This window comes from Vibrio gazogenes (genome assembly GCF_002196515.1).
GTDB classification, from domain to species: domain Bacteria; phylum Pseudomonadota; class Gammaproteobacteria; order Enterobacterales; family Vibrionaceae; genus Vibrio; species Vibrio gazogenes_A.
This window is the reverse complement of record NZ_CP018836.1, coordinates 1,153,430-1,211,100: the sequence shown is the minus strand read 5'-3', so window position 1 is coordinate 1,211,100 and position 57,671 is coordinate 1,153,430. Positions and strand designations below refer to the sequence as shown.

Genomic DNA, 57,671 nt, shown 5'->3' with positions numbered 1-57,671 from the left:
TTGCCTTAACCACAGAGATTGCAGCCGAACTGCATCATTTATCGTTCATATCCAATGTCCGCCCTATCCATATGTTGTGGTCTGTATTTGGATGCAAGACTTCAGCATAAAAATGAGACTCACGGGCAGATATCGCCATCAATAACGCCATAAAAAAGCACGAAGAAAGGAAGAAATAAAAATGACAGAGATGAAATTACACACGATTGACAGTGCACCGGATGGCAGTCGTAAGCTGCTACAAAGTTCGATTGATAATTTCGGCTGGATCCCCAACCAAAGCGCCTACATGGCTGAATCCCCCGATCTGCTGGCTGCTTATCAGTTTGCGCATGACCGATTCTCACAATGCTCCCTGAACGAAGCAGAAAAAGCAGTGGTCTGGCTCACAACTGGTGTGATTAATCAATGCCCTTATACGATTAAAGCACATCGCTGGATTGCTATTCACAATGGTGTCGCAAGTGATATTGTCGATAAAATGATTCACCATCCGGAACAACTCCCGACGCGATTAGCCACCCTGCACCAATTTACGCAAGCAGTCATTCTCTCTCAGGGTTCAGTTCCTAAAGATAGAGCCCACCATTTCTTAGCGGCTGGCTTCACACAACAAAACATGCTTGATGTGATTTTAGGGATTTCTCAGAAAACCATGTCCACCTTACTCAATAGCTTGGCAGACACGCCGGTTGAAACACAATTTATGGATACCGTTGAAGCATAAGGTGATTGTATGGATTACTTTAATCGAGAAGATGTTGAACAGGCTCTCTCTGTTCCCCTTGCCATTGAGTTGAGTCAGACCGCATTTGCTTTGCAGAGTCAGGGGAAAGTGGTGCAGTCGGTCCGAAGTATTATCCCTGCGCCCGATGGACGATTGATGGGAACAATGCCGGCTTATATCTCCGAGGGCAAATATTCAGGCTTTGGGCTGAAATCTGTCTTGGTTGATTTTAATCCACACCAAGGTTCTGCCTCGCATGAAGGATGTATTCTGCTCTTTGATGAACAGACCAACGGGCATATGGTAGCAGTCGATGCGGGCGCAATCACCGAGCTAAGAACAGCCGCCGCCTCTGCCTGGGCAACGCATTTACTTGCACCTCAAGATGCCACACACCTTGCGATTCTGGGAACAGGTCTGCAAGCACGAAAACACTTACTCACCATGCTGGCCGTCCGTCCAATCCGACAAGTAACAATCTGGGGCAGAGACCAGGCCAACGTAGATCAATTTGCAACATGGTGTGCCAAGCATCCCGCACTTAACATCACGGTTGCTACGACACCAGCCGAAGCCGTCTCAGACGCTGAGATTATCTGTACGGTCACAGCCGCCCGGGAGCCATTATTGCGACTGTGTGACTTACCACAGAGTTGCCATATCAATGCAATCGGTGCATCAGCAATGGGCTTCCAAGAGCTCGACCCTGAAATTTATAGTGCGGTTGAACATTATGTCGATTCACGAGAGTCATGCTGGAATGCCTCTCAATGTCTTCAACAAGCCAAAGAGAAAGGATACTTATCTGCCGATCATGTCAGTCAGGAAATTGGCGAATTAGGAGCACATCCCCTAGAAACTCGCCCCGAACGGACGCTGTTCAAATCTGTGGGGCTGGCTGTCCAAGACCTTGTTTTTGCTAGAGAAGTTCTGAATAAAAATCAATAACCCCAACCTGAAGGAGTCGATTGCATAATGGTCATATTGAGCACGACTCCGATACCATCAGTTTAATATAAGTAGGATCAATAACCATGCTAGAATCAACACAAATATTTGCCTATATTGCAGCCTTGGGCGTCGCTGCTGCAATTCCGGGGCCCGGAATGACCGCATTGGTGGCGCGAAGCGTGAGTGGCGGTGCAATCACTGGGTTTACGATGCTGGCCGGTTTGATTCTGGGAGACTTAGTCTACCTTTCATTTGCGGTGTTCGGCCTTGCGGTCATCGCGCATCACTTCAGTGCCTTATTCACATTGATCAGTTGGGCATCTTCTCTCTATCTGGCTTGGCTGGCATGGCAATTCATTACCAGTAAGCCAGACAGTATCCAGATTGATCAGAAGGCCTCTAGACGAGAGCTAACTTCAGCTTGGTTTTCCGGTTTCACCATTACTTTAGGTAACCCCAAAACGATCGCATTCTATCTGGCGATTTTGCCGCTGGTCATTACCTTGGATACAGTCTCAATACAAACATGGGGACTCTTACTGGTACCACTCACCATCGCCGTATTAATCGCAGTCGGTTCCGTCTTTATTTTGGGCGCCCTGAAAGTCCGACGATTCCTCGCCAGTCAGAATGCTCAGATGCTACTTTTCCGCTGTGCTGGCATCATGATGCTTGCTGCTGCGGGGAGTATGATTGCCAAGACATTGTAAGAGGTCGGGTGATAACGAAATGCCCATGAGGCAGGCAATATCAGTCATGATGACCACCAGCAAAGCGTCATCATGACCGCTATTTCGCCTGTAACATTTTCGACCGTTCTTCGCGTGGTGTCATGTGATAATAAGCTTTATAAGCACTGGAAAAATGTGGCCCACTGGAAAAACCACATAATAGCCCGATTTGGACAATCGAGGTATGGGTGGTCAGCAACAACTGACGTGCCCGTTTCAGACGAAGTTGCAGATAGTAACGAGCTGGCATGGTATCGAGATAACGTTTGAATAGACGCTCGAGCTGGCGACGAGAGATATGGACTAATTCGGCAATTTCATCCGTTGACAACGGTTCTTCCTGATTGTTTTCCATCAATTCAACTGCCATCGTCAAACGAGGTTGGATATCCCCGCCAAACTGCTTGAATGGCAATCGCTGCCGCTCTTGTGCCGGACGAATGCGATCCATACACAGCTGATCAGAAACTGCATAAGCCAGTTCTTTGCCTTCGGTTTCTTCAATAAAATCGACCAGGCAATCGAGTGTTGCTGCACATCCCGCAGTTGTTATCAGGCGGTCATGCCGCTCATACAGATGATCGGACAATTCAATCGAATCATAACGTTCGCTAAAACGATCCATCAACGACCAATGCACCGCGGCAGGCTGGTGATGCAGTAACCCACTCTCAGCAAGCCAGAAAACCCCCGCATAACTGGCGAGAATGGTTTTCCCCTGTTGATAGAAATGTTGCAGTTTTTTCTTTTCCAGCGCTGAGACAGCCTCATTCGGTACAGAATCGCTGACCACGGCCAGCAAATCACAATCAAAGGGATCCGATAAAACCATCGAACTGACTAAATGAGCGGGGTCGGCAAGTGCTTGATCTTCGGCGGGGGTAATATAAACCCATCGAAACTTCTCTGCTCCGAGAATGTCATTGGCGACGCGAAAAGGCGCTTCTAACGAGCCAATGGTATACCAAGAGTAACGATCCGGCAGATAGATCGCGACTTGGTAAATCGATAAGTCAGTATTTATCATTCAGAGCACTTGTGATGTAAATACAGAGATAAAAATGCAGCATCATGATGCTGCATTGTCGCGTTATTTTAAAGCACCGGAAAGAAACTGCTGCAAACGTTCACTTTTCGGCTGGCCGAAAACAACCTCCGGATGCCCTTCTTCTTCGATTTTTCCCTGATGGAGAAAAATCACATGGTTTGAGACATGCCGGGCAAATCCCATTTCGTGAGTCACCACGATCATGGTTTTGCCCTCTTCCGCGAGTTGCTGCATGATCTTCAGCACTTCACCGACCAGCTCCGGATCCAGTGCAGAAGTCGGCTCGTCGAATAATAAGACCTCTGGTTCCATTGCCAAAGCGCGGGCAATCGACACACGCTGTTGCTGTCCGCCGGATAAATGGGTTGGATAACTTTGTTGCGCCCGTTCATCGATGCCAACTTTATTGAGATAAGCAATTGCCCTTTCACGCGCTTCCTGCTTGCTGATGCCCAGCACCTGAATCGGCGCAATCATCACATTTTCCAGCACGGTCATGTGGCTCCACAAATTAAAATGCTGGAATACCATTGTCAGCTTGGTACGCAGCAACTGTAACTGCTTATGGTCACAGACTTTGAGCTGCCCATCTGACTCACGCTTCATTTGAATCTCTTGGCCATTGATATAAATGGCACCTGATGACGGTTTCTCCAGAAAGTTCAAACAGCGCAACAGGGTACTTTTCCCCGATCCGGATGACCCGATAATACTGATGACGTCACCGGCGTTGGCCTGTAAAGACACACCTTTAATGACCTCATGCTGACCGTACCTTTTATGAAGATCACTGACGGCCAGTTTTGTGTTTTGCATAATGCTTGTTCCTTAACAATCAGTTTCCTGAAAAATCGGTTTCCTGAAAAATCAGTTGCCTGAATCTTCAAGCCCGTCAAATGCGGGCCGCTACCGGAAACCTAAAAATCGATGTTCTAATGTTTGACGGGTATCGGATGTAAGTGACGTAACCATTTCTTTTCCGCACGCCGGAACAACGCCACCAACAAAAATGAAATCACTAAATAAAGTATGGCAGCAATCCCAAAGGCATGGAATGATTTATAGGTCGCTGCATTCACATCCCGGGCAATTTTAAGAATATCAGGTACCGTTGCCGTAAATGCTAACGATGTTGAATGAAGCATGATAATCACTTCATTACTATATGCAGGAATCGCCCGGCGCAATGCCGAAGGAATCACAATACAGCGGTAACGCTTCCATCGAGAGAAGCCGTATGCTTTCGCCGCTTCAATCTCTCCCTGATCGGTTTCACGAATTGCACCAGCAAAGATCTCTAGTGTATAGGCACAGGTATTGAGAAATAGCGCAAAAATCGTGCAGTTATAGCCGCTCCGGAAAAACCAGTTGAGAAACTCCGTCGAGCGGACAAATCCCAATGTGTATACCCCGGTATAGAAAATCAGCAACTGAACATACAGCGGTGTACCACGGAACAAGTATGAAAACAGCCACACGGGGAATGACAGCCAACGGTTATTCGACACCCGTGCCAGTGACAATGGGATAGAGACAATGAATCCCAGCGACACGGAAATGACCAACAACCATAGCGTCACGGCAACACCGGTAAAGTGGTAACCATCCGACCATAAAAATGCTTTGCCGTAGCGTTCAAGTATTTCAATCATGACAAACGACCTCTATGGCTGTATGCGTAGCGACGCTCCAGCCAATAAAATGCCAGATTTGATAATGTGGTAAAAATCAGATAAACCGCAGCAGCAATAATCGTAAAATAGAAAAACTGATACGTTCCTTTTCCGGCCATCTGCGTTGCTTTGACAACATCGGCAAGGCCGATAATTGAAACCAATGCGGTGGATTTGAGGATCACCAGCCAGTTGTTGGACAGGCCCGGTAACGCATGACGCATCATCTGCGGGAAAAGAATCACTCGGAACACTTGCCATGGTGTAAAACCATAGGCGGTTCCTGCTTCAACCTGCCCTTTCGGCACCGCCAGAAAAGCGCCGCGAAACGTTTCGGTCAAGTAAGCACCATAGATGAAACCAATCGTCAAAACACCGGCTGTGAATGGGTCAATATTGATTTGTTGCCACCCCAGAGATTCGGTGAACTGATTAAGCCCTAGCTGCAAGCCGTAAAAAATCAGCATCATCAACACCAGGTCAGGAATACCACGAATCAATGTCGTATAGACATGGGCAAGTGCGATCACCGGACGGCTGCCAAACAGTTTGGCACAAGCACCGAGCAATCCCAGAATAATTGAGAAAATTACCGAAAGAACTGCCAGTTCAATCGTCATGATTGCACCATCAAAGATGATGCCACCATATCCATAAAGCATAATGCCTTCCTAAATAAATACCGCTTCCTCGAATGAAGAAGCGGCAAGGAGTGACGGCTTATTTACCGTAAATATCAAAATCAAAGTATTGTTTAGCAATCGCATCATAAGTGCCGTCTTTATGCATGTCGCGCAAAGCAGCATTGATTTGATTTTTGAGTGCCTGATCGGCTTTACGTACTCCGATACCAGCGCCGACACCAAAGTATTTTTCATCATTGACTTCCGGACCGCTGAATGCGAACCCTTTACCTACCGGACGGTTCAAAAAGCCATCGCTTGCAGCAACCGCATCCTGAAATGCCGCATCAAGACGTCCGTTCACTAAGTCGGCATAAACCAGATCCTGATTCTGATAAGTCACAACATCCACACCTTTTGGTGCCCATTGCTCTTTGGCATAAGTTTCAGCGGTAGTTCCCTGAAAGACACCAACTCGTTTGCCGCCCAATGATGCGGCTGTCGGTTGCAGAACAACACCTTTTGCAGTCATTAAACGAGCAGGCGTACCATATAGCTTATCGGTAAAATCAATTTCCTGCTGACGTTGTGGCGTGATCGACATAGAAGAAAGAATTGCATCAATTTTTTTCGCTTTCAGAGAAGGAATCAAGCCATCGAAATCACTTTCAACCCAGACACACTTGGCTTCAATTCGCTTACAGATTTCTTTCCCTAAATCGATATCAAATCCGGTCAGGGTACCGTCAGGCTTTTTCATTTCAAAAGGTGCGTATCCAGGCTCAACACCGAGTCGAACCAGCGGCTGATCCGCAGCCTGAACAAAAGGAGCAGCGAGAGTCAGGAGCAGCAGACTCAAATTCGTTATTCTTTTCATAGTGATATCTCATATATGATAAATATTGAAAACAGCACAATTCATGCCATAGACGACGATTCTTTCCAACCTCAACGGGAGGAATATATTTAAACACCTAAAATGCATGAATACTTAAATAGATGCCTCAAAACGGGGATTCTACTGCATAATAATATAAAGTGCTTCTGATATTTTCAATTTTATCGATATTTTATATATGCACAATTAAGAGACATTTACCGCACTATATCAATACAAAATAACACTTTATTTACCTTTTGCGCACAATTAAACAACAAAAATAGCATAAAAACAAAAAATACCGCATTAGTTGTATTCATACAGGTTCGGATGAATACAAACAAATATGCGGCATATTTCATCGATTCGTAGTTGAATCTGTTGAGCACCTTGGATTGATCTCAGCCATGATGCGCCAATGACTCACTTATTAACAAGGTTCTCCAGCTTCATCGGCGGCAACAATCTCAGTTTCTTCGAGTGCAGCATCGATCCACTGCTGCAATACCGGGCACGACAATACATGATCCACATATTGCTGTGCTATATCCCCGAAATTCAGCTGATACGTTTTTAAACGCATCACAACCGGTGCAAACATCGCGTCGACAATTGAGTACTGACCGAAAAGCCATCCACCCTGATCGGCAAAACGCGTCATCTGCTCGGTAAAAATGGCTTCAATCCGCTTTAGATCCTGCTGCGCAGCATCAGACAAAGTCAGTGAACGCGTTGCACGGATATTCATTGGCGCTTCACTACGCAGTGCCGGAAAACCTGAATGCATTTCTGCCGCCAGCGAACGCGCGTTGGCTTTATCCTTCAGATCCGCTGGCCATGCTTTTCCTGAAAGGTATGTATCATTGATATATTCACAGATCGCGAGCGAATCCCATACGGTGATCTCACCATCGATCAGACAAGGAACTTTCTGTGTCGGGGTCACTGATGCCAAAGCCGTATAAAACTGTGGCGTATCAAGTGACAATTGAATTTCATCGAATGGAACATTTGATTTTGCTAATAAAATCCATGGTCTGAGCGACCAAGTCGAATAATTTTTATTACCAATATATAGCTTCATTGAGGGACTCCGAGATTGGCAAGGTGGGGAATTCAATACAGGTGAGAACATCATCAGCCTGAGTGCTGAACACTCAGGCTGAATCGTATCAATGAAACAACTTATTCAATTTTAAACTTATTTACAATCTCTAATAACTGTTGATTAATGGTAATCAAGCGGCGGGTCGTCTCTGCGGTGCTGTCACCATTGTCGTTGATGGTATGCATTACTTCACGAATGGCAACCATACTACGGTTAATATCTTCAGTCACACTACTCTGCTCTTCGGCTGACGTCGCAATCTGAATCGACAAATCGTTAATTTCATTGACCGATGACGTCACTTTATCCAATGAAGAGACCACCACAGTTGTCGACTCTTCTGTTGTCCGACAGCTGTTACGAGTCGACTCCATACTGGAAACCACGGTCGCGGTGCCCGCTTTCAAGCGCTCTAACATCGTTACGATATCTTCGGTACTTCGGTGTGTCCGCGACGCTAACGCCCGCACTTCGTCCGCAACGACCGCGAAACCACGCCCTTGATCTCCGGCTCTCGCAGCCTCAATCGCAGCATTCAAAGCCAGCAGGTTTGTCTGCTCTGCAATACCACCGATTTCACCCAATAACTTACCGATTTCTTCGGTGTGTGTGTTCATATCAGCTATAAATTGAGCGGTCTCTTCCACTTCTTCTGCCAATGCACCAACTTGTGCAACAGCCCGTTCTACCACTTCTTTCGAATGCGCAGCTTCGCTATTTGTCGCTTCAGTCTGGCTTGCGGTGTTGGCTGCATTCTCTGCCACGACAGAGGCTGTCGAACTCATTTCATTCACCGCTGTTACCGTCAATTCAATTTCCTGACTATGTGACTGAAGCAATTTACTATTCGAATCGGTTTGCTGTTCAAGCTGGGCAATTTCCTGACTAATCGTCTCCGTCGATTCCCTCACTTGTCGCATCATGTTCTGTAAATTCTCGATAAACTGGTTGATGCCATCCGCGATCATGCCCAGTTCATCTTTTGAATCGACCGTCAAACGATGGGTCAGGTCACCATTGCCATTCGCCAGATCACCAATCAAGTTTCTTAGCAAGAGAATGGGTTTGAAGACCCAGTTGATCAGCAATATGGCAATCGGAATCAGGATAATGGCCGCAATCACCAACGCAATTGTAATGCTGCCATTCAGCGTATCGGTATCATTCTGAATATAGTCGTTATCGATGTATCCGGTGAGTGTCCACTCTTTTCCGGCAACATTGATCTTCGCAGTCAATGGCGTCAGAGCATGCCCTTCGACTTTATTGGAAAAAATCTGAGTTTGCTTATCATCCATCAATTCAAGATAGCTGCCATCAACAGACATTGAACTCAACAGCTCACCGACAGAAGAGAGATCGATATAGAAGATATTGCCGGAATCTTTATTCTCAGGCACGGTGATCGTAATCGTTGGTTTTCCATCATCCATAAAGACATCACTGATGGTAAGCTCACCATTCGCCTGTTTAAAAATATCCATATATGGCTGAGCTTCTTTCGGATCTTTAATTGCACCATCTCGATTGATGGTCATCCCAAAGGCGACTTTAATGGCATCTTTGAAGCCGGTTTTTTCTATTGCCTGTTTGACTTCGTAAAAACTGAATTTCGTTGACTGGGCCAGAACAATATTATCTTTCAGTTTCCCTTCCACCACAGAACGGATCGAATCAATCTGTGTCCGGATGACTTGGCTATCACTTTGATGTATATAGCGACTGATATAAAAGTTAGCACTAATGTAAGCAGTGAATATCGTTACACAGATAATGGCAACAACGATGGCAAGCAATTTAGTCTTAAATGATACCTTTTTCATACTATATCCATGACCCTTTCTCAATTTGTAGCCGGCGAAGAGTGCTACATTCCATAATGTGGTATGCAAATAAAAATCGTTCCACTTAAATCATAACAGATAGATATATCAGAAAAATGTCATATCCGACATTTTTAGATATCGTGTCCCGTATATCGACAGTTGGAACATATTCTGTAATTAAATTGTGCCTATTCGCAAAAACTAAAAAATCATACCATTAGAAACACTGGCTATTATTTGCTAGGTTTTAGCTCAAAACACCATTTTAAAAATTTTGAGAACATTTTTGGCAATTTGCAGCTAAAAGTGAATATAAATCACTGTAAAGGCCCTGTATTTGGGATCTCCCTCATTCTTTTCAGCTTACGGTTGTTGTTGTAAAAGCATTGATATGCAATCAGATCGCAATAAATTAGGGGAGAGTCCAAGACTCTCCCCTAAATAACATTTTCATATTCTATCGGCTGTATGACAGCCCATAGCTCCCGCTGAAGACTACACTTTAAACTTACTCACCAAGTCAGAGAGTCGCGACGAAATATCGGCAACCACATTACCGGTATCTGCCACGCGCTGATGGACATTCGTGGCTTTATCAGATAGTTCTTTCAGCTCAAGGATGCCTTGATTGACATCGACAATCACCGAGCTCTGCTCTTCTGTTGCCGCAGCAATCTGAATATTCATATCTTGAACCGTGGAGATCAGGTCTCGGATCCCCTGAAATGCATATCTCATTTCATCCGCCATTCCCACCGATTCAGCTACAGCGTCTTCTCCACCTTGAATTGCTGTCTGAGTTTCATTGACGCCTTTAACAAGACCGGAAATCATCTCCTGAATATCTTCGGTTGAAGACTGTGTCCGTTGAGCCAATGTTCTTACTTCATCGGCTACCACCGCAAAACCGCGCCCTTGCTCACCGGCTCGTGCAGCTTCAATTGCAGCGTTCAATGCCAGTAGATTGGTTTGATCAGCGATACCACGGATCACATCCAGAACTGAAGTAATATTGTCGGAATCTGCGGCGAGTGATGACATCTTCTGGCTGGCTTCTTGAAAACTCACTGACAGCTTATCGTTCAATGCCACGTTTTTATCGACCAGTGTCATCCCGTTACTTGCCGAACGACTCGCTTCATCACTTTTAGACGACGTATCCTGCGCATTGGTCGTAATCTCTTGAATTGCGAGATTAATTTGTTCAAATGCTTGAAACAGTAGTTCCAGCCGTTGTTGCTGATTATGACCAATCGCTTCGGTTTTATTCGCAACATCCTGCAGATGACTGGTATCCGCGCCCAGTTTCTCAACCCCATCAATCACACTTTTCACCAATTGTTGGAGCTGTTCCAGCAGATTGTTAACACTGCCAGACAAATCACCTAATTCGGTTTTCTTCTTCACCGTCAAACGGCTGACCAGATCGCCATCTCCCTGAGTCAAATCATCGATCTTATCTTTCACGGAATAAATCGCGGATGTAATCGCTTTTGGAATGAAAAATACCAGTATCAACCCAATCACCACCGAGATCAGAGAAATCATCATATTCCAGAATATTCGCTGCCCGATAAGCTGGCTCGACTGTCCATAGAGTTCATTGCCTAGCTTATCGACCAGTTCACCGGCTTTGTCATACTCATGACGCAGTGTCGCAAAATATTGCTCAGACTCGATAAATTGTGTATAGGCTTGCGTCTTGTTACCTTGAGAGACCAGTGAAAACACCCGATCAGCCTGCTCCTTCCAATCTTGGAAAACACGATCAAAATTATCGAACTGCGTGACAATTTGCTGATGTTCGGCCATATATTTCAAATAGCTTTGCATGCGATCATAAGCTTGTTGGGCATTTTCCTGATAATCATCTTGTGCCCCCTTCAAGACTTTCTCATCAGTCGTCAGAAGCGCATCTTGTTGCCCTTTAAGCGCCTGATATAAATCGCGATCCGCATTGAGCACATCCCGTTGAGCCTTCCTCAGCGGCTCGGCAAATAATTGGATATTACGCTCCAGCAGGTTCAGTGAATTCCGGTTTTGTAATCCGGAGAAAACAATGATTGCAGTTAAAAAGGCCAAAGACAGGCCGAGCTGCATACGGATGGTAAAATTACTAAACATCGTGGCATCCTAAAATTAAGACGCATTAGCTTCTGCGACACTTCTTATTATTCGAATGATAAAAAGCAGAGCCAGTGCAATATAATGAGTATGACCAACACGACGTTTAATATTTCATTTGATGGTAGGTATACATCTAAAGCCTAGCAACAGAATGCTCAGTAAGGGAGCTCAGGAGGCAATAATGTAATAAAAATGATCTTAATGTAATGGATGTGTTACTTGAATCAGTAAAGATGATGTAACAAAAATATGGCATCAAAGCATAACGCTGGCCTATGTCACAATAATCCTCTGGTTCACCTGTTCCGTTAATCCTGTAACCATCGAATTGCTTCATCATGATTATCGAAATAACGGATCTCTCCGGAGATAAACCAACTCCCGACTTTTGCAGCGAGACCTTGCCATTCCTGATGACCATAGAGCGCCACTTTATTAAAATCCGCACCATGTTGCAGACCCAGTTTAAAGTCATCCCATGCCGCCCGAAGATCCCATCCTTCCAACTCAGAGGCATCAAAGAATACATCAACTTTCGGCGTGTTAACCTTCACCAGTGCCGCATCCAGAAGGGGGGTGATCATCTCGTAGTCATGATGAGTTAACGTCCCGACGGCTTTAATCGATACAAAAAATTCGTGATCCACCCGTTCCAGACCAATCGTGAGGCCATGTTTTTTATACACCATCCTAACCTCCATCAATTATCTTGAGACATCACTATCTAATCATATTACCATTTAAGCATATGTCATCCGGTAAAGGAGCACTTCGATCGATCCCACAAATTGAGCATAAACGACCACTCGCTCAAAACGGACAATCCACCACCACACAACAACGGTGTGCTCGCTTTTCCGCGCTTGATTCATGGTTGTTATCTCCTTTTATTTGGTGATAATTTATAGTTCCCATTCACCGAGTGATAAAGTCAGTCCCTATGACCAGTATTAAAACCCGCTGCCCATCGTGCCATGCGATGAATCGCGTTCCCATCGAGCGTATTTCTGAGTCCTCAGTATGCGGTAAGTGTAAGCATACCCTCCTTGACGGCTTGCCTGTTGAAGGGACAGTCGATAATTTTCAGCCGATTTTGAATAGCGATATCCCCGTGGTCGTCGATTTCTGGGCCCCATGGTGTAACCCGTGTGTCGGATTTGCTCCAGTGTTTGAGCAAACAGCACAAGAGCGCGCGCAAAGTGTTCGGTTTATCAAGGTCGATACTGAAGCTCAACAAGCCTTGGCCGCACAATTTCAGATTCGCAGTATCCCAACGGTAATGGTGTTTCATCGGGGACAACGGCTCAATATGATAAATGGTGCATTGCCTCATTCGCAATTTAATGCATGGCTGGATGAGTCGCTGAAAGGTATATCGTAAGGTCGGTTTTCTTCAGATAAAATCAGATAAAATAGGACAGGCACGCTTAGCGTGCCTGTCCTCGGTCAATATCATTCAAAGCGTTATATCAGAACTAATTCGACTCTGATATTACCGCGTGTGGCATTTGAGTATGGGCACACTTGGTGAGCTTTTTCGAGCAACGTCTGTGCGACACTGCGATCAAGTTCCGGTAGTGAAACATGCAGCTCGACATCTAATGCAAAACCAACACCTTCCTCATTTTGACCAATACTGACTTTTGCCGTCACATCCAGATCTTCAGGTAATTTAATCTTATCCTGCATTGCAACAAACTTCAGCGCGCCGATAAAACATGCCGAATAACCAGCAGCAAAAAGCTGTTCTGGGTTTGTCCCTTCACCACCGGCACCACCCAATGCTTTGGGAGTGCTCAAATTCACTTGTAATTGATTATCATCAGAAACGGATTTTCCGTCACGTCCGCCCGTGGTTGTTACTTGTGCTGTATATAAAGTTTTCATTAATCATCTCCAATTAGTTATCGCGATAATTATTTAATTTAGGAAAAGCCATTCGCTTTTCTCTCTGATGAACATATACTATTGCAATAATGATTATCGCGCAATGTTTTTTTTACGCCCACTTACGACGGCTGATTCTTAAGTAAGTTATCTCTCAAGATCATGATTTTTTCTTTCATCTCAAGCAACTCTTGACTGGGAATACCACAGGATTCAAGCAAGCACTGGCTAATTTTTAACGCTTCCCCTTTGAGTTGCTGCCCCTTCGGTGTCAGGCGGACATCTAATGAACGTTCGTCATGTAGCTGCCGCGTACGATTCACCAACCCTTCTTGCTCCATCCGCTTAATCACTGGTGTTAGCGCACCGGATTTCTGTCCTAATCGCTCACCAATATCTTTAAGACCAATGCCATCCTGCTCCCAGAGAATCAGTAATACGAGATATTGTGGATACGTAAGCCCCAGAGGCTCAAGTAGCGGTTTATACATCTGCGTCATCGCCAAAGAGGTTGAATAAAGAGCAAAACATAGCTGGTTGTCCAGCAATAGAGCGTTATTATCGGGCATTCTTTCTACTTCTTTTCTCAGGTCTACTTCTATCAGATATCAGACGTTGACGGCGTGACTACCGGTTTAACGACTGAGGGTGTATGTTCATTGGGCGACAAATAGTGATGTGCACTGTTATTGAGGATATCTTCATTCATCCGTATTCAATCCGTTCAACATAACTCGATGACAACAGCATCCTGTACACATCAATCAATCAAAATCCAGTGCTCGCGTCAGTTAATTAGTCTTCAGCGGTTGCCTCATGGATTGCTTCTTTGGTTGAATGATAAACTTCACTCGATTTCTGTTTGGTTGTGTCCCATATTTCAGAAGAGTCTTCTTTCACACCATTCCAGGTTGAAGAACAAGCACTCAAAAACAAAACCAATATCGCCATCAGTCCATATTTCATTGACACTCTCCTATTTACTGAGCAATTCAAACCAAAGCATAGCACGACCTCGTCCTCTGCCCATTTCCTGTCTGTGATAACGGGACCTTCAGTCACCGAAACGCATCGTGACAGGAAAAAACATGATGTAATAACATCATGTCGTTTGTGTAATGCAAATGTCAAAATCATCATCAACTGCGGAAGGAACATCTCATAATGGCGTATAACCATAACATAATCCGCTGATTTCAGCGCTCACACCCACAATACCAAATCAAATAGAGAGCGGAAAAATGAAGGCTCCTGTCAGCAGAAGCCTTTGATGATATTAATTTTCGGCTGGATTTTCGATGAGCGGGATGTTTTGTAAACCATTCGCCTCATCCTCAAATGCTTTGAGACGTTTATAAATGGATAATAACTCAACAATCGTCGTCCATGAGTTGACCAGATATTGAAAAGAACTCTCAACCTGTCCGAATGCATTGATGATTCGCTGCATCACACCCAGAGTAAAAGCACCTGCAATAATTGACGGTCCCAACGCAATGATCGGAATAAATGACCCAACCTGTAAGTAGCCGTAACGAACAATATTGAAATAGACATAATGCTTATAAAGACGAAAGTAATTTCGCCGAACGTCACTGAATAATTCTTTCAAGGTTTGCGGCTCAGCACGGTTTTCATGGTCTTCGCCATAGACTAATTCTTTTCTGTAAGCGGCTTCGACACGTTGATTCTTAAATTCTAATCCCGGTAATTTAATCCCGGCGATAGCCAGTAATACCGTACCGATAATCGACCAAATAATGGCGACAAAGACTAGCCCCTGAGATACATCGCCGATCAACGGTAATGTTTTCACATAACCGGAGAGCCCCCATAAGATGGGTAAAAAAGCAATCAAGGTCATCACCGCATTTAATAAGCTGACCCCTAAACTTTCCATGATCGAAGCAAAACGCATCGTATCTTCCTGAATCCGCTGTGATGCCCCCTCAATGTGGCGAACCTGTTGCCAACGGGCTGTATAATAATCCGTCATGGCGGTACGCCACCGAAACACATAATGACTAATGAAGAAGTTGTTACAAACTGCAACCATAATGGCAATGAGCAGAATCACGGCAACCGTTGTCAGTTCACCATAAAATTGACTGAGACTAATGCTATTAGGATTCGTTAATGCATTCTGAATCAGGTTGTAAAAATTACCATACCATTCATTCAACATCACACTGACTTCGACCTGAAACCAAGTAATGAATACGATCAAGCCAGAACCGGCGACAGACCAGCGAGCCCACTTTTGTCTACCGAATTTTAACCAGACACCGATAAACAAGGCATAGCAGACAAACATATACTGATATAACCAAGCATTGGCCGCATTATCCTGCGCTTGTTGAAAGGCGCTATGTAGCGCTGGGGCAGCATCGACCAAAACCGGCTGTGGGAACCCCATCCCGATCAAGTAGCCGAGACTAAGATCAGCACCGAGTTCACGGCCACCGACATACCAGCAAATCACACAAAACAGTGCCCAAATAACAAAACTGAGGAAAAATAATTTGGGTCTCGGAAAGAAAGAATCAAACACTATATCAATCTCTTATTTATTTTACTGACAGTTATCGTGCCGATGTACAACATCATGAAGCACGGTATATATGAATCACAGCGTTAATATTCATGATTCCGCAGTGACATGCAATCCTTCTCAATAACCGTTCCTCATTGCCAGAGACTCGGGTAAACATCGAGCACAAAACCCGCCATCGACTTCCCTTGACTTGATGCAATCTGTCGGTTCGGTGCTACGTTCCATATGAAGTCACTTGAGGAACAGTTAGTTAAGACCAATAGAACGCATGAAAATTCCCCGCGCATGACAATTGATAGCAACAGAAATCAAATATGCTCAACACAATGAATATGCGAAGTCACTTTGCAACACCGTGCCTCACTTTGTTCAGTCTCTGCATCAAGCAATCGTGGCATATCGCTTCTCTGTTATACCCAAATGACCTCAAGATGCAGTTTCAGCGAGAATCTCTAACGCAGTCTCTGAGTTCAGTGAACTCGCCCTTCGGGAGTGCTTCAATCGGCATCTTGAGGTTACTTGGGTATAGTTGCGATGGATAATGAAATAATTTCTACCGGCAAATCTACCGACAAAAATGTTATTATTAAAAACCCTGAAAATAATTCAATCTCTATGAATAATTTACCGACACAACCATATGAACTAAATATTTAACTCCAACTTTAACTTATTCATGACAAAGAAATAACATGAACTGTTTTTTTTGAGTTAAACTTAAAGGGTGTTTTAGCAAAGGTCGGCATAAATATAATCATCATGAAAATAATATTTTGAACTCATTAATTATATTGACATGATTGTTTTTATTTAAAACAGACGACTACGCTAAATAATATTCGGCATCAATAATGATGACTTATTCAAAATCACTAGGAGTAAAAAGATGAAAAAGATCCTTCCAATTCTAGCGAGTACCATGGCTTTAACAACGTTCAGCACAATTTCACATGCAGCAGTTTTGGACGATGAAAGCGGGGTTTACGTTGGCGGTAACTACGGTTATGTCAAGATTGACGGCCAAGACGATTTTGATGATGACAATGATGTGATGCAGGGATTAATTGGTTTTAAATTAAACCGTTACATTGGTATTGAGGGGAGTTACATCGATTTTGGATCGTATGGTGGTAGCGCGGCAAGCGCTGAAACCGATGGTTATACCGCCGCTCTAAAATTGACAGCACCGATTGGTGATCGCGTAGAACTTTACGCGAAAGGCGGTCAGCTATGGTACACCACAGACTATGATATCTTAGGTGTGAGTGGCGATGAAGATGACGAAGCTGTATTTGCAGGTGCCGGTGTTGGATTTAAAATCACAGATAACTTCTTAGTCAATGCCGAATATACTTGGTATGACGTTGACTTAAATGCCAATGATATCAATAATGGTGCAGATACCAATACTGACTTCAAACAAGCAACCATTGGTGCTGAATATCGTTTCTAAATAATCATTTCTCAATCATGAATTAGAACAGTCGTTCAGTGAGCATTAATTGAAAAGCACTCGTCATGAGTGCTTTTTATTTTCTAATCATATCGCGTCATTAATATAGAAATTTTCATTTCGACATTTATCGGATCATCTATAATGACTTCAACATGCTTACCATATTAAAAACAATGGTGTTCTGCCATTGAATCAAATCTCTCGAACCAAACAATCGTTCGCACCTCACCCCATTGATGACGTTACTGACACGATGAAGTGATTAACACGAGCTGATTCACGCATTAACTGAACTGAACTCAGCATAGTCTTGACGTACGGCATAACCAGCGTAAACCACACAAAATGGTCATAGACACGGAAGAGAATAAAGGGAAGAGATTGGATGGTGGATGATATTCATTCGGTGGGCGTATCCGACGTCATCGGAACAAAGCCACCGAATTCAAAACAATAAGCATTGCAATCAGGATGGGGTTATCTTAATTCACCCAAGTTAAAGCAAGCATAAAGGTAATGACAGCTGTTACACCAAACATAGCGAAGATGCCAGCAAGCTCTTTAACCGTATTGACAGCAGACTCGCTCATTTTTGTTTTAGGAACAGTAACATTAATTTGTGAAGAAAGCATTGAACTCATGACTCGGCTCCTACCGTTATTTTATTTCACAACCAAGCGTTGTTTAGTGCAAATTATCATCAATTATGTGACTCAAGTCAACATTATTAGTAATTTAATTACGATAAATTTGTAATTATCAATGCGCATTCATAAAAACTTGATGTGTTTCAAATAAATAAATCATGTCTGTCGTGACGTGGCTAGCACCACGAGCGATTAAATGAGAGTAAGCCACTGACACGTAGGCCGTGGCTTTTTCGAAATGGTACTGTCGCACCAAAATATAGTGGTGAAGGCAACCTTAACCGATAAGTCTTTCTCTGCTGATGGCTTGCTCATGCAACACATCTTCATTCAACACAATGGTTTGAGCGCGTTTGAAGAAATTGAAATCCGTCGCTGTGGCACTGGTGTAAGCCCCCATCATGCAACCAACAATAAGATCTCCATTCTCCAGTCGAGGCAGCATGATGTCTTCAGCGATCACATCAATGCTGTCACAAGTTGGACCGGCCAAAACACTCGGTAACAATTCACCACCTTGCTTCAACGTCACCAACGGATACTGTGCATCATCGAACATCAGCCCACTGAAAGAGCCGTAAATACCATCATCAAGGTAGTACCACATTTGACCTTCCCTTTCAGCTTGCCCCATAACGGAAGCAACACTCATGACCGCCGGTGCCACGATAAAACGCCCGGGCTCAGCCAGAACCTGTACGGTTTCCGGTAATTCGTTCAACACGTCATGAATGGGGATACAAAATTGCTCAATCGGCATCACCTGTTTTGTATAACTGACAGGAAAACCACCACCGATATCCAACGTGCTCAGCGCAGGTAATCCGCGCGCAACAACCTCTTCCATCACAGTTTTACTCGTCCGGATCGCATCAACATACTTTTGTGGGTCAGTCGTCTGAGAACCGACATGGAAAGAGAGGCCTTTAATCCGAATCTTCCATGCTTGGGCCGTTTCAATAATGGTCAGAGCCTGATCGGGAGAACAACCGAATTTCTTCGATAGATCCGCAAAGGCTTCTGCATTCCGAAAACTCAAACGTACCAGCAACTCCACCTCATCCTTGTAAGGTTTAAACTTTGCCAACTCATTCAGGTTATCGACCACAAAGACAGAACAGCCATATGCTAATGCATCACGAATATCCGCATCACGTTTGATCGGATGCGTATGGATCGTGCGTTCAGCAGGTACACCTGCTTGGGCAGCCAGTTCAACTTCACCACTGGTAGCCAGATCAAAGCTTGCTCCTTCGTCGAGCAACGTTCTGACGACGACCGGATGCGGCAGAGGTTTCAGGGCGAAATGAAGCGTGACATTCGGTAAGGCATGATTCAGAGCGCGATATTGCTGACGAATGGTCTCGCAATCTAACATCAGTAGTGGCGCACCGAATTGTGACACGGACGATTCAATTAAACGGACGTCATCCGCAGAAAGCGTTCTAGCAGCAAAAGATTGAAAATTTAATACAGAATGGGCGTGAGCCATCGCAAACCTCCGGGAGCAAACACTTTTCATCGGACTATTTTTTATGAAAAGTGGAGCGTCAATAAAAGCGTCAATACGCTGTCAAAGTCACTCTTGGATAGTTGCTCTATCGCCTTGCCACATAGGTGTGATGTACTCGGATTGGCTATCATCAAGAAGCCGGCTGATAATAAGTTCATGTGGGGACAGACGCAATAAGAAACCGCTCGGCAACCCTCAAAAATTTTTTATGGTCAAGATAAAGTTTATTCATAGAACATCTAATGTGCATTTAAAATCGCAATTTTATATTTTTCAACCAGTTAATATAAAAAGTAGACATAATCAATAGTTCTGTTAATTTAACTCTATCAACACCCCACTAATAATAAATTTACAAGTAGAAATACACCATCATTAAAAATCTATAATTTTCGGTTTAAAAAATAATTCAACCAGACAAATTATATTATGAAAATATTTTATTAACGCAATAAAAATCAACAACATAAAAAATAAAAATCGAGATTGAAAATCCATAAATTATTAACAATTAAGTAGATATATGTTTATTTTATTATCATTAAAACCAAAAAAATGTTCCCGAATTTATTTCACTCTTTACACATTCACATAAATAAAACATAATTAAAAAAATAATAACAAATGAAAGTTTAAATAATGTTTAAAGTAAAACAGACTTACTTTAAACATACTGCGACGAATGATTGATATTCACTGAGTCGTAACAATATCGATGATTCATGAACCATGAAACAAAATGGAGCTTATCCAATGAATAAGGCAACAAATTTATTGTTGAGTGCAATCGTAGGAAGTATGTCATCTCTGGCTTATGCCCACTCTCTGGATGTCACCGTTACCCCTTTAAATCAATCTTATGGTGAAGGCAGTGATGTCAAAGTTGAACTAAGCATTACCAACAATGGGCAGGATAATATCGATGTACTCGATTGGTATCTCATCAATCACAGCAAACTGCAAAAGAATGCTTTCACCGTCACAGTCGATGGAGAAGCGGTCGCCTATACAGGCCCGATTATTAAACGGCCTGCCCCGACAGCTAAAGATTATATGACATTGTCTGCCGGACAGACGGTTACCCAAACGGTTGATCTGTCTTCTTTCTATGACATGACTCGTGAAGGGACATACAGCGTTCAGTTCAATGTCACCGCATTGGATTTAATTAAGTCTGAAGCACAATCGAAACTACAGGCCGACGATCAAGTTCAGACACTCAGCTCAAATGATGTCAGTTTCTGGGTTGAGGGTGTTCACCCAAAGGTCGCAACCATCAATGAGTCTGAACTCAATGTCGCTGAATTGAGAGGCGGAATCAGCTATCTCGGCAATTGCTCAAATAGCCAGAAAAGTCAAATCAGTTCTGCGGTTAGCGCAGCACGAAGCATGTCCGGTTCAGCTTACAGTTATTTACGGGCAGGTTCAGTAACGTCCCGCTATACCACTTGGTTTGGTTCTTATTCAAGTGGTCGTTACAATACCGTTAAAGGACATTTCCAAAAGATCACTGACGCGCTGCAAAACCGAACAGTCACCGCTGACTGTTATTGTGAGGGCAGCCTTTCCAATGCATATGCTTACGTTTATCCGAATCAACCCTATCGTATCCACTTATGCAACGCCTTCTGGTCTGCTCCGACGACAGGCACGGACTCAAAAGCCGGTACTCTGATTCATGAAATGAGCCATTTCACAGTCAATGGCGGTACGGACGATATTGCTTACGGACAATATAATGCACGTCGTCTGGCCCAATCATCACCAAATCAGGCCGTCAATAACGCAGATTCTCATGAATACTTTGCGGAGAATACCCCTCGTTTATAATGGGGCTCTGTTCTAGCCGAAAGCACTACGAGCCGGTGCTTTCGGCTGATTACCAAAGCTGAATACAACGACTTCACCATCATATTCATCCCTGCCCGCGGTTATACAACAAATTTTCAAGATTGCCGCTTCAATGGTTTAACGAGACGATCCAATCCCTCAACTTTCAAAGTCAAACAGAGTTGCATCAATTCCCCGAGTTCTCCCTGAGGAAATTCGCCTTTGTTTTGAAACCACAATAAGTACTCTTCCGGTAAATCAATTAATACGCGTCCGGCATAACGGCCAAATGGCATTTTCATCGTTGCCAGTTTCAGCAAACTCTCTTTTTGTAGCATCACGGATATCTTTATTTGTTGAAGTTATGGGTATTCTAATCGATTCTGCCTCTCCTTTTCTCTTCATTATTCACATCAACATATATATTTCTCGCCATAGAATAGCTATGACTCAAATCTCTGCCTTGCCTCTGAGCCCAGTGGTTCTCGCTGAAACTGCATCTTGAGGTCATTTGGGTATATTAGTGGTTACTCACCGAATCTAACATCCAACGAAACTGGGGCATATAATCTAAGTTTTCTTGAACGGTTTCTTGCAGGGCTTCATCTAAGACTGTACCGGTATTGACAATAGGATTGAGGATGAGTCCTCGTTTCGCAGCAACCAAATCACCTTTCACCGCGGCTTCAACCGTGAGTGTTTCAAACGTTTTCATCAGTTGAATCAGACGTAATGTATCCTCTGGAAATGGTTCAACATTCAAGGGAAGCGGGCCACTTTTAGTAATGACAGAACTCACTTCTACAGCGCAATCATCCGGTAAACCACTAATCGCACCATGATTGCGTGTATTAACGTGCATGACTGTTCGCTTGTCGTTGTAAATAGAAGCCATCAACTCACATGCGGCTTCTGAATAATATTGACCGCCACGCTGTTCCAATTCTTTGGGTTTCTCTGCCAAATCCGGATTCTTATAAATATCAAACAAACGCTTTTCCATGGCTTTAACCACTTCGCCGCGAGTTCCCTCGCCATCAGCTTCTGCTTGCTCTTGCTTCATGATGTCATCACTGGTGTAGTAATAACGTAAATAAGCACAAGGGATCATGCCCATCTCTTGCAATAGATCTTTAGGCCAATCAAAAGGTGGGATATTTGACGGAACTAACGGATCATTCCCGTTTAAAATTTCATCCATTACCATATTTAATTTGTCCGTTCCTTGATGCAATATTTTGCGCACCCAAATCATATGGTTGAGACCAGCGACTTGCATAATGAATTCACCTTCACTGGCACCCAACATTTGCGCAATACCTTTCTCCATAATCACTGGGACATTACATAAACCGACGGCTTTAATATGGGTATATTTCAATACAGCTTCTGTGACCATACCTGACGGATTGGTGAAATTCAGTAACCATGCATCGGGACAAAGTTCTTCCATCTCCTTACAGATTTCTAAAGTAATTGGAATTGTCCGACATGCATTCGCAAAACCACCAAGCCCATTGGTTTCTTGCCCGATCATGCCGTACTTTAAAGAAATCCGTTCATCACGAATTCGACCATCAAGGCAACCCGCCCTAAATTGTGAACAGACAAAATCTGCATTTTTCAGGGCAAGACGACGATCAAGGGTGACTTTCACATCGATATTGACTCCCTTACGTTTAATCATGCGTTGCGCTAATTCAGCAATAATTTTGACTTTTTCTTTGCCATCTTCGATATCAACCAGCCATAGTTCAGCAACTGGCAGTTCATGATAACGATGCAGCAGACCTTCAATTAATTCTGGTGTATAGCTTGAGCCGCCACCAATCACGACAACTTTTAATTTATGATTCATTTTGCAATACTCTCTCGTGTGTCCTTCTTGTGTTCATTGCACCTGACAACCCGAACAGCGACAAACGAAATCGTGATATTTATGAATTAATATTTCTAATGCATAGGTCGATTCATACACATGGCAGATAAACAAAATATCTTAGCGAACCTTTATACTTTCAGCGTTGTAGCAAAATTTTTAAGTTTTACATTAGCAGCGGAAGAATTATGCCTGACTCAAGGAGCTGTCAGTCAAAGAATTAAAAAGCTTGAGGCAGATCTTGGTTTCACACTTTTTGTTCGTCTCACAAGAAAACTCGAGCTGACTGAAGATGGTCAGCGGATGCTCAGAACGCTAAGCACCTCCCTGTCAAATATCTTCACTGAAGTTGACGATATTCGCTTCAATGAATTAAGAGGAGAATTGTATATTGGGATCGCGCCAACATTTGCTCATCTATGGTTAGTCCCTAAAATGGCTGAATTTCAGCGTTTATATCCTTATCTGGATGTAAAGATGCGGGTCAAGGCAAGCAAACTGGACTTTCATCATCAACCGGTTGATATCGCTATTTACTACGGCAATGAAACCCACCCTGATTTTTATCACATCCGGCTATTTGATGAATACTTGGTTCCTGTATGTACCCCGGAATATGCTCAACGTCTGAATTTATATGAAAGTGAAGCGCGCCTGAAAGAAGCGACTTTTCTGCATTGCACAGAGTCGTTAGAATTTTTATCACCCTTAAGTGAGTGGCAGCATTGGTTAAATGCGACGGGCAGAAGCGCCAGTATTTTAAACCATAAGTATGTATTCAATCATGAAGAACTAACGATGGTTGCCGCTCGAAATTCAATGGGTATCGCCTTAGGCCGCTACCATACCATTCAATCGTACCTTGAAAGTGGTGCCTTGGTTTCACTATTTGAACAGGTTCCTTCAGGGTACGGTTATGATTTAATTTGTCCGAAAGGCCATGAAACACGGCCTAAATTACAGGCTTTTTTAAATTGGATGAAAAAATATATTGAATGTTATCACACTGATAATAAATAATATTTCCATTCATAATAAACAAATGACGCGACTGACTTGATCATGAACCTTGTCTCTCCCCTGTCAATGATCAGCATGACATATCCAGTCCATCTCCCGACATCGAATTCAAGCGCTGTTTCCATAATTTATTTCAAGTTTGCTTAATCTTCTTGACTTTTAAATTTTTGAGAATAAGTTTCTTTAACATTGCCCATGTTAAATATTTGTTGTAGTAATGTGCAGCTGCATGGGCGTTTTCGAACACTTTCAAGGTTCGGTTATATGCCACAATTGATGAGGACGTCGATATGACAAATAATAAAAGAGAGCTCACACTGCGTTTTCTGGCTGAGCCCAGCGATGTAAATTTCGGCGGTAAAGTTCACGGGGGAGCCGTGATGAAGTGGATCGACTTAGCCGCCTATGCCTGCTCTGCCGCTTGGAGTGGAAAATACTGTATTACAGCCTATGCTGGCGGTATCCGGTTTGTGGCCCCGATTCTGGTCGGTAACCTTGTCGAAGTAACCGCCAAAATCGTCTATACCGGACGAACATCCATGCATGTAGCAATCGACGTTCAGGCAAGTGATCCGAAGTTGCAAGAAAATCGACTGACCACACACTGTATTGTGATTATGGTGGCGGTCGATGAGCATGGAAAACCAAGCACGGTACCGGAGTGGTTACCTGTCACACCGGAAGACATTGCACTCAGAGAGTCAGCCATTCGTTTAATGAATATGCGTCAAGAAATCGGTGAAGAAATGGAAGCCCATGTCCAATATCTGAAATAATCCTCAACCCGTACAGGCCAGAGATATTCTGGTCTGTGATTTCTTTCCTTTACTTCCTTTTAGAACAAAAACATCGCTATTGCCTCGATGTTTATTTCATTCTCCAATCTTCCTTCAGCCTGCTGCATCATGCGGTTTTCTGAGAGTCTCGGGTGCCTGTCCTCTCAATGCCCTGCTCTCAACACCCCGGACGCTGCGAGCTTTCTGGTGCCTGTCCTGTCAACGTGCTATGTTATACGAGAATCTGATTCACATCGGCAGATGTGCCTTATGAAAAGACTTAACGCAAGATTAACTTCGGATCATTCCATGAAAAGTGAACTTTACCTGCGGGCATTAGAACGTCAGGATCTCCGTTTTATTCACAACCTTAATAATAATAGAAATATCATGTCATATTGGTTTGAAGAACCATATGAATCCTTTGATGAACTTGAAGAATTGTATAACAAACATATTCACGACAATGCAGAAAGACGTTTTGTCGTAGAAAATGAGAATAAACAGCTGATCGGTCTGGTTGAGTTAATTGAAATCAACTACATCCACAGAAGCGCTGAGTTTCAGATCATTATTACCCCTGAATATCAGGGAAGAGGTTATGCCTTAGATCTCATCAACAAAGCATTGGATTACTCATTTACCATTCTCAATCTGCACAAAATTTACCTCCACGTTGCGATCAACAATGAAGTGGCAATTTATCTGTATCGTAAAGCCGGTTTTATTGAAGAAGGGCATCTGATTGAAGAGTTCTTTATTAATGGACGCTATCAGGATGTCAAACGGATGTATATTTTACAACATGACTATCTGAGCAAGACCAAAGCACTCTCAGATTTGTCAGAATAACCAATCATCGACGGATTCGGTGAAAACGCCATATGTTTAGAGTCGTGTATGCGTGGTGAGCGCCAAGCAAGAAAATAGACGAGTTGGAAAATGTATGGCGTTCGGCAACGGGTCACATTCACCATCTTGTGATAGATGTTGTCACCCAATCAACAGTGACCGACCCGATAACGAGAAGACGAAAACGCCCACTCACGTCCGGTACAACACTTTAATCACGTGCCAGCCAAATTTGGTTTTGACAATCTGAGGTTTGAGCACTTCCCCACGGAAACAAGCTTTGTCAAATGCGGGCACCATTTGCCCCTGACGAAACTCTCCCAAATCTCCCCCTTTCTTGCCGGAAGGACACAAAGAGTACTTTCGGGCAAGCGTTTGAAATTTAGCACCTTTCTTAAGCTGCTGTAGAATGTCTTCAGCCTGGTTCTGATGTTTCACCAAAATATGCAATGCTGCTGCTGTTCTTGCCATTGAATCGCCTCCCGTTTAAAGGACGCGAAGTGTAGCGGACTTCATCAATGAAGTCACGATCCACACCCAATCACCAATCCTGTTACCTTACAGTTTCTGATGGAACTCTTCGATCGCACCTACGACTTTTTTCGCCCCATCCTGAATATCAGCTATCACAATACCAGCATCATTCGAAAGCTGTAGACCGTCTTTCGCTCTCAGTTGACCATTTTCAATCAACCCAACCGCGTTTTCTGTCAGTTTCTGGTTCTTTGACACCACATCCACGATTTCAGAAGTGGTTTTACTGGTGCGTAAGGCAAGCTCTCTGACTTCATCGGCGACGACAGCAAAACCACGTCCCTGATCACCGGCTCTGGCCGCCTCAATAGCGGCATTCAAAGCAAGCAAGTTGGTTTGATCGGCAATCCCGCTGATGTTGCCAACCAGATCACTGACCTTCTTAGAAAGCTCATCCAGATCCTTGATCCCTTGGCAGGCATGAATCATCTGTTGTTCAAGGTCTTCCATGGTCTGAATCGTATCCTGAATGACAACCTGTGCTTTTGCAGCCTGAGTATCGGTTGACTGCGATGTTTCGTAGGCAATGTGTGCAGCTTCAGAAATGGCCCTTTCCCGATTCATCTGTTCGGTGATCACAGAAGCAAATTTTACAACTTTATAGAGTTCGCCATGGTTGTTGTGAATCGGATTATAAGACGCTTCCAGCCACACGATATTGCCATACTTATCAACTCGCTTAAATCGATCCGAGATAAAATTTCCTCTCCTTAACTCACGCCAAAATTCTTCATAGTCAGGAGAGTTATAGATCTCCGGTTCACAAAAAATACGATGATGCTTGCCGACAATTTCTTCTTTTTTATACCCCGTTGCGCGAAGAAAATTATCATTTGCGGTCAACACATGCCCGTCGAGATCAAATTCAATCACAGCTGTCGAACGCAGCAATGCGGCAATCATATCTTCATGATCTCTTGAAGCACGGATGGTTTGGGTAAGTTCAGACGCATAAAGTAAAAAATATTGCAATTGCTTATCCGTATCGTAAATCGGCTGCAAAATCGCCCGTAACCATGATTCTTCACCGTTCCCTTTTTGCAATTGCAGCGCACCATTCCAGTGTTTACCGTCTTTCAGTGCATGACTCAATCGTTGATAATGTCCGGTCGAACGATCTTTCGGGGGCACCATATCGGTGAGCTTACATCCTTCCACATTGTGTGACTCGTATTTCATCTCTTTACAAAAAAGCGAATTCACCGAACTGACCAAACCTCTCGAGTCCAGCTTCATCGTTAACATCTCTTTACCAAGACTGTCATGCATCTGTTTAATCGAATGAAGCTCTTTCTTTAAAGCTTCATTTTCTTTGACAAGGGAGCGGTTAAAAAGCATGAAGTACACCTCTTTCTCAACACCAATAGACAAGACTCTTTTTATCATAGTAGACATTCTTTATATCGACATGAGTAATATAAATGTTACAGCGTGTTAACTTCGCAAAATTCGTCAAGCGATCAGATGAATACGGGCTGCGATAGACTGAATATCAGCTCCCCTTCACGAAAAATCGGGCATAAAATAGCCAGAACAATCGATAAAGTACCATTTTGCAGTATGCTTATGAGTAAGCGTGTAATCTTCGCAATGACACTTGGATGTGATGTCTGTTCCAGAAACAAAACTCTAGAGGCAACTCAACGTACCAGTCGATTGAAACTCGCATCTTAGTGCAATTTAAGTATATTATTGGCGTAAGTATTTTTTAAGGTAAATCGTCATGGCGAAAACCGTTAGTAAAGCCAATCAATCGCAAGGGATGTTGATGTTTACACTCAATCTGAAACGTCAATTGTTTGCTATTGGCACCTTAAAGATTCGAGAAATTGTGTCTTATCAGCCGATGACACAAATCCCGTATTCTCATCGCAATGTTGTTGGTACAGTCACCATTCGTAATATGACCATTCCCGTGATAGATATGGCTGCGGCTATTGGTTTCCGGCCAATTCCACCAGAGGACTATCAAAATTGTTATTTGATCGTTACCGACTGTCTGCGTACTGTCGTTGCATTTATGGTTCGGTCGATTGAAAAAATTATTGAATGTGACTGGCGCTCGATTGAGTCAGCACCGTCAACTGCCGGACATCACATTTTTGTTACTGGCATCACGCGTTATCAGGACAATATCGTCCAAATGCTGGATGTTGAACTTCTCCTGTCGAAGATATATCCCCAATACGAAGCGACCAAAATTCCGATTCTGACGGATGTAGAGCGAGAAAAGCTCAAATCCTTTAATATTTTACTCGTTGATGATTCGAGCCTGGCCCGGAAACAGTTAGCGGATGCTTTGGACGGTATCAATATCCCCTATGAGATTTGCAAGAACGGGGCTGAGGGGTTGCAATTAATGCGCAATCGAGCAGAACAAGGATCCCCGATCGACATTCTGGTCAGCGATATCGAAATGCCGGGTCTTGACGGCTATGAGTTAGCATTCGAAATTCAGAATGATGATACCCTGAACCATGCCTACATTATCCTCCATACCTCACTTTCCAGTGAGATCTGTGTTGATCGCGCCCGTCAGGTCGGTGCCCATCAAGCACTGGAAAAATTTCACGCAACCGAGTTAGTCGAAGCCATGCTGAGTGGGGCGACAAAACTGCAAGAGCGTGCTTTTAGCAGCTAACGGTTAATACAACTGTTTATGCATTAAAAAACTCTCGATCAACACACCAGCCGCGTATGGATTGCTTGGCAACCGATACGCGGCTATTGATGTGTACTGAGTGATGTGAATGAACGAAGATAAGCAAGCAAAGCGCAATCGCATCAAGCTCTGAATGCGTCAAGATTGAAACTGATCCCCAACTGATAATCCGCTTCATCTTTAGACTGATATTCTTTGTTTTCACTGCACATCTGTGGATGCCCCTGTCCATCCGCTTTCACCAAACTGACCCAATGACGAAGGCCTAACGTTGCATGACTTTCTGACGCGACGGAGTTCAAGTGGGTATAAGTTTCCAATTGAATGTCGTCAACCAAAACCAGCTCGGGCATTCCCGTTCCTTTGCCATTCCCTAACGTCACTTCAACGTGACATCCATCGCCATTGCGAAACAAAATTGCTTCCGGGCCATTGCGTTCCCCAAGGTAGGCAACGAAATGTTGCGGATAACGCAGCCCGGTATGACGTCCGTCCTCAAAATAAGCCATCAAGTGATGGTAATCGATCACATATCCTGTCACATCACGATGTGATCCTTCATGCAATGGGAAAAGCTGGTCAAGTAACTGCTTCGCCTGTAATTGTTTTTCTTGTGTCTGTCCTGCCCCCAACGACTCCACGGACATGACCATCTCGGTAATAAACTGACCTGACTGTTGCTCATATGATGAGTCATTTGATTTTAACGCACGATCAGTCTCTAACGAACGCTGTAACATTGGCATATTCATTCATACATCCCCTTTGTAGCAAACACTCTCCGTTTCACACTTTCCATTTCACAAAACCACACCATGCAATACTCTTTTTTGGCTGTGTCGTGCTTTTGCTTACTTTTTAGACTAATCTATTTTTATACACAATTTCACAACAAAAATTTTACAGTGTGAATTTTACAAATGACCGCATCTAAAAGCTTAATTCGACAGTCTCACTTTCTGGGCACTAAAGTCAGAAATTTGAGAAAGCGAAATCATCTGACGATGGAAGATTTATCATCTCGTTGTATTCGCCTGAATCCTGAATATGCCCCCTCGGTGTCTTATCTCTCGATGATTGAACGAGGCAAACGGGTACCAAGCATTGAGATGCTTGCAGTGATCGCTGAAGTCTTTCAAAAAAGCCCACAGTGGTTTCTCGACGATCAACCGGAACAGATCAATATCACCCCGGATAGAGGAAGTCGGGGGGGCATCAATGGGATGGCGCTCGAACCCAGCTTTTTGTTTTCACAAGATATTCTCCAGATTGCGATTCCGGAGATGTTATCTCAAACAGGTATCACCGGTCGTCAGTTCGCCCAATTACTCATCCGGGCGCATCAAGAAAGCCTACAAAATCATTTTCCGGATCTGGAGCGCGCAGCAGAAAACATCGGACTCAAAAAACTGAATCTGACGGTTGAGGATCTGACGGATATTGCCAGACATTTGGGGCTCACGATTCACTGGTTTTCACAAGCCCCTCAAGACGTTCAAGATGAGTTGGGACTCTGTGCCAAACAACTCGTCACCTCTTATTTTGAATCACCGAACAGGATTTACCTCAATGAGGTGATGAAGCATCATCCGACTCGCCTCAAGTATGATCTCGCGGTATACATCGGCCACAATATTCTTCACAGTAAGGATGGCTGTAAAACGGTTCTCTCTATCGGCCATACCAGTAGCTGGGAAGATATGGCCAATCCACAAACCAGTTATGAACTCAACTCAAAAGATATCTTACAGGCCTGGCGAGATTTCGAATCCAGCTTTTTTGCCGGGGCGCTACTCTGTCCGAAAGTCCCATTCCGGCAACTGCTGGATCGCAACGGTTATGAAATCAGCGTCCATCAGAAAGTCGGGGTGTCCCCATCCGTTGCCATGCGCAGAATGACTGTGGTCTCCCCTTATCCTTACTGGCATTACTTTGATGCCTATGGCGAAGGGAAGCTCAAAGCCGTCTATCGTGGCAACGGGATTCCACTCCCCTGGGGCAATATGAGGACAGTCAACGATCCCTGCCAACACTGGGCTGTCTTTCGGCAACTGAAACATCCACAGTCATCCAGCTCCGCTCAAATTTCACTGCTCAATGTCGGAGATGAACCCAGAATCTACTGTTGTGAATCGCTGAATCTTGTCGATCCTGCGGGGAATAATCGGGTGTTATGTGCCGGCATTGATTTGAATCCGGCGATCAATGCTCAGGGAGGTGATGCCCAGCAAATGGCGATGGAACTGAAAGAATCCTGTGTCAGAAACGGCGGGATGTCAGCGATACCGCCAGCGATTCAGAATGAACTGACAACACTGGCAAAAATACTCAATATCAAATGGATAGAACGCGGCATCATCAACGATGCCCGGTTAATCTGTCCCAGAGGTAGTGTCTGTCCCCGGAAGCCGAGTTGCTACAACACGTCACCCGACAATATTATCGCGACGGATCAATAACACTGTCGGGGCTCTGTCGATGAGTCTGGGATTCACAGGAACTCAGGACGAAGATTTTTCATCATACATTTCATTATCAGCATGATGGATCATCTCGTTAACGCTCTGCATTTCTGGGCTGTAGCGTGTATACCCGACACTAATACCAACCGGAATCGCAAGCTCACCACAAATCACTGGGGTGACACCAACCGCATGACGCACTCGATCCATAATTTTCCGTAAGTCTTCCCCTTTTTCGCCGCCTTTCAACAAGACTAAAAATTCGTCACCGCCAATCCGTGCCGCACAATCGTTGTCCCGAATCGCATTTTCAATCCGTCGGGCACACTCCACCAACACCTGATCCCCAACATTATGTCCATGGGTGTCATTGATTGTCTTAAATTTATTCACATCGATACACAGTAAGGCAAAACCCATCGGTTGTTTGGCGCGTTTTTCTCGCTCGAAATATCGATTCAGTTCACTCATAAAATAACGGCGATTCGGTAGATGAGTCAGTTCATCATAGAGAGAAAGACGATTCGATTTATCGTAAAGACGATAAATCACCAGAAAAGAAGCAATAAGAAATATCAGTAACAGATAGCCAATCACACGCACAATATTGGTCTGAAACCAAGGTACTTGATCAAGAATATTAACGTTGTCCTGCTCTGCAATTGCAATTCTCCAGGAGCCATGCGGAAAATAGATCATCTCTTGAGCAAACGCATGTTGGAAAACATCTGGTTCTCCCCAGAACACAGGACCCAGCTCTCCCGAACTGTCTTTCCCTCGAATTGCAATATCATAGCCGGGCAGAACTTCATCAACCTTAAGGGACTGAAGCAAACTATCAATATCAATATCGACACTGATCACCCCCCAGTAAAATTGATTGTATGGCGGGTCAAGAAAAACCGGACAGCGCGCAATAATGACCTGCTTCCCCGCCCCTCTCTCAATCGGACCTGCAATAAAAATTTCTTTTAATTCATGCGCTTGTTTAACCGTTTTCCACTGTTCAGGCATTGTCCGAAAATCCAGCCCGACGACTTTTTGGTTTCCTTTCAACGGGTAGACATACTCAATAATATCATTGGGGGCAAGACTCAATGATCGAATGTATTTCCCTTGCTCCATAATACGCTGCGAGACTTTTTCCCAACTTTCTGCAACGGTACTGGCATTCACAGTCGTCAACGTTGACAAACTTTTCGCCACATAAATATCGGCCAGAATCGTTGCTTCCAGCTTAAATCGAATAATGGAAAGTTCCTCTGTTGTCCTACTTTGAATTTCTTGACGCATCACCTCTTGGTGACGCTGGAAAATAAATTCAACCAACACCATCAAAATACAGGCAAGTAAGACAAGAAAACCAATCACTGTCCATTTTTTGAACAGAATGTCGCGCATAATGCTCCTCTCTCATGAGGGACTGGTGTGAATATGTCTTATTCCGCCAGTCATGAAATAGTCATTGACCTGATCAATAGAAAAAAGAGCACTCTGACATTAAAAATTTATTAAAATCAAAAGTTCATATCAGAATAGCCACTTTCAACCAATAAGAACGCCTTACTAGGGGCTGTTGTCAATAAACACAATATAAAACAAGACTAAACCTGATTTATTTTTTCATTTAAAGTATCAAGAATCACAGTGCAGAAGTACCGCAACCGTCAGCGAATGCGATAATTTCACAGACTTATTGCAGTGCGCTAACATAGTTGAGGCTACGAATGCATATGTTTTATAAATCATCCTCTGTGAACAGGGTCAGCGCGTGTTAAATAAATGTGGCATAGCTTCAATTTTATTCATCATACTTATCTGTCAGAGTATTGCCGCGCCCAATACACAGACAGCAACCCCCTCTGCAAACGAAGCGGCTACATTTCCCCCCAGTTATCAGGATTCCGCAGATCAAATCGCTGAATATTATGAACAGCGCCTCTATACACTACCGGCCTTCAGAGCAGGACATTACGCGCTACGAATGTATCGACAAACCTTAGATAATAAGTATGCTGCGGGAATTTGGCAGGATATGGCCAGAGTGGCCAGTACACTGAACCACTTCGCCAACGATGTCACCACACCTGAAGCGATTTATCTGTACTCTCAGCAGCGTCTGTCCTCGTATGAAGGACGTCAAGGCGAACGGTCACGCCTACGATTCTCGGTAACAAAACATCATCCGGAATATATTTATTTAGGCGTTGATTTACTCAGTGCGATGGCTCGGGCAGATGAATATGGTCTGAAGCACCAACATGACAAGCGACTGCGTCAGGTTTTGCGTAGATATGATTTCAGTCTGTACGCGACTGATCCGCAGATGATCAAGGCGTGGGCAGCCCAATTAGCGAACCAAGTGTTCTGGCTCCGACAGTTGGGTGAACAAGATGTTGTACAAGCGTTTATTCAAGCATTTCGGAAAACGTATCCGGATGACCAAGATAAAGCATTATCTAAGCAGCAATATGAAAATAAGATTTACGGCATGACGCATATAATCATTGCAGCTTCAGGTTATTATCAGCATTCCGTCTCAGCGGCAGATTATCAATGGATCTACCACTATTTTCGTACCAATATAGAGACCATCATTGCACGGACAAAACCGGATGTGATTGCAGAAGTCGGACTGAGCTTTTTGCTTGCCGGGCTGGATAAGGATCCGGTTGTCACGCAGACCAGACAGGCGATTCAGGAAGCGATCCCGCCATTAAAGCAAATGATCCCCTCAGGAAAAGATGACTTCAATCTGGCACTGGGTGAACATCGTAATCTGCTTGCGATCATGCTATTGGGATGGCAGCAACCCCACGCAGCACCGAAATATGACCAAAATCCGGCAATCTTCAGCGATCTCCCATATGGGCTCAGACCAAAACAAGCGACGCAAGATCAACATACAGAAACGGATGAAGGCTAATGCTTAAATTAGCTAACCCCTCAGACAAGTCTGAAAGTAGCTGACTTCATTGTTGGCAAGCCGATAGACAGTTGCGGGCTTCCCGCCACGCCCACGACCTTTATTCGGGGCGGCAATTTTATTGGTACTCACAATCACTGCTGAGTTAATCAACCGCCGTTTAATCGTCATCCGGTTTACTTCAACCCCGAACTTTGCATAAGCGTCGATGATTTCTGCGACTAGAAACTCTTTCTCCAGAAAAAAGAGCACAACGGAGGTATATTCGACGGCTGCCCGTAATTTGGTCCATGCATGTTGAATCTGAGCCGCATGGTCAAAAGCCAGCGTTATCTGTCCCTGTAAAATGAGGTTTAAATCAAACCAATCGAGACGGTTACGATCCATGCCAGCAGCTTCAATTTGCCTGATATTCGATCGATTCAACAACGCGTAATGGGAAATACTGACACTCCAGCCATCTGGATTACGTTTCGGATTACCATCAACCAAAGGGTCACTGATAAAATTAGGATAGGTATGTACTTTTTGCCGACAAATTCGCCGACGCGCTGCTTCAAAATCTTCATCGGCCGGTTCACCACCACGCGCGGTAAAATCTTCGTCGTATACCCAGCCTCCGGGGATCGCCCACATGCCAAAATCCGGACGCTCCGGATTATTCCGTTTCACCAGCAAAACTTGAATGCCGTCATCAGACAAACGAAGGCAGATCATATCGATAGTTACAATCATAAAGCAGCTTTCCCATACAACTCTCCGCTCATTCTATGAAATGACATCATCATAGGTCAAATTTAATCACAGAATGTTACGAACCCAATCGATGATTTTCATGACAAAACAATCTGAGAATAAATAAAGTTTTATACCCAATAGGCACCATTCATAAGATATTCCTATCCATGATACCATAGACTAATGATTGACAAATGCGCGCGTCTCATTTAATGTCCGCGTTAGGTTAGGCACACAATGTTACTAACATAAAAGTGAGGATGGCCCCCATGAACAATCATCTTTTTTCTAAACATATCATCCAAAGTCTGTTGGATTTAGATGCATATAAAATTAATATGATGCAGGCCATCCATACGTTTTATCCTAACATTGAAGTCCGTTACGAACTGACCGTCCGCTCAGAAGAAGATATTACCGGGCTGCTCCCGGAAATTCGCAGTGAGGTAGAACAGCTGTCGAGATTACGCTTTTCTCAGGCAGAAATTGACTATCTGAAAAAGAGTTCTCCTCATCTGAAACCAGCTTTCCTGCATGCATTACGCTATTTCCAGTTTCAGCCGACACAGCAGGTTGAATTCGGCATCATCCAGCAAGGTTCCAAACGTCAACTGCGCGTTGGCGTCCGGGGAACATGGCGCGACACGATTTTGTATGAAACGATGATTATGGCGATCATTTCAGAAGTCAGAAGCCGCCATGGCTGGCAAGACGTTCCCGCTGACTTACCTCGCCAGGTATTGCACAATAAGCTTATCGCGCTGAAGCATGAGTTGGCCGAACGCGGTATTGATAACTTTAGACTCACGGAAATGGGGACACGTCGCCGTTTCTCAGCACATATACAAGAACAAGTCATGGCCGAGTTGAAGCAAGAGATCCCAGAGCTGTTACTCGGCACGAGCAACTATCATTTTGCCCGGAAATTCGACCTCAAACCGATTGGGACAATCGCGCACGAATGGTTTATGGGTCATCAGGCACTGGTTAATCCGGGAGATTCACAACGTGTTGCGCTGGAACAGTGGCTGACCGCATTTGATGGCCAACTGTCTATCGCGCCTACCGATACGCTGAATATCGATGCTTTCCTCAATGATTTTAATATGCATTTAGCAAAAGCTTACGACGGTGTCCGTCATGATTCTGGCTGCCCCTTCACTTGGGGTGAAAAGATGATTGCACACTATCAAAAACTGGGGATCGACCCGCGGAAAAAACTCTTTATTTTCTCCGATAGTCTCGACTTCAGCCAAGCACTGGAACTGTGTGAGTATTTTGCTGGACGTGCTCAGATTTCTTTCGGGATCGGAACATTCCTCACCAATGATCTGGGAGGCTGGAAAAACAAATATGATCACCCGTATAAGCCGCTATCGATTGTGATCAAACTCGCTGAATGTCATGGCCGCCCCGTGGCTAAGATCAGTGACGAGCCCGAAAAAGCGATGTGTGAAGATGCTGTCTTTCTTGCCAATTTGAAGCAACAATTCAATATTGATTTCGATATTGATCAGCTGATCGCCACCCTCAAAGCCATGAAACATAATCAACGTAAATATATTGCAGCCGCCTGAATCACGGCATCTGGTGTGGGCTGCTTGGTTCGACGAACTCAATTCATCGGTAACTTGAGTCCGACGAGTTGAACCCGCCAATCACGAACTCGTGCAACCACCCAAGTTAATCCCTGCCAGTAAAAGGAATCACCTTGTTCAGGCTGATCTCCTACCTGCTGATAAACCAACATTTCTAATGTCATATTTTCTGGATAATCACTGATATCCAGTCCGTAATACAAACCAATATCAGCTATCGCCACTTTTGCTTCAAGAAAAAAATCACCCAAAAGCCGACCAGCGATATCAACACGCATCTTTCCTCCTTGCTTCATGGTTTGGTATGTGGACTAGAACGGGCTATCTTGTTCGAATCACATCACTTTGTCAGGAAGTTTTCATCACTGACAAAATTTAATTTTATGCAATCAATTTCATTTCATCAAATTCAAACAGATCTTCTCTTCGGTTAATGACAGAAATTGCCACAGCGCTATAAAAATAGCCTCTCCATATCAATAAACAAAGTAATATATACCGCGAGCAGATGGAAATCTGCTCGGGCAATTTGACGGGGCAACAAGAAATATCTGAAGTTAACTTTGGCTCGTATGTGCTTGGAGTGATTCAGAGCCCACGCTTTCAGGCTCTAATTTGAGGGTTTGAGTTGGATAAGCGATATCCGCACCGTGATGATGGATAATTTCCATGACTTTTAGCAGCACATCCTGTTTTACGTTATGGTAACGCATCCAATTGACCGTTTTCGTAAAGGTGTAGATGAAGAAATCGAGTGATGATGCACCAAAAGAATCAAAATTAACAATCAGCGTCTGGTTAACATCAATATCAGGGTGTTCCTCCAGCATCTGCCGCACATCAGTGACAATCGTAGCAATTTTCTCAGAATCGTCATATCGTAAACCGATGACTTCATAGATACGGCGATTGAGCATCCGCGACGGGTTTTCAACTACAATACTACTGAATACCGAGTTCGGTACGTAAAGCGGACGTTTATCAAACGTGCGAATCACTGTCATTCGCCAACCAATCCGCTCAACGGTCCCTTCAATGGCGCGATCCGGTGAGCGAATCCAATCGCCAACCTTAAAAGGGCGATCAAAGTAGATCATCATGCCGCCGAAAAAATTCGACAGCAGATCTTTTGCGGCAAAACCGACCACTAAGCCACCGACACCTCCAAACGTCAGTAATCCCGACAGACTGAGCCCAAATGTTTGCATAATCGACAGCAAGCCGACGACAAACACCAACAACTTAACGACTTTGGAAATGGCTTGAACGGTTGTTTTGTCCTTGTCTTTCGTCTGCAATACATAATCTTCTATATTGTTGACTAACCGTATCAACGTCCAGACAAAGCAACAGACTAATAACACCAATTTAAGGGTTTCCAGCCAGTCTAATCGGCTGGTAATCATATCTTCAAGTAACAAACCGAGGGAAATTGTCGCCGGCCAAAGCCAGATCAATACACTGATTGGGGAGCGTAATGCGTGGAGGAGAAGATCATCCCAATGAACTTTGGTTTTTTCAGTGAGTTGATTCAGATGACGATAGATAAAGCGCCATACCATCCAAGCGACAAAACTGGCAAGTGTAATCAAGAGCACATTCGTGTCTTCTCTTTGCCATATAGAAGATGAAAGAATGTCGTTAATCCATGAATTCATAGGTCAGGGTCAATTATCAATATCCGTGAGTCGAACGCTAACAAAAAATATCGGATATCACCAGCCCCAATCCACATCATCGACACGATTCTGACAACGGATGATCACATCGTTGAAGAATAGACTAATCGCCGTTGGTGAACCCTTCGGCGAATGAGCTTCTGGTATTCACCCTACGCCAAGCATTGTCGGGCTTTTCCAGTGTGTGTTCGTAACCTTTTTTAATCAAAACCTGAACCGGTTGACTCGGTTCGATACGTTTTAACTGAGGGGAAGCAGCCGTACCACTAATTTGATAGATATGTTCCTGGCCACCGCTTTTAAACTGAACCCGCTTCCCATCAAAATCAAATTTTGTGGTAATCAGGTGGCTATTTCGATAAACCCCACGCTTATTAAATGTAATGACTTCTCGCCGATCATGCATGACTTGTGTTTCTAACCAAACGCCATAAACTTTCTTCGGGCTGATATAGTCTTGATAACTCATATAAATCAATACTGCGCTACAGCCGATAAGCAATAGTCCCAGCACTGCCAATAATGATTTCAATGGTGTGCTCCTTTTCGTAACTTCAGGGACGACTGATCATGAAAGATAACCATCGTCAGGGTCATGTCCATTGGAACAAATTCTAATCATGGACACAATCGAGAACGGTAAGATATCCTCTAAAAATAGACCTCTACCAAACCAATAGCGCAGTTTGCATATCAATAATATAGTCGCGGATGGCATTGCTTAATTTAACATCAAGCTGCTCACGACTGTAGTTAAACTTCTATGAACAATTAATAAGTCTCAAATTGACCACTGTTGTAATCGTTAATTGCTTGCTCAATTTCAGCATATGAGTTCATCACAAACGGACCATAGTGTACCACAGGCTCGTGAATTGGTTCACCAGCAAGAATCAACATTCCATTATCGGACGTCTTGGACTGCGCCATTAAGCTATCTCCCTGAGTCAGCAAAGCAAACTCTCCGGCTTTAACAACACGAGAGTCCAGTTGTACTTCACCCCGATAAACGTAGATCATGGCCTGATGCTGCTGCGGTATCTGAAGATGAAGCGACTGGTCTAAGTTCGCCCGCCAGTCTGCAACAAGTAATGGAACCCCTGTTTGTAATAAAGGACCACTTAACATCTGCCCCGCAATTTCAGCTTGACCTGCAAGCACTCTCAACAAACCGGTTTCATCATGCGTATATTCGGTGACAACTTCAGGCTGAAAGTCATGGTATTGCGCCGGCTGCATCTTATTTTTCGCTGGCTGGTTAATCCAAATCTGAAATCCATGTAAGGAACCATCTTCCATCATTGGCATTTCACTATGAATCACACCACGACCCGCGGCCATCCACTGTGCACCACCAGAACGAAGTTCTCCGACATTCCCCATATGATCCCGATGTTGAAAATGGCCTTGCATCATATAAGTCAGTGTTTCGATACCACGATGCGGATGGGGGGGGAAGCCACCCACATAATCAGCCCGTTCATCAGATTTAAGTTCATCGAGCATCAAAAATGGTGAAAACTGTTTGTGGTTGAAACCGGCGACCCGACGAATTTTGACACCATCTCCATCAGAAGTCGGCTGAGCCGGGATAATTTGGTGAATTTGCCGTACATTGGACATAGGTGCTCTCCGGTTATGATTTAAGTGACAAGCAAATTCTAAAAAACTCAACCGTGAATGATGAGAAGGCGCATTCGAGGCTCTTCATCAAAAAATTTGAAGCTGATCCGGTGTCATGCTGTCAATATCGTTATACGGTAAATTTTCCAAGCACCTGAGATAAGTGTTGATGGAGCTGATCCAGCTTGCGGCAGGCCTGATCAACCTCAGAAGACTCTTCAACACTTTCCTGAGACTGAGCCTCAATGACATTAATCTCCTCCTGAATATGTTTGGCCATCTTACTCTGCTCGATAATCACAGCCGCGATTTGCGTTGTTTTTTCTGTCACATGCGCCATCGACATCATCATCTCATCAATGGCTCGCTGGGTCTTCTCACTCGCCTGTTTTGTCACAGACGCTCTTTCAGTCGCTTGGTTCATGATCTGGACAGCGTCTCGTACACTCTTCTCTAGATTGGTAATCATTTCATTGACATCTTCAGTACAACTTTGCGTTTTACTCGCCAATCCTCGCACTTCATCAGCAACCACAGCGAAACCACGCCCGGAATCCCCTGCTCTTGCCGCTTCAATTGCAGCATTCAGAGCCAGCAAATTCGTCTGCTCGGCAATCCCACTAATAATGGTTAAGACTGAACTAATCTTGTTCGTGAATTCATCAATGCGAGAAATCGCAGCCACGGCCTGCTCCACACTGTCATTCAGTAAACTGATACTCTGCTGGGTTGCACTGACCTGCTGCTCGCCCTCACGGGCAGACTGGCCGGCTTTGTCTGTAGACTCTGACACTTCGGATGTACTGAGAGAGACATCCTGAATCGCTACATTCATCTCATGACTGGACGCCGAGACCTCTCGCATGGAGAGCACCTGTTTCTCAGCCGTCTGGCAAGCTTTGCGTGACATCTCTCCTAACGAAGAAACATGGACATTATTCTCTTGCGCATTACTGATAATCTGTGTCACAAGCTGATGGAGTTCACTCATAAACTTGTCCAGATAAGTGGCCAGTTCTCCTAATTCATCACGACGATTTAATTTCAACCGTTTGGTTAAATCCCCGCCCCCTTTCGCCAGTGCCTGAATTTGCTGTGTAATATTTTTCAAATCACCCGTAATCATTAATGGGAAAAACCAGATAATCCCCAAACAAATCAGCAAAGAGAAACCGACTAGCCACAACTGACCTGAACGATAATTCTGATGCATCTCTTCTAGCTTATCCGTGCGTTCATCAGCGTTGAAGGCCACAATATCGGTAATTAATTCAAGGTGATGTTGCGTCTTTTGAAATAACTCGAACCCCTCATTGAACGATAGCCCGATCGCTGTACTGCGCCCGGCCCGGGAATTGGAACTCCGTTCTTGTTCAATTCTCTCCGTGACTTCCACCCACTCAGGATAAGTCTTCCAGAATTGTTCAACCAGTTGCTTCATCTCTGCATTCAACTGAAATGATTTGAGTTTTTCCATACTCTGACTGGCAGTTTTAATACTGTCATCATGCATTTTCTGCATGAGTTGATACTGCTCACTTTTAACGGGTAATGTCAGCATACTCCGTTCCGCGACCCAAGCCTGATACAGATCCCGATTCGCTGACTGCACCAAACTCAGTGCTGGTATTTCTTGGCGGGTCACAATGGTAATCGCTTCAGCCTGTAATCCTTCTGAATACAAACTCCTGCCCGATAATGTGAGTACCAGTAACATGACAAGAATCAATGGAATACATAACTTCCAGCGAATTCCCAAATTTTTAAAATAATTCATCAATCTCCTCCCAAACAGCCACCTCACCTGTCACGAATAACGAACAGGAGAGGTGTGGTTGACTGTTTCTTATCTGATGATTATGAGAATTCTTGGTTAAAATCGGTGGTTTAATTCATGACGTGATAATCAATCTCTCAGTACATTACTGGTCTTCATATTCATCAAGATTAATCCCGATAGTCAGCGCACCAATCGTTTTCCCCTGAGGATCAATCACTGGAACAGAAACCTGAACAAGATAGCTGAGTACACTATCATCGTATTCCACTTCACCAATGTAGTCTTTCCCTTGGCCACCGTTGAAAGACTGAATGAACTTATCTTCATCTCCCTGCCAATAGTCAGACGTCTTATTGGTCATCGCCACATTAGCGCCTTGATTGTCCATGAGAAAAAGCTCAATCAGAAACGGCATACTATTTTCAAGTTCCAGCAACCTTTTTGCAGCTTTATTACTCATCAGAGAAGACATGAAATCATTGACATCCGATGTATTTCTCCATGTCTCATCCATTTTTTTGATCTCATCCAAGGAGACTTTCTGCTTATTCTGTGCTTCCACAGCCTCAATCAGAACAGGATCTCTTCCCCAACTTTCCAACTGAGGAATCAACTCTTTCAGACTGTCGGGTGCACCTTCAGCGTGGACAGACGTCAGTGGTAATAGTGAAGTCAATGAGAGCAGTACAGTAAAAATCATCGATGACAGATGACGAATCATAGCCGGAGTCCTTATCACAATTATTGCCTAGATAATGCACAATATAGCCAACGATAAAGAAACCAGACAAATTACCTGCAGAAAAAAATCAATTAGTGAGATCCATTACTGAATGGTTAAGATGACTGTCCTGTCAAGATAGAGATGGTGGGATGACGAGTTAAAGGATCTGTCCCGCTAAGACTGCGCTAAAAGTGACGGTCCAGTTAAAACGATAAAAAAAGGGTCTGCGCTGCAGACCCTTTCGAGATATATCAGGAGAAATTAGTTTTCGAAATAATTTCTGATGGTCTTAAGGTTATCACCATGAGCCAGTGCCAGAGACAAAAGCACTTTCGCTTTCTGAGGATTATAAACACCGGAACCGATACCTTCCTGTTTTGGCGTTACGAATCCGTTACCGGTACGGGTTGAGCGAACAACCGGAATACCTTTATCCATCGTTTCTTGAACGGCTTCAAGCATTACATCTGATAAAGAACCGTTACCAGTGCCTGCAATAACAATCCCTTTTGCGCCTTCTTTAATGGCTGCATGGAGCAACGCAGGATCTTGGTCTTGATAGCTATACAGGATTTTCACTTTTGGTAGCTGTTTGACATGGCTGATATCGAAATACGGCTTATCAACTGGTTTTGTCGGCTCATAATAGAAATGCGGTTCGCCACTTAAGAACGCACCCAGATATCCCTGTTCGGTTGCTTTAAATGTATCCAGCATCGTTGAATTGGTTTTGGTGGTATAAAATGCAGAACCGATCCGGTCATTCAGCACAACCATTGCGCCGCGATCTTTCGCATTATCGTCTGACGCCAGTCTGACAGCTTCCAGCAAGTTCATGCCACCATCCGCACTAATTGCAGTTGCCGGACGCATTGCACCAACAATGACTACAGGCTTGTCGCTTTTCACTGTCAAATCAAGGAAAAATGCAGTTTCCTCAAGTGTGTCAGTTCCATGAGTGACCACAACACCACTGGTGTCGGCATCAGCCAGTTGCAGGCTGATTGCTTTGCTGAGCTTTAACAGAATATTCTGATTAATATTATTACTGTCTGTATTGGCGATTTGCTCACCAATCACATGGGCAAAATCCTTTAACTCAGGTACAGCAGAAATCAACAGATCAACCCCAATTTTGCCGGCTTTATAATCTGTTGTATCCATATTTGATTCAGAACTTCCCGCAATGGTTCCTCCCGTTGCGTAAATTTTGACAGTAGGTTTATCCGCGTTTGCAAAAGAAGCAAAAGAGGTACAGAGCATCAACGCAGCCATCGTTTTGGATAAATATTTTTTATTCATTTCATTTACCTTTTAATTAATTTCTATAATCTTTATCGCAATTAGTTTCGTACTTAAACGAAAAGTATGTAGAATATAGATAAAGGTAATGTCCTTATTTTCATCATTGTCCGTAAATATATGCCAAACATATGCATCCGCCGATATAATCAATACATCGGATTCCATCATGATGTTCCAAGACCAATTGCACCCAAATTGTGCAACATTTTCTACCAAAAAAACCTGACAAACCTCAAAATTAAAATATTTTTATTAAATTTATAAATTGACCCAACAATTTTGAATTTTATTTTATAAAAATGTATTTTTGTTAAAAATTTTCTATTAGTGTTTCCATGGGGTGATTAATGTGATTTGACGAAAACCATGAAATATAGAATGAATACTATCGTCACTATAAAAAATAAACTTCCCCTATCATAATTATTTCATAAACTCAATTTAAATAATTGTAATAAAGTTTATCCGATAATTGAACGCCGAATCTTTCGCTCCGCACATATGAAACATGATAATAAATATATATTTTCTGCTTACATTTACATCCGATAAAATAATCGTCATATTTAATTCACATTTATTTTATTGTTTCTCTACAAAGTATCAAAACAAACGGATTATAAAAAAACGGATGACAGCGCCTGTCATCCGTTTCTCGTCTTTTGATGCACATGATTAACCTAAATCAGGCGGCATAACGCCTTGGGCTTCTTTTCGGACAATTTTCTTCAATCAACATTTCATGGAGCAAACAAATCGCCTGATGATAATGTTTATCTTCGACACAAAACTGCACATTGACATTTCTGAGTGACGAATGGACAGCCATCGGCTGAATATTGCCCTGTCCCAATGCGACCATACCATTTGCCAGCACTTCACATGTGTCCATCGAAGCACCAATCGCCGAGATCAACGCCACCATTTTTCCAGAAACCGATGCCGCTGGATAACGCTGCTCTACACTCGCGAGCAGACGATTTAAACTATCACTCTGCCCGTGTAAATAATAAGTCATCGAGTTGGCATTCATCTCTTTTCCGATCAGATCAACTTTCGCTTCAGCGATCATCTCGGCCATCTCATAACTGACGGTATCGACCAATCCAACCATTGATTGATCAAACAAATGCAACGCAAACACTTTATCGCGGCCCGCAATAATTTCCACCCGATGATTCTCCGGATCATGTCCGCCTGAAATACGTGTTCCACGGTGTTCCGGTTCAAACGTGTTTTTCACGATCAAAGGGATATTCTGCTGCCGTAGTCCAGTCGCCGCATTGGGGTGAATCGCTTCCATACCGAGGTTCGCCAATTGATCGGCGACATCAAAGTTCGTCTCTCCCATCGGACGCACAACATCCGCACCGACAATACCCGGATCCGCGGTACTGAGATGGTATTCTTTATGAATGATCGCCTGCCCCGCCCCCGTGAGGGCAGCAATACGACTAAACGTCATCTCACTGTAGCCCCGGTCATATGTCTTCATCAAACCTTCATCACAATACGCATAGCCAGTCACAATCGGGAGTTCACATGTCACATCAACGCTCTCAAATGCCTGACGAACGACATCATCCAGACTACCGTGGTGATCTTCATTCCATCCCGACAAATCAATAAAACGAGAGTTAATACCGGAATGTTTCAGTTTCAAGACCGTGTTATAAGCACTATGTGCTTCTCCCAGAGAAGATAGAAACTCTCGAATCTGCGGCAGATAACGATTCAGGGAAAATTGTCCATGCTGGCATGTATCCATAATATTGCGGATACAATTCTTCGCTTCAGACAAACGGGAGCGGATAAACTTATCGGCGCGAAGACGAGACATCGGGTCAGCAAAAATATTCTGGTTGATGAGCATCATTCGTTGCTCTAACGCTTCCATTTTCTCCTGCCACTTCTCACTTCTCTGGGCGATTAACTGATAAATACCGGGTTGACCGGTTTTTTTACATTCCAACAACGCATCGGTAATACCTGAATAAGCAGAGACCACAAAAATACGTTGATAAGGGTTTTCCGGCCGTAGCAGGATATTATCCATGACGGCATCAAATGCGGTCATGGATGTACCGCCGATTTTCTCTACGGTAAATGACATGTTTTCTCCTTGTTATGACCGAACAGTCTCCTGACTGTCCGGATAGATACATTCCTCCAACATCACAATCAACTTTGACGACTTAACTCAGTGGATAGACGCCGGACGCATCATGAACTTCTTGTCCATTCAACGGTGGGTTGAAGACACAAGCCATCACCATATTCTGTCCGGGATAAGCCCGTAGATAATGTTCATCATGCTGATCCAAGATATACAACGTGCCCGGCTCAATCGGGAAGGTCTCTCCACCGACAACTTCTATTTCCCCGCTGCCGGAGACGCAGTACACAGATTCAAGATGATTCTTATAATGAATATGTGTCTCGGTATCCTGATAAATCGTCGTAATATGAAATGAGAACCCCATATTGTCATCTTTCAATAACATACGGACGCTTTCCCAGTTTTCCGCGACCACACGTCGCTCACTCTGAATACATTCTTTTAATGTTCTGACAATCATAACAATCCCTTAAGATGCTTTTTTGATGTATTGCGGTGCCACGGTCTCTGTCGCACGCTGAAAAATATCCAGTCCTTCTTGCAGCTCGTCGGAGCTGATCGTCAATGGACAGAAGAACTTCAGAACTTCACCCTCAGGACCAGCAGTTTCGATAATCATGCTCTGATTGAAACATTCCCGGGCAATGTTTTCGGCAACTTCACCGGAAGTACATGCCACACCCTGCATCAGTCCACGGCCTTTACGGTGCGAAAGCAACTCTGGGTATCGACGGAGCATTTTTTCAATCACATGGGTGACCGCTTGGGCACACTCACCAATGTGATGTTCAAGATCATGGTTGGTCCAATAGGTTTCAATGGCTTTGGTTGCCGTCACAAACGCATGGTTGTTACCACGGAATGTCCCGTTATGCTCACCGGATTCCCAAACATCCAGCTCTGGTTTCATCAGGACCAGTGACATCGGCAGACCATAACCACTGATTGATTTCGATAACGTCACAATATCTGGTGTAATACCGGCGGGTTCAAAACTAAAGAAGGTTCCTGTACGGCCACACCCGGCTTGGATGTCATCGACAATCAGCAAAATTTTGTGTCGTTTACACAGCGTATTCAAACGTTGTAGCCAGCTCTCGGAAGCGACATTAAGCCCCCCTTCTCCCTGTACGGTTTCAACCAGTACAGCAGCGGGTTTATCCATTCCCGAAGAACCATCGGTTAACATGGTTTCAAACAATTTCAAGCCGTCTTGCCCTGCATATCCATCATATGGCAGACGTTGAATGCCATGTAAATGGAGTCCTGCTGCGCCACGGTGATGCTGATTACCCGTCGCGGCAAGTGCGCCATACGAGCAACCATGGAAACCATTGGTAAAGGCGACAACATTGCTGCGCCCAGTCACTTTTCGGGCCAGCTTTAATGCCGCTTCAACCGCATTGGTACCGGTTGGTCCGGTAAACTGAACTTTATAATCCAGCATACGGGGGCGAAGAATGTGGTGCTCAAATGCTTGTAAAAATTCGGCCTTAGCCTGCGAATACATGTCCAGGCCATGCGTGACACCATCCCGGTCAATATAATCCAGCAATGCCTGCTTCAAAATAGCATTGTTATGACCGTAATTTAATGCACCGGCACCAGCTAAAAAATCAAGATAGCGGTCACCACGTTCGGAATACAGACAGCTCCCTTTTGCAGTCGCGAACACGACAGGGAAGTGATTAGCATACGATTGTACGTTTGACTCTTTCTCGTTGAAAATATTCATAATTGAATACATTTCCTTTGTTTGAATTTTCTATGTATGAATTGGGTAAATTGAACAAGCAGGCAACAGCAGCCGCTGGAGTGTACTTGTCACTTCAGTAAATACTTACGTTTAGTCGTCACTACGTCTGTGGGATTGACTCAAGCGGAATGCGGTACAGATATTCCGTTTCATGCTGCCCATCGAAATGCCGGGTTTCATCAAGAAACGTCGAAACCTGCCCTTGCAAACCGTTCGCATGGTCAAATTTCTTAAATAGGTTCCAAGAGCCCTGATTATCTCTGGTAATCGTGGTCTCTATTGCTTCGATATCCTGTAAGTTCTCCTGAGAAATCAGCTGCTTTAACATATCAAAAGCTAAACCCTTCCCTCGGGCAGACGGATGCACGGCAACCTGCCAAATGAACAAATCTGAAGGCTTGTCCGGTTTACGATAAGCAGAAATAAATCCCAAAATCTCATCTTGCTGTTCAGCAAGAATGCACGTTTTTTGGAAATGAATTGACTGTAAAAAATTACAATATGCAGAATTTTCATCCAATGGCGGACACAAACTTACTAATTCGTGAATTCGTTGACCATCTGAACGAACGGGGGTTCTAAAAATCCACTGCGAATGATTTCGCTCTAGTGCAGCTCTAGCCATTTCTGACCATGGTATGTTGGTGATCATGATAATGCCTAATTATTTTGAACTCTAATTAATTTTCCAAAACATTAACATATGATTTACGCTTACTTCAAGCGAAAATTTAGACAAAAACGGCCAACAAAAACCTAATTAATTGATTTTAAAGTATAAAAATACAAGCCTTACAATATAAATTAAGACATCAAATGTTTAGATGTATAACAAAATATGTTTTAACTTATACGGCTTTTCTCTGACACTAATATGACAATGGTATCACTAGCATTTTGTTCGAAATTTGCATTTTGCATTTTCAATATGCAAAAAATAAGACTCATATGACTTACTTTGCCTACAAAACGCACAGAATAATGGTATTTTGTAGTTGGCACACATCGTGCATTATTCTAAGCGACCCTTCTTAAGCCGAGGGTCACCTAGCCAACTGACGTTGTTAGTGAATGAATATTTGTTCACAATAAATTACAGCCAGTCACACAATATTGTGGCTGGCTATTTTTTTATCTGAATTTTGTCATCCACCTCACTTTATTCGTGATTCACCCCCGCTGATAACACTTTCTTATTTGACGTTTTCACCAAATCTCACAAGACTTTAGATATGTATCTTCAGATGATGTCTCTGGGTACGAATGTACTCATCAGAAAGAATCCGTTGATCCAGCAATAAGTATGGTAAGTACCGCCAATTTACTGGTCTGTATATGACAACGAGATATAACTATGGCAAACGATGCTCAATTATGGACGTCAAGTCCTGAATCAATTCGTTCATCAAACCTTTACCAATTTATTGAACACATCAACATGCAAGGCGAAGCACTTGAAGGTTTTGAGCAACTTCATCAATGGTCAGTAACTCACAGTAAACAGTTCTGGCTGGAGATATGGCAATACTGTGACGTCATTGGCTTCCAAGGAGATTGCGTCTTCGGTGAAGCCATTGTCAAATGGGAGAAGTTCATCACAGCCCGAGATACGATCTGGTTTCCTCAGGCCCAACTCAATTATGCTGAAAATTTACTCTCCTATGCATTTCAGGAGCCTGATACCGTCGCACTCTGGTTTAAAAATGAAAACGGTCAGACAAAAACACTCACTTGGCAACAACTGTGTGATCATGTTTCACTCGTTCAGCAATGGCTGACTCAAAACGGTGTCGAGCGAGGGGATGTCGTCGTTGGGTATCTCCCCCATATCCCTGAAACAATTGTGGCTCTGCTGGCTGTCACCAGTCTGGGCGCAATCTGGTCTTCCCTCGCCCCGGAGGATACGGATATTCAAACTGCAATGGCATGTTTTCAGCCATTGCAACCTAAAATATTATTCTGCAGCAATGGATATAACCGAGCAGGGACAGCCATCAACACCGAAGAGAATAATCGAAAGCTGGTTGACCATCTGACCAGTTTGAGTAACACATGCCAGATCGAATACCTGCAAACCCCACAATTTTCATCCAACTACGTCGATACATTTTCAGACTGGCAGGCGATTTTAGCCAGTTATATCCCCAGAGGAATCAATTATGAACGAGTCGGTTTTAATGATCCGCTCTTCGTCCATCACCATCAGCAGCCTTCAGGCAAGAACGTGCGAATCGTCCATCGTGTCGGGGGAACGATACTCAATCATTTAAAAGAACATCAACTCCATTGCAATATTCAGCCTGGTACTCGTATCCTCAGTCATTGCTCATGCAGTAGCACTGCTTTGCTCTGGCATACGTCAGCATTGGCCAGCGGCGCCACCCTAGTATTTTACGATGGAGCCCCTTTCTTCCCCAATATGGATGCACTATGGTCTCTGGCAGAAGAATCACAAAGTCATATCATCCATATGGCTTCTGCCTATCTGGATCATTTACGAGAACAAGCGTTTTTTCCCGGACAGACCTATGCCATGAAGTCTTTACAGGCACTGATCGTCAGCGGTGTTATCAACGATCCACACCTGTTCGAATACATCGATTCCTATATTCAAAGCGATATATATGTGATCCCTGCATTGCAAGAAGAAGATATTGCCGGCTCTTTTTTGATCGGCCACCCAATGGCTGATGTGAGCAAGGCTGATGTGGACAGACACAACGCGATACCTGCATTAGGATGTCATGTCCTGATTGAGGAGAAAAATCTAAGATGCACGAACAGTTTCCCTAACCAACCACTCGGTTTCTGGCATGATTCAGGTGAGGATTATCATCGCGCCTACTGGGCTCAAAAGGAAGGCATGTGGTCACAGCCAGAACACCGCAAATAATCCACTATATTCCTCTGCCATAAAATCAATAAGGGCCTGTCTGAGACAGGCCCTTATGATGCTTTATTATATTTTTTCGTTTCAGCCAGCGTTGTTAGTCACCGCGCTTGTTACTGATACTTGCAACTGACGTTATCAGCTTTAATCTTTCTTAAGCAGTCAGGCTATTAGACGTGACTTCTTATAAAAAATATGTGAATTTCGTCATAAAAATCCCACCAAACAAAAAACAATTGTGACATTGTTTCCAATTCATACCACTCATTCATTTAAGAATTTACTGTGTTTTTTCATCACTTTCATGAATAAATAAGACGCATGACATAATGAGTTCTCGCAGACTTGGCAGCGAAGCGACTGAGCATGAATACGATAACCGATATGGAGCACATTTATGTTTCAGTGCCACCTTCCATATGATCAACGCCAATAGCCAAAACATTGAAACCACCCAAAGTAGCATTTCCAGTTATCTAAGGTAATTTCACCCTTTTTAAAATTTTTACTGATTAGCCAGTGACAATAAAGGTGACCCCCGCAACGTAAAATACAATCGGGTATAGCCAGCTCGGGGGGCGCTCGCGTACCTGTTCGAGTACCACCGAAAGCATCACTCCCATAATCATGTACAAGGGCACAACCTGGATTGACGTAAGGTGCTTCATATCATCAGGTAAATAATAGAAGTAGAAGGTCTGATAAAACAGTAAGAAAAAGCCATTGGCAAGAATCTCCAGTATCGGCCCATCCAAGCCGGATGCCAGACCCATGAGCCAATAGGGGCGCAAGTGCAGTTTTTTGCGCGTCAGCACATGATGCAGGCAGTATTGGTAGAAACCATAAACTGGCCAGATAATGAAGTTCAGTGCTGAGGTGTAACCATCGTGAATGGGCCAGACATGATATTGCCAGAGTGGTTTACCCATGACGAGGTAATACAACTTACCAAGACCGACCTCACAAACAATGGCCACCAGAAACGCAACGGCCATAAATAGGAGCAGTTGGTAAATATCAATACGAATCCACTGTTTGACGAGCAATGAGCTGAGCAGGTAAAAAATGACCACTCCGATCAGGGAGCCAGACACGCCTTGTTGTATCAGTTCACCCATTCGCCTTGAACTCCTTGTTTATCCATAACTTTTCATCCATAAAAAGAAAGGGAGAGTCTGAGAGATTCCCACCAAATTGGCACAGATAATAAGTGGTTATTGTCAATAATGGAACGTCTATCGTTCTTGGTGAGCCATTATTTCGCTGAAAATATCACTGAGCGGCATGAGCGACGCATTGAGGGTCAGCTTTCATTGTTTTTCTGAATGAATAAGACGGATGAAATGATGGATTCTCGCTTGCTGGCGGCGGATCGACTGAGCGACAACGGCAGGGAAAATCTGGTTCACCCGGACAAACAATTTCTCCGGCCAACCGATCCAACGCGAGGTTGTTTCATGTTTTAAGGACTCGATGACCTGTTTTGCAACGACCTGTGGTGAATCACTGCGGTTCCCGAGCTCCTGATTCATCTGTTTGACCAGTGATGAATTTAAATCAGTATCCGTTGCCCGGGGCGCGACATACAGTACCCGAATCCCAGAACCATCCAATTCGCGATCCAGCGCTTCACTAAAACGGTACATCCCCGCTTTAGCACCACAGTAAACGGTATAACCCGGATAACCGATCCCCCCGAATGCCGAACCAATATTCAAAATAATCCCCGGGCGATTCAACCAATTAAGCGCCATTTTACTCACTAACATCGGTGCTAACAGATTCACATTCAGCTCCTGCTGTACGGACGCAATGGTGCGATTGGCAAGCAGATTAAATTCATTCACACCTGCGTTATTGATCACGATGTCGATTCCCTCACCAGACTGATTAAGCTGATTGCCAGTATGATTGAGTCGTTCCAGATCGGCTTCGCAGGTCAGATCGGCCGGAAAAACCACATGTTTTTCCGGCTCAGGCAGAGTCGCTCTGACCGCTTCTAACTTCTCATGGTGTCGTCCGACTAAAACCAGATGTGCACCCGCAGATGCCAGCTCAATCGCCATCGCCTGACCAATACCGCCTGAGGCGCCCGTCAACAACACACGTTTACGCTTCAAATCCATGCAATGTTCCTTATATGATTCTGTCTCTTGCTCATTTTTTGCTTTCAACAATTTTTACTTGCAACAAAAAGAAGGTTAGCGCTCATGCTGATTTTTCATGAATGACACAAAAAAAGTATTGGTGTTATTCTCTCGGGGCAGCAGTTCAACCGTTCCATGGTGCAGCTTGACGATATCTCTTGTAATCGCGAGCCCCAATCCTGCGCCATCGCCTCTTTCCCGATTTGAACGATAAAAACTTTCAAACAATTTTTCACGCGCTTCCGCGGTAAGATCGTTACCGGTATCAGCGACATAAACCTGCACCCTATCCGGCAAATCTTTCAGCGTCACCATGATCTGTTGCCCCTCGCCAGCATAGCGAATTGCATTATCAATCAGATTACTCAGTAAAATTCCCAGTAATGATTCATCTCCGGGGATCAAACAGTCATCGCCGCTCAGCGACATCTCCTGTTTATTGCGCAACGCCAACGGTGCCAGTTCTCCCATGACATATTGAACTAAGCGTTTCAAATTGATCTCGGCCCGTTCCATACTGTGAATATTTTCAACTCGGGCTAAAGTGAGCAACTGTTGAATCAGACGGTCTGAACGTTCAATACCTCGCAAAATATTGTGTAAGTCGGTATGTAACTCCTCTTCACGCTCACTGTTTAAGGCATTTTCAGCATTCAGTCGCAATACAGCCAGCGGTGTTTTTAACTCGTGAGCGGCCATACCGGTAAAACGTTTTTCTCGTTTCCACGCACTATCCAGTTCAGCAAGTAATCGGTTTAAGGTTGTCACTAACGATGACAACTCAGTCGTATCGAGCCCGACGGTCACGGAGTCAAGCTTACTCACACTCCGTCGGGAAATGGCCTGTTGTAATTCGGTTATCGGTGCGAAATGGCGATCAATCAAAAAATACAATACCAACGCTAAACACGGGATCAGTACCAATTGTGGTACCAGTGTGGAAAATGCCAGTTCGGTAATCATCTCATTACGGACCGCTTGCTGCTCCGCAACAATAATATATTCAGAATGCTGAGCATTGTGGCGTTGTAAGGGGAGTTGAAAATACCGCCATTGCTTGCCGGCGATATCAACATAGCCAAACCCGGAATAAGTCGGATCATGCACGATCACATGATTGCGCAGGTGCGAGCCCCAGACGACTTTGCCATCCCGATACAACTGAATCAGCAATTTCTGTTCATAGGGATGCCCATAAGCGGTTGCGTCCTCACTATGCGCATTTCGGATATTTTGCATCCAGCTATCTAACTGTCTGACATTTTCAGAACTCACCTGTAGCGTGCCGGAATCCGGCAGACTTAATAAAAAGAGTTTGGCTGTCTGTCCCAGGCGCGCATCATAGACTTCCAAAATTTCATGATGTGAGGAGCTGTAGCTGAAAAACAAGGAAATAAGAATAAACACCGAGGAAAGCGCAATCATCGATAACGTAATACGTTTTTTGATAGAATACATTTTCTTACTATTTTTCAATGATATACCCTACACCACGAATGTTTTTTATCACATTTCCCGGAACTTTCTTGCGCAGATTATGGATATGCACTTCAATTGCATTATCACTGCTGCCTTCATCCCAACCGTGTAACGATTGCTGAAGTTGCTCTTTACTCATCACCCGTCCGGCCTGATTCATCAGCGATGCCAGCAGCTTAAATTCATTGTTGGTCAGCTTCAGTGCCTGTCCTTGGTACAACACAACCTGTCTGTCCAGAGACAGCACTAAATCTCCGACTTCCACCTGACTATCGGTCGCACCGGAGAGTCGCCGAATCATCACGCGTAACCGCGCCAGTAATTCTTCTAACGCAAATGGCTTCACCAGATAGTCATCGGCTCCGCCATCTAGTCCCTTCACGCGATCTTGAATTTCGTCACGTGCGGTTAAAATCATAATCGGTAGCGAATATCCCGCACGCCGCACCGCTTTCAGAACCTCAAATCCACCAATATCAGGCAGCATGAGATCAAGAATAATCGCAGTAAACTGCTCTGTTTTCAGAGCAGTCACAACACCGGCACCTCGTTCAAGCCAGTCAACTGTGTAACCCTGACGGTTCAATGCCGTCACCATCGACTGTCCTAATAACACATCATCTTCGACGAGCAATAGTCTCATTGCGCACCTAATTCTTTCAAACGTTGATGAACTTCGGCCATCCGTCCCTGATCAGCGAGCGGTCTCGTTGCTCTTGGCGGCGCCACCTCCGCACGTTTCAGATATTCAATCGCTTCAGCTTTGCGTCCGTCTTCCGCCAGAAAATCACCATAAAAATAGTTGGGGTCAATCCCATTGGGATTATATTTCAAAGCTTTTTTGAGCATCTCTTCAGCCTTATCATCATCACCAAACCCAACGGGCCATCCCGGTACTTTATAGTACAGTGTCCCTAATGTGACATATGCTGATCCGTCTAACGTCTCTGGTGCTGCCTTCACCACGTCTTCCAGCAAGGCTCTGGCTTGTTTTGCCAAAGAGAGCCCACCCAATCCACCGTCTGCTCCCGCCAGTGAACTTTGACTAATTGCCAGCCAGATTTTTAAATCATTCCGATCCGGAGCATGTTGCAGCGAGCTTTCACTCAATTTAACCAGATTCTCCAGACAATAAATTTGCTGATCCTCATCCTTCGATTGATACTGACACTCGGCCCACTTTTTCTGAATTGTGACCAGTGGGTCAGCACCACTTGCCCATACGGATGATGACCCAATCAAAAGGCAGCATGCTGTCATTATCCGGTTTCTTATACTCGCTCTCATAACCTGTTGCTCCTTGACGACAATGAGTCGTCGTTTATTGGGTTAGCGTCTGTAACATTTGTCCGTACAGCTGAAATACCATATTGGCAGAACGGATGATCACTTGCTGCTCATCCGGATCGGTGATCTGATCCATCAGGCGGGCAAAAAACTGAATATGCTCTTGATCAAGTTCACTATGAGAAGTCAGATAAGTCAATGCGTCATCCTGTAAATTGAGGGTCTGCTTAACCTGTTGAGCAACCTGCCCACCGATACCAACACTCGTCCCTTCCAAGACCCAAACCATACCAAATAAAGCCAACGGATTACCCCGGTCAATCTGGTGATATAAATAAGCGACCATCAATTCAATCGCTGCACAAACCGCACCGTCATTCTGATTGTGGCGCACATCATCGGCAGAACCGCCACAAGCGCGAATATCATTTAAAATCCACTCATGGTGACCGATTTCCTCTTCAATATATTCGGCAATCGCAGTCCGCAGCCATTCTTTCTCTTCGCCAAGGCGAGCGCCACATGCCATGAGCAATGGCACAGTATGTTTCACATGATGGTATGCCTGTGTCAGAAATGCCTGATACTGAGCCAGATTAATGTCGCCCTGATGACATGCAGCGATAATCGGTGCAGATAACATCGTTTCACGGGCAGGCTGAGTTGCTTGTTGTAGTTGATTAAAAAAATTACTCATTGGTTCGACTCCACAATCAATGTTCAAATGAAAGATCAATTCGCTTTATGATGTTCTCAAAGGACGCAATATCGTTGCTCCACAAGTTAACCTGTTCTTCAACCAGATGCCGTTTAGGGCGTCCATTTGCCGTCAGCAATGCTCGGTATTCTTGCGGTGATAAAACCAAGAGCACCTGACAAACATGCGCATAATCCGGCAACTGACGGTTCAACGCGACAATTGCAGCCGTCACTTTTTCCACATCCTGAGACAGAACAACCCCCATGAGTCGATCCTTGGCTTCACCGACAACAATCAGGCTTCGCAGGGCATCCCATTGTTGGCTTTCCGACTCAATCCATTCGGGAGAAATATTGCGGCCAAATCCAGTAATGATCTGATTTTTCTTTCTCCCCTGAACCGATAAAAAGCCCTGCTCATCAACATAGCCCAGATCACCGGTCTCAACCCATTCTGAAGCCAAAGGCTGATTGATATACCCGAGTGCAACAGCACCTCTGACGAGAATCTCACCATCATCTGTAATCCGCACTTCAGCATGGGGCAGAATTTTTCCTGCGGTGCCGGGGCTATTGGCACCCGGTGTATTCAGACTAACGACCGAACCACATTCAGATAACCCGTACCCTTCATACACCGGCAACCCTAAGTGGTGGGCTTCAGCCAATGTTTGTGGCGTGACTCGGGCACCACCGACAGCAACAAACTGAAGCGACGCGGCAAGTTGAGGAAGGTGATGAGTTACAGCGATCAATGCATGCAACAGCGCCGGTGTCAGTACCAGCGAATGAGGCTGGTATGTCATCAATGCACCTGCAAATTGCTCCGGAGAAAACTGGCTAGAGCCCTGCAGCCCGACAGATGCACCATTCAATACCACCGATGTCAAACCAAGCACTAAGGGGACATACACGCCAGTGATATTTTCCAGCAATGTGGATAATGGCAACATCACCAGATGTTTTTCTAAGTCACGTTGTTTAGCCATCTCCTGCGCCAGACTCGAAGTCACCTGATCGAGGTTCTGCTGGCTCAAACATACCCCTTTCGGCTGCCCGGTAGACCCCGAGGTAAACGTAATTTTGACTGTCCCCGGAAGAATTCCCCCGTGAACACTGCGAGAATGTTTAGATGTCTGGTTGAGTGCTGAACGC

Annotated in this window: 56 protein-coding genes (2 of these 56 running past the window's edge); 15 read left to right on the top strand and 41 right to left on the bottom strand. The window is 44.1% G+C overall.

Annotation, left to right across the window (positions count from 1 at the left end):
- The 4 genes from BSQ33_RS20980 to BSQ33_RS20965 form a co-directional block, all read left to right on the top strand.
- On the top strand, nt 1–110 hold the end of the coding sequence (locus BSQ33_RS20980; RefSeq protein ID WP_021021386.1) for a prephenate dehydratase domain-containing protein. The gene continues 475 nt to the left of window position 1, outside the view; the window shows 110 of its 585 coding nt (coding positions 476–585); its start codon lies off the left edge, out of view; its stop codon occupies nt 108–110.
- A gap of 71 nt (nt 111–181) precedes the next feature.
- Nucleotides 182–727: a carboxymuconolactone decarboxylase family protein gene (locus tag BSQ33_RS20975; protein ID WP_088135226.1), complete on the top strand. Its 546-nt coding sequence runs from the start codon at nt 182–184 to the stop codon at nt 725–727.
- A 9-nt stretch (nt 728–736) separates the two neighbouring features.
- Nucleotides 737–1,675 (top strand): ornithine cyclodeaminase family protein, encoded by a 939-nt coding sequence (locus BSQ33_RS20970; RefSeq protein WP_021021384.1) that lies wholly within the window; start codon nt 737–739, stop codon nt 1,673–1,675.
- Between the two features lie 86 nt (nt 1,676–1,761).
- Nucleotides 1,762–2,388: a LysE family translocator gene (locus BSQ33_RS20965; protein ID WP_021021383.1), complete on the top strand. Its 627-nt coding sequence runs from the start codon at nt 1,762–1,764 to the stop codon at nt 2,386–2,388.
- A gap of 79 nt (nt 2,389–2,467) precedes the next feature.
- On the opposite strand, the gene BSQ33_RS20960 is transcribed toward BSQ33_RS20965, so the two are convergent.
- The 10 genes from BSQ33_RS20960 to BSQ33_RS22155 form a co-directional block, all read right to left on the bottom strand.
- A complete protein-coding gene (locus BSQ33_RS20960) occupies nt 2,468–3,436 on the bottom strand; it encodes a GlxA family transcriptional regulator (protein WP_088135225.1) in 969 nt (322 codons plus the stop codon).
- Between the two features lie 63 nt (nt 3,437–3,499).
- Nucleotides 3,500–4,273 carry a histidine ABC transporter ATP-binding protein HisP gene (gene hisP / locus BSQ33_RS20955; protein WP_021021381.1) on the bottom strand — a complete coding sequence of 258 codons (774 nt, stop codon included), beginning with the start codon at nt 4,271–4,273 and terminating at the stop codon, nt 3,500–3,502.
- Nucleotides 4,274–4,389: 116 nt separating this feature from the next.
- Nucleotides 4,390–5,109, bottom strand: a complete 720-nt coding sequence (locus tag BSQ33_RS20950) for an ABC transporter permease (RefSeq protein ID WP_021021380.1) — start codon at nt 5,107–5,109, stop codon at nt 4,390–4,392.
- A complete protein-coding gene (locus BSQ33_RS20945) occupies nt 5,106–5,792 on the bottom strand; it encodes an ABC transporter permease (RefSeq protein WP_021021379.1) in 687 nt (228 codons plus the stop codon). Before BSQ33_RS20945 ends, BSQ33_RS20950 begins: the two co-directional genes overlap by 4 nt.
- Before the next feature lie 58 nt (nt 5,793–5,850).
- Nucleotides 5,851–6,630, bottom strand: coding sequence for an ABC transporter substrate-binding protein (locus BSQ33_RS20940; protein WP_021021378.1), 780 nt, complete (start codon nt 6,628–6,630; stop codon nt 5,851–5,853).
- A gap of 433 nt (nt 6,631–7,063) precedes the next feature.
- The gene (locus BSQ33_RS20935; RefSeq protein WP_088135224.1) at nt 7,064–7,717 is read right to left on the bottom strand and encodes a glutathione S-transferase family protein; all 654 of its coding nucleotides are present in this window, start codon (nt 7,715–7,717) and stop codon (nt 7,064–7,066) included.
- Between the two features lie 101 nt (nt 7,718–7,818).
- Nucleotides 7,819–9,564 carry a methyl-accepting chemotaxis protein gene (locus BSQ33_RS20930; RefSeq protein WP_021021376.1) on the bottom strand — a complete coding sequence of 582 codons (1,746 nt, stop codon included), beginning with the start codon at nt 9,562–9,564 and terminating at the stop codon, nt 7,819–7,821.
- A 498-nt stretch (nt 9,565–10,062) separates the two neighbouring features.
- The gene (locus tag BSQ33_RS20925) at nt 10,063–11,691 is read right to left on the bottom strand and encodes a methyl-accepting chemotaxis protein (protein ID WP_021021375.1); all 1,629 of its coding nucleotides are present in this window, start codon (nt 11,689–11,691) and stop codon (nt 10,063–10,065) included.
- Nucleotides 11,692–12,002: 311 nt separating this feature from the next.
- Nucleotides 12,003–12,383 carry an STAS/SEC14 domain-containing protein gene (locus tag BSQ33_RS20920; RefSeq protein ID WP_088135223.1) on the bottom strand — a complete coding sequence of 127 codons (381 nt, stop codon included), beginning with the start codon at nt 12,381–12,383 and terminating at the stop codon, nt 12,003–12,005.
- A 51-nt stretch (nt 12,384–12,434) separates the two neighbouring features.
- Nucleotides 12,435–12,566: a hypothetical protein gene (locus BSQ33_RS22155; RefSeq protein ID WP_021021373.1), complete on the bottom strand. Its 132-nt coding sequence runs from the start codon at nt 12,564–12,566 to the stop codon at nt 12,435–12,437.
- Nucleotides 12,567–12,634: 68 nt separating this feature from the next.
- On the opposite strand from BSQ33_RS22155, the gene trxC reads away from it, so the two are divergent.
- Complete coding sequence (gene trxC, locus BSQ33_RS20915; RefSeq protein ID WP_021021372.1) at nt 12,635–13,075, top strand: thioredoxin TrxC; 441 nt, start codon at nt 12,635–12,637, stop codon at nt 13,073–13,075.
- Between the two features lie 83 nt (nt 13,076–13,158).
- On the opposite strand, the gene BSQ33_RS20910 is transcribed toward trxC, so the two are convergent.
- From BSQ33_RS20910 to sbmA, 4 genes are all read right to left on the bottom strand, one after another.
- Nucleotides 13,159–13,581: an organic hydroperoxide resistance protein gene (locus BSQ33_RS20910; RefSeq protein ID WP_088135222.1), complete on the bottom strand. Its 423-nt coding sequence runs from the start codon at nt 13,579–13,581 to the stop codon at nt 13,159–13,161.
- 122 nt (nt 13,582–13,703) lie between these two features.
- Complete coding sequence (locus tag BSQ33_RS20905; RefSeq protein ID WP_021021370.1) at nt 13,704–14,150, bottom strand: MarR family winged helix-turn-helix transcriptional regulator; 447 nt, start codon at nt 14,148–14,150, stop codon at nt 13,704–13,706.
- A gap of 226 nt (nt 14,151–14,376) precedes the next feature.
- A complete protein-coding gene (locus BSQ33_RS21885) occupies nt 14,377–14,547 on the bottom strand; it encodes a hypothetical protein (RefSeq protein ID WP_021021369.1) in 171 nt (56 codons plus the stop codon).
- A 310-nt stretch (nt 14,548–14,857) separates the two neighbouring features.
- Nucleotides 14,858–16,132, bottom strand: a complete 1,275-nt coding sequence (gene sbmA, locus BSQ33_RS20900; protein ID WP_088135221.1) for a peptide antibiotic transporter SbmA — start codon at nt 16,130–16,132, stop codon at nt 14,858–14,860.
- An 889-nt stretch (nt 16,133–17,021) separates the two neighbouring features.
- Between sbmA and BSQ33_RS20895 the strand changes: the two genes are divergently transcribed.
- Entirely contained in the window at nt 17,022–17,588 is a 567-nt protein-coding gene (locus BSQ33_RS20895) for a porin family protein (protein ID WP_021021367.1), read from the top strand.
- Between the two features lie 485 nt (nt 17,589–18,073).
- On the opposite strand, the gene BSQ33_RS21730 is transcribed toward BSQ33_RS20895, so the two are convergent.
- Nucleotides 18,074–18,232: a hypothetical protein gene (locus BSQ33_RS21730; protein ID WP_021021366.1), complete on the bottom strand. Its 159-nt coding sequence runs from the start codon at nt 18,230–18,232 to the stop codon at nt 18,074–18,076.
- A gap of 283 nt (nt 18,233–18,515) precedes the next feature.
- Nucleotides 18,516–19,730 (bottom strand): type III PLP-dependent enzyme, encoded by a 1,215-nt coding sequence (locus BSQ33_RS20890; RefSeq protein ID WP_088135220.1) that lies wholly within the window; start codon nt 19,728–19,730, stop codon nt 18,516–18,518.
- Nucleotides 19,731–20,504: 774 nt separating this feature from the next.
- Between BSQ33_RS20890 and BSQ33_RS20885 the strand changes: the two genes are divergently transcribed.
- Nucleotides 20,505–21,581 carry a M35 family metallo-endopeptidase gene (locus BSQ33_RS20885; protein WP_157721471.1) on the top strand — a complete coding sequence of 359 codons (1,077 nt, stop codon included), beginning with the start codon at nt 20,505–20,507 and terminating at the stop codon, nt 21,579–21,581.
- Nucleotides 21,582–21,697: 116 nt separating this feature from the next.
- Here the strand turns inward: BSQ33_RS20885 and BSQ33_RS20880 are convergent, their stop codons facing one another.
- Complete coding sequence (locus BSQ33_RS20880; RefSeq protein ID WP_021021363.1) at nt 21,698–21,919, bottom strand: DUF3820 family protein; 222 nt, start codon at nt 21,917–21,919, stop codon at nt 21,698–21,700.
- Between the two features lie 182 nt (nt 21,920–22,101).
- On the bottom strand, nt 22,102–23,439 hold the full coding sequence (locus BSQ33_RS20875) for a 6-phospho-beta-glucosidase (protein ID WP_021021362.1): 1,338 nt from the start codon (nt 23,437–23,439) through the stop codon (nt 22,102–22,104).
- A gap of 120 nt (nt 23,440–23,559) precedes the next feature.
- On the opposite strand from BSQ33_RS20875, the gene BSQ33_RS20870 reads away from it, so the two are divergent.
- From BSQ33_RS20870 to speG, 3 genes are all read left to right on the top strand, one after another.
- Nucleotides 23,560–24,480: a LysR substrate-binding domain-containing protein gene (locus BSQ33_RS20870; protein WP_021021361.1), complete on the top strand. Its 921-nt coding sequence runs from the start codon at nt 23,560–23,562 to the stop codon at nt 24,478–24,480.
- 290 nt (nt 24,481–24,770) lie between these two features.
- Nucleotides 24,771–25,256: an acyl-CoA thioesterase gene (locus tag BSQ33_RS20865; RefSeq protein ID WP_021021360.1), complete on the top strand. Its 486-nt coding sequence runs from the start codon at nt 24,771–24,773 to the stop codon at nt 25,254–25,256.
- A gap of 309 nt (nt 25,257–25,565) precedes the next feature.
- On the top strand, nt 25,566–26,108 hold the full coding sequence (gene speG, locus BSQ33_RS20860) for a spermidine N1-acetyltransferase (protein ID WP_021021359.1): 543 nt from the start codon (nt 25,566–25,568) through the stop codon (nt 26,106–26,108).
- 192 nt (nt 26,109–26,300) lie between these two features.
- Here speG and ppiC read toward each other — a convergent pair whose 3' ends face one another.
- Together ppiC and BSQ33_RS20850 are read right to left on the bottom strand one after the other, a co-directional pair.
- Nucleotides 26,301–26,579: a peptidylprolyl isomerase PpiC gene (gene ppiC / locus BSQ33_RS20855; RefSeq protein WP_038177759.1), complete on the bottom strand. Its 279-nt coding sequence runs from the start codon at nt 26,577–26,579 to the stop codon at nt 26,301–26,303.
- A gap of 87 nt (nt 26,580–26,666) precedes the next feature.
- Nucleotides 26,667–28,028: a PAS domain-containing methyl-accepting chemotaxis protein gene (locus BSQ33_RS20850; protein ID WP_332457871.1), complete on the bottom strand. Its 1,362-nt coding sequence runs from the start codon at nt 28,026–28,028 to the stop codon at nt 26,667–26,669.
- A 337-nt stretch (nt 28,029–28,365) separates the two neighbouring features.
- Between BSQ33_RS20850 and BSQ33_RS20845 the strand changes: the two genes are divergently transcribed.
- Entirely contained in the window at nt 28,366–29,283 is a 918-nt protein-coding gene (locus BSQ33_RS20845; RefSeq protein ID WP_021021341.1) for a chemotaxis protein, read from the top strand.
- A gap of 143 nt (nt 29,284–29,426) precedes the next feature.
- Here the strand turns inward: BSQ33_RS20845 and BSQ33_RS20840 are convergent, their stop codons facing one another.
- Nucleotides 29,427–30,050: a hypothetical protein gene (locus BSQ33_RS20840; protein ID WP_420070648.1), complete on the bottom strand. Its 624-nt coding sequence runs from the start codon at nt 30,048–30,050 to the stop codon at nt 29,427–29,429.
- A 174-nt stretch (nt 30,051–30,224) separates the two neighbouring features.
- On the opposite strand from BSQ33_RS20840, the gene BSQ33_RS20835 reads away from it, so the two are divergent.
- Nucleotides 30,225–31,763, top strand: a complete 1,539-nt coding sequence (locus tag BSQ33_RS20835; protein WP_088135217.1) for a DUF3612 domain-containing protein — start codon at nt 30,225–30,227, stop codon at nt 31,761–31,763.
- A 42-nt stretch (nt 31,764–31,805) separates the two neighbouring features.
- On the opposite strand, the gene BSQ33_RS20830 is transcribed toward BSQ33_RS20835, so the two are convergent.
- Nucleotides 31,806–33,167, bottom strand: a complete 1,362-nt coding sequence (locus BSQ33_RS20830) for a diguanylate cyclase (RefSeq protein WP_021021338.1) — start codon at nt 33,165–33,167, stop codon at nt 31,806–31,808.
- Between the two features lie 370 nt (nt 33,168–33,537).
- Here BSQ33_RS20830 and BSQ33_RS20825 point away from each other — a divergent pair, with 370 nt between their 5' ends.
- Nucleotides 33,538–34,692 (top strand): DUF3541 domain-containing protein, encoded by a 1,155-nt coding sequence (locus tag BSQ33_RS20825; protein ID WP_021021337.1) that lies wholly within the window; start codon nt 33,538–33,540, stop codon nt 34,690–34,692.
- 12 nt (nt 34,693–34,704) lie between these two features.
- On the opposite strand, the gene BSQ33_RS20820 is transcribed toward BSQ33_RS20825, so the two are convergent.
- Nucleotides 34,705–35,427 carry an NUDIX hydrolase gene (locus BSQ33_RS20820; RefSeq protein WP_021021336.1) on the bottom strand — a complete coding sequence of 241 codons (723 nt, stop codon included), beginning with the start codon at nt 35,425–35,427 and terminating at the stop codon, nt 34,705–34,707.
- 272 nt (nt 35,428–35,699) lie between these two features.
- On the opposite strand from BSQ33_RS20820, the gene pncB reads away from it, so the two are divergent.
- Nucleotides 35,700–37,007 carry a nicotinate phosphoribosyltransferase gene (pncB, locus tag BSQ33_RS20815; protein WP_088135216.1) on the top strand — a complete coding sequence of 436 codons (1,308 nt, stop codon included), beginning with the start codon at nt 35,700–35,702 and terminating at the stop codon, nt 37,005–37,007.
- Between the two features lie 38 nt (nt 37,008–37,045).
- Here the strand turns inward: pncB and BSQ33_RS20810 are convergent, their stop codons facing one another.
- The 11 genes from BSQ33_RS20810 to ectA all read right to left on the bottom strand — a co-directional run bounded on the left by BSQ33_RS20810 (nt 37,046) and on the right by ectA (nt 48,666).
- Entirely contained in the window at nt 37,046–37,306 is a 261-nt protein-coding gene (locus tag BSQ33_RS20810; RefSeq protein ID WP_021021334.1) for a transporter associated domain-containing protein, read from the bottom strand.
- Between the two features lie 279 nt (nt 37,307–37,585).
- A complete protein-coding gene (locus tag BSQ33_RS20805; protein WP_021021333.1) occupies nt 37,586–38,686 on the bottom strand; it encodes a mechanosensitive ion channel family protein in 1,101 nt (366 codons plus the stop codon).
- Nucleotides 38,687–38,810: 124 nt separating this feature from the next.
- Entirely contained in the window at nt 38,811–39,239 is a 429-nt protein-coding gene (locus BSQ33_RS20800; protein WP_021021332.1) for a DUF2850 domain-containing protein, read from the bottom strand.
- 239 nt (nt 39,240–39,478) lie between these two features.
- Nucleotides 39,479–40,330, bottom strand: a complete 852-nt coding sequence (locus tag BSQ33_RS20795) for a pirin family protein (RefSeq protein WP_021021331.1) — start codon at nt 40,328–40,330, stop codon at nt 39,479–39,481.
- Nucleotides 40,331–40,460: 130 nt separating this feature from the next.
- Nucleotides 40,461–42,107, bottom strand: a complete 1,647-nt coding sequence (locus BSQ33_RS20790; protein WP_088135215.1) for a methyl-accepting chemotaxis protein — start codon at nt 42,105–42,107, stop codon at nt 40,461–40,463.
- Nucleotides 42,108–42,252: 145 nt separating this feature from the next.
- Nucleotides 42,253–42,831: a PDC sensor domain-containing protein gene (locus tag BSQ33_RS20785; protein ID WP_198298209.1), complete on the bottom strand. Its 579-nt coding sequence runs from the start codon at nt 42,829–42,831 to the stop codon at nt 42,253–42,255.
- A 264-nt stretch (nt 42,832–43,095) separates the two neighbouring features.
- Nucleotides 43,096–44,136, bottom strand: a complete 1,041-nt coding sequence (locus BSQ33_RS20780; RefSeq protein WP_021021328.1) for a type II asparaginase — start codon at nt 44,134–44,136, stop codon at nt 43,096–43,098.
- A gap of 688 nt (nt 44,137–44,824) precedes the next feature.
- Entirely contained in the window at nt 44,825–46,252 is a 1,428-nt protein-coding gene (locus BSQ33_RS20775) for an aspartate kinase (RefSeq protein WP_021021326.1), read from the bottom strand.
- 82 nt (nt 46,253–46,334) lie between these two features.
- Nucleotides 46,335–46,718 (bottom strand): ectoine synthase, encoded by a 384-nt coding sequence (locus BSQ33_RS20770; protein ID WP_021021325.1) that lies wholly within the window; start codon nt 46,716–46,718, stop codon nt 46,335–46,337.
- A 9-nt stretch (nt 46,719–46,727) separates the two neighbouring features.
- Nucleotides 46,728–47,993, bottom strand: a complete 1,266-nt coding sequence (gene ectB, locus BSQ33_RS20765) for a diaminobutyrate--2-oxoglutarate transaminase (protein ID WP_021021324.1) — start codon at nt 47,991–47,993, stop codon at nt 46,728–46,730.
- A 121-nt stretch (nt 47,994–48,114) separates the two neighbouring features.
- Nucleotides 48,115–48,666: a diaminobutyrate acetyltransferase gene (gene ectA, locus BSQ33_RS20760; protein ID WP_088135214.1), complete on the bottom strand. Its 552-nt coding sequence runs from the start codon at nt 48,664–48,666 to the stop codon at nt 48,115–48,117.
- A gap of 702 nt (nt 48,667–49,368) precedes the next feature.
- On the opposite strand from ectA, the gene BSQ33_RS20755 reads away from it, so the two are divergent.
- On the top strand, nt 49,369–50,907 hold the full coding sequence (locus BSQ33_RS20755; protein ID WP_088135213.1) for an AMP-binding protein: 1,539 nt from the start codon (nt 49,369–49,371) through the stop codon (nt 50,905–50,907).
- Between the two features lie 509 nt (nt 50,908–51,416).
- Here the strand turns inward: BSQ33_RS20755 and BSQ33_RS20750 are convergent.
- From BSQ33_RS20750 to BSQ33_RS20720, 7 genes are all read right to left on the bottom strand, one after another.
- Complete coding sequence (locus tag BSQ33_RS20750) at nt 51,417–52,022, bottom strand: hypothetical protein (RefSeq protein WP_088135212.1); 606 nt, start codon at nt 52,020–52,022, stop codon at nt 51,417–51,419.
- Nucleotides 52,023–52,214: 192 nt separating this feature from the next.
- Nucleotides 52,215–53,030, bottom strand: a complete 816-nt coding sequence (locus tag BSQ33_RS20745; protein WP_088135211.1) for an SDR family oxidoreductase — start codon at nt 53,028–53,030, stop codon at nt 52,215–52,217.
- 75 nt (nt 53,031–53,105) lie between these two features.
- On the bottom strand, nt 53,106–54,527 hold the full coding sequence (locus BSQ33_RS20740) for a sensor histidine kinase (RefSeq protein ID WP_088135210.1): 1,422 nt from the start codon (nt 54,525–54,527) through the stop codon (nt 53,106–53,108).
- Nucleotides 54,517–55,173, bottom strand: a complete 657-nt coding sequence (locus BSQ33_RS20735; protein ID WP_027694338.1) for a response regulator — start codon at nt 55,171–55,173, stop codon at nt 54,517–54,519. Before BSQ33_RS20735 ends, BSQ33_RS20740 begins: the two co-directional genes overlap by 11 nt.
- Nucleotides 55,170–55,817 carry a tetratricopeptide repeat protein gene (locus tag BSQ33_RS20730; RefSeq protein WP_051116224.1) on the bottom strand — a complete coding sequence of 216 codons (648 nt, stop codon included), beginning with the start codon at nt 55,815–55,817 and terminating at the stop codon, nt 55,170–55,172. Before BSQ33_RS20730 ends, BSQ33_RS20735 begins: the two co-directional genes overlap by 4 nt.
- Before the next feature lie 34 nt (nt 55,818–55,851).
- Entirely contained in the window at nt 55,852–56,514 is a 663-nt protein-coding gene (locus BSQ33_RS20725) for a TenA family transcriptional regulator (RefSeq protein ID WP_027694336.1), read from the bottom strand.
- 16 nt (nt 56,515–56,530) lie between these two features.
- A protein-coding gene (locus BSQ33_RS20720) for an AMP-binding protein (RefSeq protein ID WP_088135208.1) crosses the window boundary here: on the bottom strand, nt 56,531–57,671 show its 3' portion. The gene runs 383 nt beyond the window's last position; 1,141 of the gene's 1,524 nt are visible here — the last part of the coding sequence; its start codon lies beyond the right edge, outside the window; the stop codon is at nt 56,531–56,533.

Coding starts and splice junctions, on each gene's coding strand:
- BSQ33_RS20975 (WP_088135226.1), top strand. CDS start 182: ATGACAGAGATGAAATTACACACGATTGACAGTGCACCGGATGGCAGT.
- ectA (WP_088135214.1), bottom strand. CDS start 48,666: ATGATCACCAACATACCATGGTCAGAAATGGCTAGAGCTGCACTAGAG.
- BSQ33_RS20775 (WP_021021326.1), bottom strand. CDS start 46,252: ATGTCATTTACCGTAGAGAAAATCGGCGGTACATCCATGACCGCATTT.
- BSQ33_RS20925 (WP_021021375.1), bottom strand. CDS start 11,691: ATGTTTAGTAATTTTACCATCCGTATGCAGCTCGGCCTGTCTTTGGCC.
- BSQ33_RS20945 (WP_021021379.1), bottom strand. CDS start 5,792: ATGCTTTATGGATATGGTGGCATCATCTTTGATGGTGCAATCATGACG.
- BSQ33_RS20960 (WP_088135225.1), bottom strand. CDS start 3,436: ATGATAAATACTGACTTATCGATTTACCAAGTCGCGATCTATCTGCCG.
- ectB (WP_021021324.1), bottom strand. CDS start 47,993: ATGAATATTTTCAACGAGAAAGAGTCAAACGTACAATCGTATGCTAAT.
- BSQ33_RS20745 (WP_088135211.1), bottom strand. CDS start 53,030: ATGGATTTGAAGCGTAAACGTGTGTTGTTGACGGGCGCCTCAGGCGGT.
- BSQ33_RS20950 (WP_021021380.1), bottom strand. CDS start 5,109: ATGATTGAAATACTTGAACGCTACGGCAAAGCATTTTTATGGTCGGAT.
- BSQ33_RS20780 (WP_021021328.1), bottom strand. CDS start 44,136: ATGAATAAAAAATATTTATCCAAAACGATGGCTGCGTTGATGCTCTGT.
- BSQ33_RS20805 (WP_021021333.1), bottom strand. CDS start 38,686: ATGAATTCATGGATTAACGACATTCTTTCATCTTCTATATGGCAAAGA.
- BSQ33_RS21730 (WP_021021366.1), bottom strand. CDS start 18,232: ATGAGTTCAATGCTTTCTTCACAAATTAATGTTACTGTTCCTAAAACA.
- trxC (WP_021021372.1), top strand. CDS start 12,635: ATGACCAGTATTAAAACCCGCTGCCCATCGTGCCATGCGATGAATCGC.
- pncB (WP_088135216.1), top strand. CDS start 35,700: ATGAACAATCATCTTTTTTCTAAACATATCATCCAAAGTCTGTTGGAT.
- BSQ33_RS20790 (WP_088135215.1), bottom strand. CDS start 42,107: ATGAATTATTTTAAAAATTTGGGAATTCGCTGGAAGTTATGTATTCCA.
- BSQ33_RS20880 (WP_021021363.1), bottom strand. CDS start 21,919: ATGCTACAAAAAGAGAGTTTGCTGAAACTGGCAACGATGAAAATGCCA.
- BSQ33_RS20795 (WP_021021331.1), bottom strand. CDS start 40,330: ATGTCCAATGTACGGCAAATTCACCAAATTATCCCGGCTCAGCCGACT.
- BSQ33_RS20820 (WP_021021336.1), bottom strand. CDS start 35,427: ATGATTGTAACTATCGATATGATCTGCCTTCGTTTGTCTGATGACGGC.
- BSQ33_RS20810 (WP_021021334.1), bottom strand. CDS start 37,306: ATGCGTGTTGATATCGCTGGTCGGCTTTTGGGTGATTTTTTTCTTGAA.
- BSQ33_RS20830 (WP_021021338.1), bottom strand. CDS start 33,167: ATGCGCGACATTCTGTTCAAAAAATGGACAGTGATTGGTTTTCTTGTC.
- ppiC (WP_038177759.1), bottom strand. CDS start 26,579: ATGGCAAGAACAGCAGCAGCATTGCATATTTTGGTGAAACATCAGAAC.
- BSQ33_RS20965 (WP_021021383.1), top strand. CDS start 1,762: ATGCTAGAATCAACACAAATATTTGCCTATATTGCAGCCTTGGGCGTC.
- BSQ33_RS20910 (WP_088135222.1), bottom strand. CDS start 13,581: ATGAAAACTTTATATACAGCACAAGTAACAACCACGGGCGGACGTGAC.
- BSQ33_RS20835 (WP_088135217.1), top strand. CDS start 30,225: ATGACCGCATCTAAAAGCTTAATTCGACAGTCTCACTTTCTGGGCACT.
- BSQ33_RS20885 (WP_157721471.1), top strand. CDS start 20,505: ATGAATAAGGCAACAAATTTATTGTTGAGTGCAATCGTAGGAAGTATG.
- BSQ33_RS20755 (WP_088135213.1), top strand. CDS start 49,369: ATGGCAAACGATGCTCAATTATGGACGTCAAGTCCTGAATCAATTCGT.
- BSQ33_RS20865 (WP_021021360.1), top strand. CDS start 24,771: ATGACAAATAATAAAAGAGAGCTCACACTGCGTTTTCTGGCTGAGCCC.
- hisP (WP_021021381.1), bottom strand. CDS start 4,273: ATGCAAAACACAAAACTGGCCGTCAGTGATCTTCATAAAAGGTACGGT.
- BSQ33_RS20935 (WP_088135224.1), bottom strand. CDS start 7,717: ATGAAGCTATATATTGGTAATAAAAATTATTCGACTTGGTCGCTCAGA.
- speG (WP_021021359.1), top strand. CDS start 25,566: ATGAAAAGTGAACTTTACCTGCGGGCATTAGAACGTCAGGATCTCCGT.
- BSQ33_RS22155 (WP_021021373.1), bottom strand. CDS start 12,566: ATGAATCAAGCGCGGAAAAGCGAGCACACCGTTGTTGTGTGGTGGTGG.
- BSQ33_RS20750 (WP_088135212.1), bottom strand. CDS start 52,022: ATGGGTGAACTGATACAACAAGGCGTGTCTGGCTCCCTGATCGGAGTG.
- BSQ33_RS20735 (WP_027694338.1), bottom strand. CDS start 55,173: ATGAGACTATTGCTCGTCGAAGATGATGTGTTATTAGGACAGTCGATG.
- BSQ33_RS20850 (WP_332457871.1), bottom strand. CDS start 28,028: ATGATAAAAAGAGTCTTGTCTATTGGTGTTGAGAAAGAGGTGTACTTC.
- BSQ33_RS20940 (WP_021021378.1), bottom strand. CDS start 6,630: ATGAAAAGAATAACGAATTTGAGTCTGCTGCTCCTGACTCTCGCTGCT.
- BSQ33_RS20730 (WP_051116224.1), bottom strand. CDS start 55,817: ATGAGAGCGAGTATAAGAAACCGGATAATGACAGCATGCTGCCTTTTG.
- BSQ33_RS20920 (WP_088135223.1), bottom strand. CDS start 12,383: ATGGTGTATAAAAAACATGGCCTCACGATTGGTCTGGAACGGGTGGAT.
- BSQ33_RS20875 (WP_021021362.1), bottom strand. CDS start 23,439: ATGAATCATAAATTAAAAGTTGTCGTGATTGGTGGCGGCTCAAGCTAT.
- BSQ33_RS20770 (WP_021021325.1), bottom strand. CDS start 46,718: ATGATTGTCAGAACATTAAAAGAATGTATTCAGAGTGAGCGACGTGTG.
- BSQ33_RS20870 (WP_021021361.1), top strand. CDS start 23,560: ATGGCAGATAAACAAAATATCTTAGCGAACCTTTATACTTTCAGCGTT.
- BSQ33_RS20930 (WP_021021376.1), bottom strand. CDS start 9,564: ATGAAAAAGGTATCATTTAAGACTAAATTGCTTGCCATCGTTGTTGCC.
- BSQ33_RS20890 (WP_088135220.1), bottom strand. CDS start 19,730: ATGGCTCACGCCCATTCTGTATTAAATTTTCAATCTTTTGCTGCTAGA.
- BSQ33_RS20725 (WP_027694336.1), bottom strand. CDS start 56,514: ATGAGTAATTTTTTTAATCAACTACAACAAGCAACTCAGCCTGCCCGT.
- BSQ33_RS20845 (WP_021021341.1), top strand. CDS start 28,366: ATGGCGAAAACCGTTAGTAAAGCCAATCAATCGCAAGGGATGTTGATG.
- BSQ33_RS21885 (WP_021021369.1), bottom strand. CDS start 14,547: ATGAAATATGGACTGATGGCGATATTGGTTTTGTTTTTGAGTGCTTGT.
- BSQ33_RS20905 (WP_021021370.1), bottom strand. CDS start 14,150: ATGCCCGATAATAACGCTCTATTGCTGGACAACCAGCTATGTTTTGCT.
- BSQ33_RS20785 (WP_198298209.1), bottom strand. CDS start 42,831: ATGATTCGTCATCTGTCATCGATGATTTTTACTGTACTGCTCTCATTG.
- BSQ33_RS20895 (WP_021021367.1), top strand. CDS start 17,022: ATGAAAAAGATCCTTCCAATTCTAGCGAGTACCATGGCTTTAACAACG.
- BSQ33_RS20970 (WP_021021384.1), top strand. CDS start 737: ATGGATTACTTTAATCGAGAAGATGTTGAACAGGCTCTCTCTGTTCCC.
- BSQ33_RS20840 (WP_420070648.1), bottom strand. CDS start 30,050: ATGCCAATGTTACAGCGTTCGTTAGAGACTGATCGTGCGTTAAAATCA.